This window comes from Streptomyces erythrochromogenes (genome assembly GCF_040684695.1).
In the GTDB taxonomy this organism is placed as follows: domain Bacteria; phylum Actinomycetota; class Actinomycetes; order Streptomycetales; family Streptomycetaceae; genus Streptomyces; species Streptomyces erythrochromogenes_C.
The window spans coordinates 57,672-115,342 of sequence record NZ_JBFBGM010000026.1; the positions used below are offsets into that span (position 1 = coordinate 57,672).

Here is a 57,671-nt window from a genome sequence, read left to right on the forward strand (position 1 = left end):
GACTCCCCCGGCCACCGGGAACACCGTGCGCAGGGCCTCGTGGCGGGCGACCACGTCCGCCGTCGCGGCGCGCAGCGCGTCGGTGTCGAGCGTGCCGCGCAGGCGGACCGCGAAGGGCAGGTTGTAGAGCGCGGTCGGCCCTTCGATCTGGTCGATCAGCCAGAGACGCTGTTGTGCGTACGAAACCGGGATCACGGTGCTTCCTCTGCTCACGTCACGGCGCGGATGGTGTTCGGGTGCCTCAGGCGGGGACTGCGGTCGTCGGGCGCACCGTGGGACGGCAGTCGAAGAGGTCCACGGGGCGGCCCATCGCGACGGCGATCTTCCGGTCGCCGCCGAAGGGGTCCCGGCCGTGCGTGCAGAGCACGTTGTCGACCAGCATCACGTCGCCGACCTGCCAGGTCTCGCGGACGGTGGCGGCGTCGTAGGCCGCGTTGAGGGCGTCCACGTCCTCCCGGGAGAGGGGTTCGCCGTCGCCGAATCCGGTGTTGAACGGCAGGCCTCCGGGTCCGAACTCCTCGACCATGGCCTCCCTGATGTCCGGGTCGAGGGACCACTCGTTCCAGAAGGCCAGGTGGTTGAACCAGACCTCCTCGCCGGTGTGCGGGTGGTGGATCGTGGCCGAACGCAGCTGGCTGGTGCGCAGGTTGCCGTCCGGCTGCCACTCCCAGGCGATGCCGTTCTCCCGGCAGTACCGCTCGACGTCGGCGCGGTCCTCGGTGGCGAAGGCGGTGCGCCAGCCGAGGGAGATGTAGTCCGAGTAGTTCCGGGTGAGCGTCCAGCCGGAGGCCCGGCCGCGCTCGACCAGGTGGTCGGGGAGGGCTGCGAGGACCTTGCGGACGTCGGCGGTCGGCGTGGCACCGCCGGTCGCGGGGGCGGTCAGGCAGGCGAAGAGCAGCCGGCCGGGGAAGGTCAGGGTGTAGCTGTTCTCGTTGTGCATCCGGATGGACTGGGCGGGCGGCAGGTCCGTGGAGGAGAAGACGCCGTCGCCGAAGTCGCTGCGGGGGGTGGCCTTCTCCCGGTACGGGGTGGGCTCGGGGATCAGCACGTCGCGGACGGCGGCGACGTCGGCGGCCTGCGCCACGGGCAGTCCGCGCAGGAAGATCGTGCCGTGCTCGTGCAGGGCGGCGGTCAGCGCGGTCTCGTTCTCGCGCAGCCACTCACAGGCCTCGGCGAGACCGGAGGTGGCCGGCACGTGCGCGAGGGCGGGGCGGCCGGGGTTCAGCTCCCAGTTCGGCATGGCGGCGCTCACCGCTGGTCGATGGAGGCGAGCAGGCTCGCGGGGCGGATGTCGGTCCAGTTGGTCTCGATCCAGTCCAGGCACTCCTGGCGGGGGGCCTCGCCGTGGACGGTGGTCCAGCCGGCCGGCACGTCGATCCAGACCGGCCAGAGCGAGTGCTGGTTCTCGTCGTTGACCAGGACCAGGTAGCCGGAGTTGTCGTCCTCGAACGGGTTGCTCATGGTGGTCTCCGTAGCGTGAGAGATGCTCTGGGGTGCGATTCGAAGGTAGGGGCGGCGCGCGGGCCGGAGCGGCACAAGCTCCGGCAGGTGAGGGGCAGTTGCGGCACTGCCGGGTACCCCGCGTTCAGCGGGGGGTGAGGCGGACCGGGAAGTGGTCCAGGCCGAAGTTGATGATCGAGCGGTTGTAGGTGACCGGCCCGGTCTGCTCGATGACGGCGGCCTTCTCCAGCGCGGCCGTGTAGAGGGCGCTCAGCTCGGCCTTGGCCAGCGGGGCGCCGATGCAGTAGTGGGCGCCCAGGCCCAGCGAGAGGTGTTTGTTGGGCGAGCGGTCGAGCCGGATCTCCTCGGGCTCTTCGAAGGCCTCCGGGTCCCGGTCCGCGGACCACACCCAGACCGCGACCCGGTCGCCGCGGCGGATCCGCCGGCCGCCCAGCTCCACGTCCCGGGTGGCGGTGCGCAGCGTGTGCAGCCCCACCGAGGTCCAGCGCAGGAGCTCGTCCACGGCAGTGTCCATGGACACGTCGCCGCGTTGCAGTTTGCGCCACAGGTCGGGGCGCTGGACGAGGGTGTGCAGGCCCATGGCGGCCGTGTGGCGGACGGTCTGGACGCCGCCGACCACGATGTTGTCGAGGTTGAGGACCACGTCCTCGATCGGGAGCAGCCGCCCGCCGACCTTGTACGTGGCCATCATGGAGATCAGGTCGTCGCGCGGGTCGGAGCGGCGCAGCATCACCTGGTGCATCAGGTAGGGGATCAGCTTCTGGTGGCCGGCCCGGCGTTCTTCCGGAGTGCGGCCGAGGAAGGCCACGTCGCAGACCCGGACCACCATGTCCCGGTCCTTCTCGGGGACGTCCAGCAGGTCGCACATGACCGCGAGGGGGAGGGCGGAGACCACGTCGACGAGGTCCACGTCGCCCTGCTCGACGGCCCGGTCGAAGAGCTCTCCGGCGCGTTCGGTGATCGACCTGGCGGCGCCGCGCACCCCGCCCTTGGAGAAGAACGGGTTCGCCGGGGCGCGCAGTTCGCGGTGGCGGGGCGGGTCGGTGAGCGCCATCATCCGGCCCGAGCCGACCGGTACGTTGCCCTCCCCCGAGCCGAGCAGCGAGCCGGACTCCGAGCTGAAGACGGCCGCGTTGCGCAGCACGTCCGCCGACTCCCGGTAGGTGAGCACGGACCAGACCGGGCCGTCGTCGGCGGTCTCGGTGCGGTGGACGGGGGCCTCGCGGCGCAGTTCGGCGATCAGGGCCGGGGTGTCGGGGCGGGCCCACAGGTCGGGGTCGGTGAGGTCGACGGCGCCGGTGGCGGTGGCGGTTGCCGTGCGGGCGGTGGCGGCGGCGGCGGGGGTGGCTGTTGCGGTGGTCGGCATCACTGCTCCCGGGAGGCGTGGTGGGGCGCGGCGGGCACGGGGCGGTCCGCCGGGAGAGGGGCGAGGAGAGAGGTCAGGAGGTCGGCCGGGCCGGGCCGGTCGACGGTGGCGAGCAGGTGCCCGCCGGGGACGACGCGGTGGCCGAAGGCGCCGCGGGTGTGGGCGGCCCAGCCGGTGAGGCCGGTGGTGGCGAGCATCGGGTCCTGGGCGCCGGCCAGGGCGTGGATGGCCGACCCGATCGGCGCGTGCGGACGGTGGCGGTAGGTGGCGCTGACGGCGAGGTCGGTGCGGATGGCTGCGAGGGCCAGCGCGGCCAGGTCCGGATGGCTCTGGACCGACTCGTCCAGGCCGGTGAGCCGCAGGAGTTCGGACGCGTCCAGGTCCCTGGTCTCGCGTTCGGTCCACTCGGCGGGGCTGGGAGCGCCCACGGCGACCACCAGCTCGGGGCGGCGGTCGGCGGGGAGCGCGCGGGCGACCTCGTAGGCGAGCAGCGCGCCGAAGCTCTGCCCGTAGAAGGCGAACCGGCCGCCGTCGCCGCCGGTCAGGTGCGGGGTCAGGGCCTCGCGCACGGCGGCGACCAGGGCGTCGAAGTCGGGCGGCATCGGATGCCGGCTGCGGCCCCCGCGGGCCGGCGGGCGCAGCGCCCAGACCTCGGCCACGGGGGCGAGGGCGCGGGCGAGCGGCGTGTAGGCGGTGGCGTCGCCGCCGGCGTGCGGGAAGCAGAACAGCCGTACGGGGCGGTGGGCCTGGGGCACCGGGACGAACAGCCAGTCCCCCTCGACCCGGGGGCGGGCGGTGCGCGCGGGAGGCGTGACGGTGCTCATCGGACGGCCTCGCGGCGGGCGGTGAGCGCGGGGCGGGCGGCGGCCGGGCCGGCCGCGGCGGCGCGCCGGACCGCGGCGGTGAAGCCGGCGAGGTCGGCGGCGTCCAGCAGGTCGCGGAGCTGGAGCTCGACGTTGAGCCTGCGGCGCAGCAGGTGGACGACGCGCAGGGCGGCGAGCGAGTGACCGCCGAGGGAGAGGAAGTCGTCGGTCTGCTCGATGTCGGGCACCCCGAGCACGGTGCGCCAGACCTCGGCGACCTGCTCGTCCACCCCGCCCTGCGCGGCCGGGCCGGCGGCGGGTGCGGGTGCGGCCGCCGGGGCCGCCGGGGCGGGCAGGGCGGCGTGGTCGACCTTGCCGTTCGGGGTGAGCGGCAGGGCTTCCAGCACGGTCACGGTGGACGGCACCAGGTGGGCGGGCAGGGTCCGGCGCAGCTCGGCGAGCAGGTCGGCGGGGCGCAGGCCGGTGCCGGTGCCGGCGCCGGTGACGTAGCCGGCCAGGCGGTGGTCCCCGGGGGCGGCCTCGTGCAGGGTGACGGCGGCGGCGGTGACCGCGGGGAGGGCGCCCAGCGCGTGCTCGACCTCGCCGAGTTCGACGCGGAAGCCGCGCAGCTTGACCTGGCGGTCCACGCGGCCGACGTACTCCAGCAGGCCGTCGGCGGAGCGGCGCGCCTGGTCGCCGGTGCGGTACATCCGGGCGCCGGGCCCGGTCGCGAACGGGTCCGCGGTGAACCGGCCCGCGGTCAGGCCCGGGTGGCCCGGGTAGCCGTGCGCGAGGCCGGGCCCGGCGAGGTAGAGCTCGCCGACGGCGCCGGCGGCCGTCACGGGGGCGAGGCGGCCGTCCAGCAGGTAGGCGCGTACGCCGGGGAGCGGTTCGCCCAGGTGCGGGCCGGGGCCGGTGATCGGGGCGGTGATCGCGTCGACGGTGCACTCGGTGGGCCCGTAGAGGTTCAGGGCGTCGATGCCGGCGTCGGCCAACTCCTGCCAGGTCCGGGCCGGTACGGGCTCCCCGCCCATGAACAGGCGCGGGACGCGGGCGCCGGCCAGCGGCTCGCGCAGCAGCTGCCAGTGCGAGGGGGTGAGGTCGAGGTCGGTGACGCCGTGCTCGGCGAGCAGGGCTGCGAGGCGGGTCGGTTCGGCCCGCCGGGCGTCGTCGATCACCACCAGGGTGTCGCCGCGGCAGATGCGGACCCACTGCTGGACGGAGGCGTCGAAGGAGACGCTGGCGTTCCAGGCGACGACGCCGGGCTCCGGGCGGTAGGCGCCGCTGCGCTCCAGGGCGGCGACGAGATCGGCGACGGCGCCGTGCGGGACCTCGACGCCCTTGGGGCGGCCGGTGGATCCGGAGGTGTGGATGACGTAGGCGGAGTCGAGCGGGTGCGGGACGAACGGTGCCTGCGGTGCCGCGTCGGCCGGGGCGTCGGCGTCCGGGCGCAGCACCGGCACGCCGGCCGGTACGGGGGGCTCGGCGGAGGCGCTCACCACGGCGGCGAGGCGGGCGTCGGCGGCCATGAAGGCGATCCGCTCGGCCGGGTAGGCCGGGTCGAGCGGGACGTACGCGGCTCCGGCCCGCCACGTGGCGAGCAGCGCGACGGGCAGGTCGGCGGTACGGGCGAGGTGCACCCCGACCCGGTCTCCGCGCCGCACCCCGGCCGCCCGCAGGGCGCGGGCCAGGGCGGCGGTACGGCGGTCCAGGGCGGCGAAGTCGAGGCTGCCGTCGGCGGCGTGCACGGCGACCCGGCCGGGGTGCGCGGCGACGACACCGCGCAGCCGGGCCAGCAGGTCGGCGGTGACGGTGGACGGTTCGGCGAAGGTGGTCATGCGGAACTCCTCGTTCCTTGGTTGCTGAGTCATGGATGGATCACGCTGTACGGGGGCCTCGGGCGGCCTGCCGCGGCAGAACGGACCGGACCCCGGACGGGTCCGGCGCCCCCGCCACAAGTGCGGCCCCCGGCCCCGGTCCGGCCTGCCGGGCCACCCGTCCGGCCGACGGCCGGACGGAACGGCGCGGCCCGGCGAGGGCGGCGTTCGGCACCGGCTCCGCCGGTCCGGCGGGACCGGTCGGCCCTGCCGCCGGACCGGGACGGTGCCCTGGTCGTACCTCCGCCCCAGGCGGGCGGTGCGGTTCCCGACCCGGTCGGGCCGGCTGCCGGGACAGGTGCCGCCCCCGCGGGCGGGGTCGCCTGCGGCGGGGGGCCTCGGGCTGGACCCGTCCGCTCCTGCCGGGCCCGGCGGCGGCCGAGCGGAACGGCGCGCCCCCGCCCGGGGCTTCCCCCGGACCCGAACCGGTCGGGCCCGTGGGCGACGTCGGTGCCGCCCGCCCGAGTCGGGGTCGCCCGGGGCGAGTTGCCCCGAACGGGGCCGGTCCCTCCTGCCGGGCCCGGCGGCGGCCGGGCGGGGCGGTGCGGCCCCGTCCCGGGCGTCCGCAGGCCCGGACTGGTCGGGGCGGTGGCCCGGATCGGTGCCACATGCCCGCAGGCGGGCGGGTTGGCGCGGGCTCCGGCCGGGCATCGCCCGGGCCGGTGCGGTCCCGCCGGGGGCTCCGCGGGACCCGAACCGGTCGGGACGGTGGTCCGGGGCGGGGCGGGGCCACCCGCCGCATGCGGGGTGGCCTGCGCCAGCGGGTGGTCAGGTGGTGGCCGACAGGCGGGTCAGGGCCTCCGTGTAGGCGTCGATGAAGCGGTCCGCCGCGGCGTCGTCCACCACCGCCCGCTGGTGGTCCACGGCGAGCAGGACGCGCTGCGACACCGGGTCCTGGATCAGCGAGGCGCCGAAGGCGAAACTGTTGGGCTCGTGCCGCAGCGTCGGCTCGCAGCCGATCCGGCCGTCCTCGATCCGGGCCGCGCTCAGCCGCCCCAGCGCATGGAACCGCAGGTAGCCGAACTGGCTGTCCAGCGCGGTGTCGGCCATCATCCGGGCCAGCCGGGCGAACGGCACCCGGCGGTACGGCATCATGTCCAGCTCCTCCCGGTGCACGTGCCGTACCAGTGCGGCCAGGTCGTCCCCGTCCGGCTCCGCGACCAGCGGGACCGTGTTGAGGAACAGCCCGTACACCTCCGTCCCGCCGAGCCGTTCCAGCCGGCCGTTCATCGCCAGCCCGGTGGTGACCCGCCGGCGTCCGGTGAGCTCGGCCAGCGCGTACAGGTGCGCGGCGAGCGCGACCGACTTGACGGGGACGGCGAGCGCGTCGGCGACCCCGCGCAGCTGCCCGGGGGCGTCGGGCAGCACCCGCTCCACCGTGCGCGGCAGTTCGTGGACCTCCTCGCTGCCGGGCCACAACTGGCCGGTGGCGCCGTCCAGCCGGCTCCGCCAGTACGCCAGCGCGTCCGGGTCGGCGGCGGCCTCGCGTTCCACGGCGACGAAGTCCCGGAAGGCGGTGCGCGGCGGCGGGGTCGGCGCGGACGCCGGGTCGGCGGCGAGCGCGGTGTGCCGTTCGAGGATCTCGGTGAGCAGGGAGGTGAAGCTCCAGCCGTCGAGGATGGCGTGGTGCTCGGAGATGGTGAGCTGGAAGGCGTCGTCGGCCAGCCGCTGGACGGTGACCCGGAAGAGCGGCGGTTCGGCGAGGTCGAAGGGACGGTCGCGGTGGTCCTCGAAGACCGCGCGGACCGCCTCGTCCTGCTCGGCCGCGGCCGCTCCCCGCAGGTCCGCGCACTCCACCGGCACGGGCAGCGAGCCGTGCACGAGCTGGAGCGGTTCGCCGTAGCCGGAGAGGTCGAGGCCGGTGCGCAGGACGGCGTGCCGGGCCATGGCCTCCTCGACCGAGCGGTGCAGCGCGCTCTCGTCGAGGTCCCCGGCGATCCGGTAGGAGTTGACGTTGTGGTAGCTGTCGGTGCCGCCGGCGACCTCCATGTGGAAGACCATGGAGAGCTGCATCGACACCATCGGATAGGCGTCGACGATCCCGGGCGGCAGCTCGGCCCGGTCGTCCTCGTCGATGAGTGCGAACGGCCGGCCGGCGGCCGGGTCGGCGGCCACCGGGCGGGCCAGCGGCAGCAGTTCGGCGACGGTCGGCGCGTTGAAGACGTCCCGCAGGGTGACCTGCCAGCCGCGGTCGTGCAGGGCGCCGGCCAGCTGGACGGCGCGGATGGAGTCCCCGCCGAGGTGGAAGAAGTCGTCGTGGACGCCGATCCCGCCGACGCCGAGGACCTCGGTCCAGACCCCGGCGAACAGTTCCTCCTCCGGCGTGCGCGGCTCGACGTTCCGGCCGGCCGCCGCGGGCGCCGCCCGGTCGGGGTCGGGCAGCGCGGCCCGGTCGACCTTGCCGTTGACGGTCAGCGGCAGCGCGTCCAGGACGGTGACACTGGCCGGGACCATGTACTCGGGCAGCGAGCGCCCCAGGAAGGCCCGCAGGTCCGCGGGCCCGTCCGGGGAGCACCCGGTGACGTAGGCGGCGAGCCGGTCGTCGTGCACGGTGACGACGCAGGCGTCCACCTCGGGGTGCGCGGCGACGGCGTTCTCGATCTCGCCGAGCTCGATGCGGAAGCCGCGCAGCTTCACCTGGAAGTCGGCCCGGCCGACGTACTCCAGCCCGCCGCCGGGCAGCCGTCGGGCGACGTCGCCGGTCCGGTAGAGCCGGGCGCCGGGCGGGCCGTACGGGTCGGCGACGAAGCGGCCCGCGGTGAGGCCGGGGCGGCCCCAGTAGCCGTGCGCGAGGCTGCCGCCGCCGATGTACAGCTCGCCGGGGACCCCGGGCGGGCTGGGGCGCAGCCAGTCGTCCAGGACGAGCGCGGTCAGGTGCGGCATGGGCGCGCCGACGAGGCTGCGTTCGAAGCCGGCGCCGCCCTCGGCGACGTCGTGGACGGTGACGTGGACGGTGGTCTCGGTGATCCCGTAGAGGTTGCAGAGCCGGGCGGGCGGCAGCGGGTCGAGGCCGTGCCAGCGCTGGACCACGCCGGGGTCGAGCGCCTCGCCGCCGAGCATGATCCACCGCAGGGCGGGCAGGGCGCGGGGGTGGCGGCGCAGGGCCGGTTCGAGCTGGCGGAGCGCCGAGGGGGTGAGGCAGAGGTGGGTGACCCCCTCCTCGTCGAGCAGTTCGGCGAACTCGTCGGGCGAGCGGCTGGTGAGGTGCGGTACGACGACCAGGCGGGCGCCGTGCAGCAACGCGCCCCAGAGCTCCCAGACCGTCCAGTCGAAGGCGTAGCTGTGGAAGAGCGTCCACACCGTGTCGGGGCCGAAGCCGAAGTGGTCGCGGCCGGAGTCGAGGAGCCGGCTGACGTGCTCGTGGGCCACGGCGACGCCCTTGGGGCGGCCGGTGGAGCCGGAGGTGAAGATGAGGTAGGCGATGTCGCCGGGTTGCCCGGCGGCGGGTGGCCGGACGGCCGGGTGGGCGGCGATCTCCGCCGCGTCGGCGGCGAGGTCGAGGGTCTGCCAGGGGCCGTCGGGGGCGCGGTCGGGGCGGTCGGTCAGGACCAGGGCGACGGCGGTGTCGCCGAAGACGAGGGCGGCCCGGTCGGCGGGGGCGGCCAGGTCGACCGGTACGTAGGCGGCGCCGGTCTTGAGGACGGCCAGGATCGCGGCGGGCACGGCGGCGGTGCGTTCCAGGAGCAGGCCGACCCGGTCGCCGGGGCGGATGCCGCGGGCGAGCAGGGTGTGGGCCAGCCGGTTGGCGCGGCGGTCGAGTTCGGCGTAGTCGAGGGTGCCGTCCGGGTCGCTCACGGCAGGCCGGTCCCCGTGGGCGTCGGCGGCGCGTTCGAAGAGGTGGTGCAGGCAGTGGCCGGGGTCGAGCCGTGCGGGGCGGTGCGGCTGCCCGGCGGAGGTGAGCCGCAGCACGGTGGCGTCCGGGTCGGCGAGGGCGGCGTCCAGCAGGTCGGCGTAGTCGGCGGCGAGGCGGCGTACGGTGCCGGCGTCGAACAGGTCGGTGCTGTATTCGGCTTCGCCGCGCAGGGCCCCGCCCGCGGTGTCCTCGAAGACGGACCACGTGAGGTCGAACTTGGCCGTGCCGTTGGAGCGGACGGTGCGGCGGGCGGTGACCGCGGCGCCGAGGGCGAGCGGCGCGGGGTCCTCGGTGTGGGCGCCGAACACGACCTGGACCAGGGGCGGGTGCTGCGGGGTGCGGGTGGCGCCGAGCAGGTCGACGAGCTGGTCGAAGGGGACGTCGAGGTAGCCGAAGGCGTCGAAGGCGGTGTCCTGGAGGTCGGCGAGCAGACCGCGGAAGGTGGCGTCGGGCGCGAGCCGGACGCGCAGCGGCAGCAGGTTGACGAAGTAGCCGAGCAGGTCGGCCAGTTCGGGCCGGCTGCGCGTGGTGACGGGGGTGCCGACGAGCAGGTCGTCACGCCCGGCCCAACGGCCCATCAGCAGTGCGAAGACGGCGAGTTGGACGGTGTAGGGGGTGACGCCCTCCTGTTCGGCGAGCTCCCGGATGCGGGCGGCGGTGCCGGGGGCGAGGTCGAACGGCTCGGTGGCGCCGCGCTGGCTGCGCTCGGCGGGCCGGGGCCGGTCTCCGGGCAGCTCCAGCAGGGTGGGGGCGCCGTCCAGGCTCTGCTTCCAGTGGGCGAGGTGTTCCTCGTAGGAGGTGTGCTGTTCCTCCTCGGCCCAGTCGGCGTACTGGGTGGTGAGCGCCGGCAGGACGGGGGCCCGGTGCTCGGCGGACGCGCGGTACAGCTCGGCGAGTTCGTGGTCGAAGAGGTCGGCCGACCAGCCGTCCCAGACGATGTGGTGGACGACGAACAGGAGCGTGGTGCGGTCGTCGGCGAGCCGGAGGGCCTCGGCGCGCAGCAGCGGGCCGGTGGCCAGGTCGAACGGTTCGGCCGCCCGCTCGGCGATCAGCTGCTCGGCGCGGTCGGACCGTTGGGGTTCGGGGAGTTCGCGCAGGTCGGTGACGGTGAGGGGTACGGGCAGGGCCGGGTGGACGTGCTGGTGCGGGCCGTCGGCGTGCAGGGCGAAGGTGGTGCGCAGCGCCTCGTGCCGGGCGCTCACGCCGTCCAGCGCCCGCTGGAGCCGTACGAGGTCGAGCGGGCCGGTGACCTCGTACGTCCAGGGGGTGGTGTAGGTGGCGGCCTGCGGGTTCCACCGGTCGAGGAACCACAGGCCCCGCTGGAGGCCCGTGACCGGGGCGGTACGGACCGGGGTGGCGGGCGGCGCGGCGGCCGCGTCGGCGGGGAGGGTGGCGGGTGGCCCGGCCGCCGGGCGGGTCGGCGGCGCGGCGGGCAGGTCGGCGGACGGGCTCACGGCCTCGTTCCCTTCGGTCGGACGGGCGGGCTGACGGGCGGGCACACGGACGGGATCGAGGACGGCGACGAGGCCCGGATCGAAGACGGGCACGAGGACGCGCCCACGGGCCGCTCGCAGGACCCGCCGGCGGACCGGCGGACGGATCGGGCGACGGATCGGGCGACGGACTCGCCGGCGGACGGGCGGGCCGGGTGCCGCGTCATCGTGCGGCCAGCCGTTCGGCGATGGCCGCGACGGTCCGGCCGCGGAAGACCACCTGCGGCGGGACCCGGGTGCCGGTCTGCTGCGAGAGCCGCATGGCGACGCGTACGGCGGCCAGCGAGTTGCCGCCGATCCGGAAGAAGTCGGCGTCCGGGCCGAGGTCGTCGGCCAGTTTCAGGACCTCGCGCACGGCGTCGGCGACGAGCCGCTGGTCCCGGTCGAGCGGGTCGGCCGGCGCGGCGGCGCGGCGCTCGGCCGGGGCGGGCAGCGCGCGGCGGTCGACCTTGCCGTTCTGGTTGAGCGGCAGCGCGTCCAGTACGTCGAGGGTGGCCGGCACCATGTGCTCGGGCAGCAGCCCCGCGAGGTGGTCGAGGAGGGCATCCGGGTCGGGCCCCGGCGCTGCCGCGGTGGCGGTGACGTACGCGGCGAGCCGGCGGTCGCCGGGGGCGGGCTCGTGGACGCGGACGGCGGCCTCCGCCACGGACGGGTGGCGGGTGAGCGCGTCCTCGATCTCGCCGGGCTCGACGCGGAAGCCGCGGATCTTCACCTGGTCGTCGATCCGGCCGGTGATCTCCAGGACCCCTTCGGCGGTCCGGTGGCCGAGGTCGCCGGTGCGGTAGAGGCGTTCGCCGGGGGCGCCGAACGGGGAGGCGACGAACCGTTCGGCGGTCAGGGCGGGCCGGCCGACGTATCCGAGGGCGAGCCCGCCGCCGGCCGCGTACAGCTCTCCGGTGGCGCCGTCCGGGACGGGCCGCAGCCGCTCGTCGAGGACGTGGACGGCCTTGCCGTGGAGCGGGTGGCCGATGGGGATGGAGGTGCCGGCGGCGTCCTCGGGGGTGGCCCGGTGGCAGGTGGTCAGGCCGAGGCTCTCGACCGGGCCGTAGCCGTTGGCCACGACCAGGTCCGGGTACTGGTCGAGGGCCTTGCCGACGTGGGTGACGGAGGCCCGCTCGCCGGCGGTGAAGGCCACCTTGAGGTCGTCGTAGGTCTCCGGGAACTCCTCCAGCAGGAAGTTGAACAGGCTGGCGGACAGCTGGAGCTGGGTGACGCCGTGGCGGCGGGTGAGTTCGGTGACGGCCTGCGGGTCGGGCCGCTGGCCGGGCTGGAGCACGCACACCCCGCCGAAGGCGAGCGCGCCGTACAGCTCCAGGGCGAAGGCGTCCCAGGACACCGGGGAGCACTGGAGCCACACCTCGTCGGGCCCGAAGCGTGCGTAGTCCTGGCCGAGGTAGGTGGTGGTGAGGGCGCGGTGCGGGACGGCGACGCCCTTGGGGCGGCCGGTGGAGCCTGAGGTGAACATGACGCAGGCGAGGTCCGTGCCGGCGACCGGCAGCCCGGGGTCGTGGCCGGGGCGGGCCGCGACGGCGGCGGCCTCGGCGTCCAGGTCGAGGTGGCGGGCGACGGGGAAGGGCGGACGCGCGCCCCGGTGGGTGACCAGCAGGGCCGCGCCGCAGTCGGCGGCCGCGCCGGCCAGCCGCTCGGCCGGGAAGTCCGGGTCGAGGAGGGTGTAGGCGGCGCCGGCCTTCAGTGCGGCGAGCAGGGCGACCACCAGGTCCGGTCCGCGCTCGACGAGGACGGCGACGGTGTCGCCGCGGCCGATGCCCTGGCCGCTCAGGTGGTGGGCGAGCCGGTTGGCCCGTTCGTTCAGGGTGCCGTAGTCGAGGCGGTCCTCGCCGCAGACGAGGGCCGGGGCGTGCGGGGCGCGGGCGGCCCGGTCCTCGAAGAGCGTGTGCACGGGGGCCTCGACGGCGGTGGCGAGGGTGCCGAGCCAGGCCTCGCACAGTTCGGCCATGGTGGCGTGGTCGAACAGGTCGCAGTCGTACTCGAAGCGGCCGGTGAAGTCGGTGCCCCGGTCGTCGACGGAAATCGACAGGTCGAAGCGGGAGACCGGGTTGGAGTGGAGCTCGCGGGTGACGGGGGTGCCGCCGATGGTCAGCGGGCGGGTGTCCAGCGGGTGCAGTTCGAGCAGGACCTGGCAGAGCGGGTTGCGGTCCTCGGTGCGGTCGTCGGGGCGCTCCCGCATGACCGCGTCGGCGATGGCGTCGAACGGCGCCTCCTGGTGGCGGTAGCCGTCGATGGCCACCTCGCGGACGTGCCGGACCAGGTCGCGGAAGTCCGCTCCCTCGTCGATCCGCACGCGCAGGGGCAGCAGGTTGACGAAGTAGCCGATCAGGGCGTCGAGTTCGGCGCGGCCGCGGACGCTCACCGGGGAGCCGAGGACCAGGTCGCGCCGGCCGGTCCGGCGGTGGAGGGTGAGGGCGAGCCCGGCGAGGAGCACCATGAAGGGGGTCGCGTCCTCGCTGCGGGCCAGCGCCCGGACGGCCTCGGCGACCGGCCGGGGCATCGTGAAGCGGTGGAAGGCGCCGCGGAAGGCCTGGAGTTCGGGGCGGGGCCGGTCGGTGGGCAGGACGGGCTCGGTGGGCGCGTCGCGCAGGTGCTCGCGCCAGTGGTCGAGTTGCCGCTCGGCGGTGCCGTCCCGGTGCTGCCAGGTGCTGTAGTCGGCGTACTGGACCGCGAGTTCGGGCAGGTCGGCCGGGCGGCCGGCGGCCAGGGACGCGTACAGGGCGGCGAGTTCGGTCTCCAGGACGGCGAGGGAGCCCTCGTCCCAGACGATGTGGTGGCAGAGCAGCAGCAGGGTGTACGTGCCGCCGGTGCGGTAGAGGTGGGCGCGGACCAGCGGGCCGGTCTCCAGGTCGAAGGGGACCAGCGCGGCCTCGGCGAGCAGCCCGTCCACGGCGTCGGGGCCGGTCTCGACCACGGTGAACGGAAGCTCCACGGACGGGTGGACCACCTGCCGCGGGCCGTCCTCGCCCAGCTCGAAGGTGGTGCGCAGGGCTTCGTGCCGGTCGACGACACCGGCCAGGGCCCGGCGCAGCAGCTCCGGGTCGACCGGCCCGTCGAACCGGAACACCCAGGGGACGATGTAGGTGGGCGCGCCCGGGTTCCACTGGTCCAGGAACCACAGTCCGCGCTGGAAGTTGGCCAGGGGCGCCCCGGTGGCGCCGGTGCGCTCCAGGGCCGGGCGTTCGCCGTCGTCCGAGGCGGCGGTGACGGCGGCGGCGAACTCGGCGAGGGTCGGCGCGTCGAAGATGGTGTACGGGGAGACCATCCCGAACACGTCGAAGACGCGGCCGACCACGCGCACGGCGGTGAGGGAGTCCCCGCCCAGGTGGAAGAAGTTGTCGTCGGCGCCGACCTCGGCCACGCCCAGTACGTCGGCCCAGACCGCGGCGATCAGCTGCTCGGCGGGGGTGCGGGGCGGGCGGTGGCCGGCGGCCTTCGCGGCGGCTTCGGCCCGGGGCGCGGGCAGCGCCGCCCGGTCGACCTTGCCGCCGTCGGTCAGCGGGAAGGCGTCCAGCGGGGTGACGCTCGCGGGGACCATGTGCTCGGGGAGCCGCTCGGCGAGGTACGCGCGCAGCCCGGCCGGGTCGTGGGCGCCGCCGGTTGCGCCGGTACCGCCCGCCCCTCCGCCGGAGGCGGTCACGTACGCGGCGAGCCGGCCCTCGTACGCCACCACGACCGCCGCGGCGACGTCCGGGTGGCCGGCCAGCACCTGCTCGATCTCGCCGGGCTCCACCCGGTAGCCGCGGACCTTCACCTGGTGGTCCGTACGGCCGACGAACTCCAGCGGGGCATCGGCGGCGGACCGGCGGACCACGTCACCGGTGCGGTACATCCGGGCGCCCGGCTCCGGCGCGAAGGGGTCGGCGACGAACCGGCCCGAGGTCGCGCCCGGGCGGCCGTGGTAGCCGGACGCGAGCACCGGACCGCCGAGGTACAGCTCGCCGGACGCGCCGGGGGCCACCGGCCGCAGCCGGTCGTCCAGCACGTAGGCGCGGCGGCCGCCGAGCGGGTGGCCGATCGGGACGGTACCGGCCTCGCCGGCGGCCGGGCCGGCCGGCGCGTGGACGGTGGCGGTGACGACGGTCTCGGTCGGCCCGTAGGCGTTCAGCAGCGGGACCCCGGTGGCGGCCCGCCAGCGGTCGGCGGCGTCCGGGTGGAGCCGGTCGCTGCCGGAGATCATCAGGCGGAGGGCGCGCGGCGAGCGGGCGTCCTCGCGCAGCGCGGCGACCACTTCCTGGAAGTAGCCGGCGGCGAGGTTGGCCACGGTGACGCCCTCGGTGTCCAGCAGCTCCAGCAGGGCCGCGGGGGCGAGGAGCTGCTCCTGCGGGACGACGATGCAGGCGCCGGCCGACAGGGCGGTCAGCACCTGTTCGACGGCCACGTCCACGGTGGGGCGGGCGAAGTGCAGCACCACGTCGTCCGCGGTGAGGCCGAAGCGCTCGACGGCGGCCGCCAGGTGAGCGGTCAGCGCGGCGAGGGGGACGTGCACGCCCTTGGGGCGGCCGGTGGTGCCGGAGGTGTAGATGAGGTAACCCGCGGCGGAGGCGTCCGCGGGCCGCCCGTCCGCCGGTCCGGCGGGGCCTTCGGCTCCGGCGTCGGCCCCGGCCGGTTCGCCGGCCAGTTCGCCGTCCAGTTCGCCTTCGGTGCAGGTGAGTGCGGCGCCGGCGTCCGCGCGGATCCAGCGGTTGCGCTCCTCGGGCGCCTCCCGGTCCAGCGGCAGGTAGGTGGCGCCGGCGCGGAGCGCGGCGAGCAGGCCGACCACGTGGTCGAGCCGGTCCCGGCCGGTGACGGCCACCGTCGCGCCGGGCGCGGTCCGGGCGGCGATCCGGGCGGCGAGGGTGCCGCTCAGTTCGTCCAGCTCCCGGTAGGTGACGGTACGGGCGCCGAGCCTCAGGGCCGGGCGGTCCGGGAACCGGCGTGCGACGGATATGAAGGGAAAACCGCGAGATTCCATCATCCAACCCCGATGAATTAACGACGCTGCGGGTAGTCGTCTCGACGATAGGGCTGCATTTCCGGGCCGATCGGCAGATTGCCAGGAAGGCGATCGGCAGTTTCAACTGCCGCTCGGCGGAGGCCGCGACGGACCGGGAAGCCGCAGACGGGACAGCCCGCCGAGGCGCCCACGGGCGCCTCGGCGGGCTACGGGAAAGGCCTATTCGGTTATCCTGCGGCGGGAATGGCCGGGAAATCCGGGGCCCATACGTCGTCCCGGTCCAGCGCATCCGGAGCGTATTTCCCGAGCGCGCTGATCAGCAGTCGGAGTTCGAGCGCGAGGCATTCCGTGAAACGGATCAGCCCGGCCTGCGGGTCCTCGGCCGCGGCGAGCAGGGCCGCCCGGCCCAGTCCCACCGCGCGGGCGCCGAGCGCCAGGCTCTTCACGGCCCGGCCGCCCTCCCACATCCGCCCGGAGACCAGCAGGCACGGCGGGGGCCCGGCGGCCGCCAGCCGGCGCAGGCACTCGGCGAGCGGCAGGCCGACCTGGGCCGGGAAGGCCCCCGGAGCCCAGCCGGTGCCGCCCTCGGCGCCGTCCACGGTGACGGCGTCCGCGCCCGCCCCGGCGGCGACCCGGGCGGCTTCGGCGACGTCCCGGCCGGGGTGCAGCTTCACCCAGACCCGCGCCCGGGGGAAGTTGTTGCGCATGAGCCGGACCTGCTGGCGCAGGATCTCGGCGGTGAAGGTGCCGGGGGTGCTGGAGCGCAGCACGCGGCCGTCGCCGAACACGTCGTCCAGCCCGTACCGGTCGCCGACCCGGGCGGCCGCGTCGGCGTCCAGGACGGTCATCCCGCCGAGGCCCGGCTTGGCCCCCTGCCCGAGTTTCAGCTCGAAGGCCAGCCGGCCGGATTCCAGGAGCGGCCGCGCCGCCGGGTCGCTGTAGACGAGGTTCCACACCTCGGCGTCGGCGTCCTCGGTGGACTGCTGGACGGCGACCCCGCCCCGTCCGTCGGGCAGGTGCTCGGCGTAGGCGCGCAGGCGGCCGAGGAGTGCCCGGTCGGCCGCCTCGCCCTGCCGGCCGTAGCCGTTCACGGGGACGACGTTCTCGCCGATGACCATGGGGAGGCCGAGCGCGCCGGCCTGCCGGCTGAGCGCGAGTCCGAGATCGCCTCCGGCCGCCCGGGTGGAGCCGAGCGCCGACACGTACACCGGCAGGGCCGAGGTGAACCCACCGATGGACGTGGCCAGTTCGACGTCCCGGTAGTCGGGCTCGCGGCCGAGGTCGATCAGCCGGGCGAGCCGTTGCGGCATGAGGACCGGCGGGGTGATCCGCAGGGTGTCGAGCGGATCGCTCCCGCTGTCCGGCCGCAGCCCGTCGGCGGGCTCCGCGCCGAACAGGACCCGGCCGTACTCGCCGGGCGGCGGGAAGGCCGCCGCCGCGCCGGCCCGGGCGCGACGGCGGACCTCCTCCTCGGGGAAGCCGGGCGCGGACAGGTCGCTCACGGGGACACCACCCCGGCCAGCTTGGGGAAGGCGGCGGCCTGCCAGACCGCGTCCAGCCCGGCGATGTAGCGGGTCAGCCGCTCGACGCCGATCCCGAAGCCCGCGCTGGCGGGCACGCCCTCGCGGACCAGGTCGAGGTACCAGCGGTACTTCTGCGGGTTCTCGCCGGTCTCCCGCATCCGGGTGACGATCTCGGCGTAGTCGTTGGTGCGCCGGCTGCCGCTGCACAGCTCGCCGTAGCCCTCGGCGGCGATCAGGTCGAAGTTCTGCAGCAGGCCGGGGTGTTCGGGGTCCTCGCGGTCGTAGAAGCCGCGCGAGCCCTTGGGGTAGTCGGTGACGAAGAACGGCCGGTCCCGCCGGGCGGAGAGCAGTGCCTCCCCGTCCCAGTCCAGTTCGGCGTCGGGGCTCTGCGGGTGGCCGAGCCCCTGGAGTTCGGTGACGGCCTCGGAGTGCCGCATCCGGCCGAAGGAACCCCTCAGCAGCTCGGTGAACGCGGCGGTGTCCCGGCCGAGTTCTGCGAACTCCTTGGGCAGCTCGCGGACCGCGCTGCCGACCATGTGCACCACGAGTTCCTCGACGAGCTGTACGGCTTCGTCCCTGCTCGCGCCGGCCATCTCCACGTCGAGCTGGTGGAACTCGGCCAGGTGGCGGCTGGTGCCGGCGGTCTCCAGCGGCTCCAGACGGACGTTGGGGGCGATGCAGAAGATCTTGTCGAAGGCCAGCAGCGAGGCCTGCTTGTAGAGGATGGCGCTCGTCATCAGTTTGTAGCGGTGGCCGTAGAAGTCGACGTCGACCTGCTTGGAGCCGCGCGAGCCCGGGTCGGTGACCGGCCCGATGATCGGCGGGAGCAGCTCCGTGAAGCCGCGCCCGCGCAGGAACTCGCGGGCGGCGAAGAGGAGCTGGTGCTGGATCCGGAGCGCGCTGCGGGTGGCCGGGGCGGTCAGGTGGCGTCCAGGGTCCGGGATCGGTGTGGCGGGGGCCGTGTGCCCGTCGGTGGTCATGTGGTCGGTCCCAACTCTCGTCGTGGCGTGGGCTTCGTGGGCTTCGTGGGCGGCGGTACGGAAGGCTGGGGCGCGCCGGGGGCGGTACCGGGGGCGGCGGCTCCGGCGGCGGGCGGGTCGACCGCGTGGGGACCGGCCGCGTGGGGACCGGCCGCGTAGGGGCCGGCCGTGCAGGGGTCGATGGCCGACGGGTCGGCGGCGCGGTCGTCGTAGGACCGTTGGACGTGGGAGAGCGCCGAGATCAGTCCGGCCGAGCCGAGGATCGGCGGACGCGGGCCGTCGTCCGCGAGGCCGGCGATCGGCATCGAGCCGACGCTCGACCAGAGCAGGCGGCCGTCGGGCGCCAGCGAGGTGCGGGCCCGTCCGGCGTTGTCCGGGTGCAGGCAGTAGGGGACGTCCAGGTAGCCGGCGGCAAAGGCCCGCACCAGAGCCCGGCCGACGTCCGCGTCCAGCTCCAGCACGGCGCCGATCAGCGCACGCGCCTCCGCCTCGATGCCGGTGTCGGTTCCGGTGCCGGTTCCGGTGCCGGCCTCGTACGGGGCGCTCCCGGCGGCCGTCAGCGCCGGGCGGGAGCGCTCGTCAGCGGCGGCCGCGGCGGCGGTCTCCAGCGCCCGGACGTTCTCCCCCACGGTCGGTATCCGGTGGGCTTCGGCGGTGGTCTTGACGATCAGCCGGGCGGCGCCGGCCCGTACCGCCAGCCGGGCCGCGTCCTCCAGCAGCAGCCGGGCCCCGCCGGGCGAGCGCGGGAAGACGCCCATGTAGGCGTAGAGCACGACGTGGTGGTCGACGTCCGGCAGGAGTTCCCCGGCCAGCCTTCCGAGGACCGTGAGCGCCTCCTCGTCCTGGCGCGGGTCGGCCTGCTGGGCGTAGCTCAGCGAGACGGAGGTCAGCCCGTGCTGCCGGAAGAACAGCGCCTCCAGCACGCTGACCGCGATCAGCAGGCTCGGCGGGCACAGCTGGCCCATCAGGCAGCCGCCGAAGGTCTCCAGGTGCGGCTCGGCCCCGTACTCCCGGGTCGAGGCCAGCAGTTCGCAGCTGCGCTGCCAGGCGGCGACCGCCTCGCGCAGCGGCGTACGGCTGTACGGAAGGCAGTAGGAGACCGGGCCCCCCTCGGTGGCGTCCAGGCCGACCGCCAGCAGCGCGCGGACGATGTGCTCGGGCATCGCCGAACCGTGCCGGACCTGTACCGGGAAGCGCGCGTCCGTGACGCCCCGCAGGACGGCGCGGGTGGTGTCGACGGGATGCGTGGCGATCGGGTAGCCGTTCAGGCCGACGCCCTCGGCGAGCGCGCGCCGGGCGGCTTCGAGGTCACCGGTGCGGGTGTAGCTGTCGAGGGTGATGGTGCCGACGGTGGCGGCTTCCGCGTCCCGGGTGGCGCGCAGGCCGTCGCGCATGCGCAGCGGGTCGGCCATGCCCATCCGGGGCTGGACCACCAGGGTCCCGGCCGCGCGGGCCCGGGCGACGAAGGCGCCGAAGCCGCGGGACGACGCGGCGGGCACGCCGCCCGCCGCAGCCGCTGCACCGACGCGGACGTCGACGCCGGTCACAGCAGTGCCCCCGAACCGGCGGGCAGCGCCCGCGCCACGGATGCGGTGGGCAGCGTACGGGCCGCCCCGGCCGGCAGCGAACCGACGAAGGACTGGAAGTCCAGCACCGAGCCGCCCTCCTCGAAGACCCCGTCGAAGCCCGCCGCCATCAGTGCCCGCTGCCGGGCCGGGGTGCCGGAGCCGGAGATCCCCAGCTTCCCGCCGATCACGGTCGGCGTCCGGGCCAGTTCGGGGCAGGCGCGCAGCGCCTCGATCACCCGCAGCCCGTCGTTGAAGCCGTGCCCGTTGACACTGCTCAGGACGATGAGGTCCGGCTCGACCCGGCGGCATTCGGCGACCAGCAGCTCGTCCGGCACGCACGCGCCCAGGTTGGTGACCCGGTGTCCGAGCTCTTCCAGCAGCAGCTGGAGGAAGACCAGGTTCCAGGTGTGCGAGTCCGAGGCCATGGTCGTCACGACGACGTCCAGACCGGCCGGCTCGGCCATTGCGTGCTGCTCCACGGCATGCTGCTCCACGGCGCAAACCCTCTGTGTCGGTAGGTGGACGTCCGGGGGCGAACCCGCCCGGCCGTGGACAGAACGCTAGGGAGGTTCCGGGCACCGGACCGGCAGCTCGCCCGGCAGGATTCGGGCAGTATCGGCCCAGGCCGCAGGCTTGGAACGGCCGTGCGCGGGACCGTGCGCGGGTCCGCCGACGGGCCTCAGCCGGCCGCCGCGAGCTCGGCGTGCACGCCGCTCCCGCACAGGCGCCGGCACAGGTTCAGCACGGTGAACCGGACGCCGTCGCGGGCCGGGACGCTGCGGATCAGCCCGCTCGCCAGCAGCTCGTGCACCGCCGCCAGGCACTCCTGCGGCGACCGGCCGCTCAGTGCGACGGCGTCCTCGCCCGACCAGTCCCCGGGGGTGGCCGCGAGCCGCTCCAGCAGGTCCCGCTGGCCGAGCGTCAGCCGGCTCAGCGCGGCCCCGAGCGCGGCCCCCACGTCGGCCCGGCCGCCGAACCCCGCCGGGGGCGGCGCCAGGTGGAACGGCCCGTCCGTGAGCCGCGCCACCAGCTGGCGCGGGGAGAGCACCGTCGACCAGCCGGCCACGAGTTCCAGCGCCCCGGGCAGCCCGTCGAGCTGGCGGCAGATCGAGGCCACGGCCGGCGCCTCCTCGGGCTCCAGGCGGAAACCGGGCCGCAGCCGCCTCAGGTGCGACAGGAGCAGGCGTACGGCTCCCACCTCGGCCAGCGCCACCGGGTCGTGGTCGAGTTCCGGCCCCGGAGTGGGCAGCGGCGCGAGCGGGATCACCTGCCCGCCGGGCAGCGGTTGCGGCACCCGCGCGGTGATCAGCACCCGCAGGCCGGGGCAGCGGTGGAACAGTTCGTCGAGCAGGGCCGTGTCCACACCGGCGTCGGCTCCGTCCAGCACCAGCAGGGTGGGCCGCTCCCCCACCGTCCGGGCCAGTCCGGCGACCGACTGGCGGCCGCAGTCGATCCAGCGCACCGACCACCGCGACGCGAGGTGCAACCGTCTCGCGACCTCCAGGACCAGGCGGGTCTTGCCGACCCCGCCGAGGCCCGCCACGGTCACCAGCCGGTCGCCGTGCACGGCGAGGGCGTCGGTCAGCACCTCGACCTCCAGCTCCCGGCCGACGATCGCACCGCGGGCGACCGGCGGCGCGGTCGGCTCGTCACGGGGCTCCTCCACGAGCGCCTGCCGGCGCGCCGCCGCCTCGAAGCTCGACCGGTGCTGGCCCTCCAGCCGCAGCGCGTCGGCCAGCAGCCGGACCGTCTCCTGCCGGGGCCGCTGCACCCGCCCGCTCTCCATGTCCCGGATCGCCCGCACGCTCAGGGTCGCGTGGTCGGCGAGCACCTGCTGGGTCAGCCCGACGCGCTCGCGCCGGACCCTGAGCAGCTCTCCGAAGCCCGTCGTCGACTGCAGCGACGTAACACCGTGCATGCCTAGTCCACCTTCCGTGGGTTGGCCAAGTACCGGGGACCGAGGGGCCCGGAGGCCGCGCGGCCCACCGAGGACGGCCGCGACCGGTGGTGACCTTCGAGCCGTTGTTCCCCTTGTCGCCGATGGTCCCCGCCCCGGCTCTACGGCCGATCAACGGCGGATCACCACCCACCCGCGGCCCGTCCGGGAACGGCCGAGGGGCCGGTCCGGGTGGATACGGAACGGCCCCTCGGGGCGGGCTGTGAAGGGGGTCAGTGCTCGCAGAGGGAGAACTCCCGCTCGTAGAGCTCCTTGTTGTGCTCGTCGACGAAGAACTTGCGTTCGTGCATGAGCTGTTCGCGGTAGGTCCCGGCCTGTTCGAGCGTCATGGTCGAGGTGTCGGACCACGGCTGCTGCGGAGGCACGTCGGAGGTCGACACGATCGTCTCGGACGGGTCGACCAGGAAGAACGCGAGGATCTTGCGGTGTCCCGGACGGGTGGGGTCCGCGAGGCGGAAGGCGCCGACGCGGTGCTGGAGGATGTTCGGGAAGGCCAGGCAGCGGCCCGCCGGCGTCGACGCCGATCCCAGCAGCTGGTTCAGCTCGTCCTCGTCCTCCAGGCCGTAGACCTCGCGCAGGCCGTTGTCGTCGTTCTGCTCGTAGTCGGGGTCGTCGAGTGCCGCCCGGAAGCTCAGCCGGCTCTCGGTGATGTTCTCGCTGTCCCAGTAGTAGATGCCGGTCGAGACGATCCGCTCGTTCAGCATGCCCTCGACGTGCCAGGAACCGCCGGCGTACTCGGGCTTGTCCGGTGTGAGGTGGATCGTGGCGAGCTTGACGATGACCTGGAGGCGGCGGCCGCGCAGGTCGACCCGGGCGGACTCCTCGGGCGCCTCGGGCGCGGTGAACTCCGGGGCCTCCGGGATGACCGGGCGGCGGTTCTCCCACCAGTCCTCGTGGGCGGCCTCCCACACGCGGAGGGCTTCCTTGTGTTCCGCGGGGTCGCTGTAGGCGGACTTGTTCGGGTACTCCGGTTCCGATGCGTACCACGTGTACGGGTTCGTCTCGATCCGCAGGGGCCGCGGATGACGCAGGTCCGTGAGCACCTTCTCCCACAGCGGGAGCATCCGCGCGAACACGTCCGGCAGGACGGAAGCCAGTTGGTGATGGGTCTCGGGGTGGACGTTGTTGACGTACGAGCGGAAGGCGACGGTGCCGTCGTCGTGGACGTCCACGTCCGTGGGCAGCCACTGGAACTTGTCGGAGAACTCGTACTTCGAGTAGCGGGTCGTCGGGTTCTCCCAGGCCCGCTCGGGCGCGCCGCTCGCCTCGCGCACCAGGCAGAACATCGAGGGGTGGACCAGGTCCAGTACCTGGCCGTCCGATCCGGGGTGCCAGTCCTGTTCGGCTTCGGGGACCTCTTCCAGCACCCGGACCGCCTCGCGCAGCCGGGACCTGAGCGCTTCGTCGACGAGCGTGTCCGACTGCCACACCCCGTCGACGCCGGACACCTCGATGCCCGTCCGACCGTCCCGCAGCGCGGCGTAGTGGGCGAGTTCGGCGAGGACGTAGCGGACCTGCGCCTCGGTGAGGCCCTGGGCGAGCGCCTCCCGCGTCCACCGGGCGGCGATGTCGGCGTCGTTCATCTTGTCGAACCACCCCGGCTTCGCGCGGAGGTGCGCGCTGCACTGCATGATCTCGAGTTCCCGCAGCGTCCGGGGCTCGGCGAACGATATGGAACGGGCGGCGTGGAAGGGCAGCGGGAAAGCAGACAGGCCGGTCAATTCTTCGGGTCCCTACAGTCGGTGTGCGGTGGCCGGAAGGATAGCCCGGCGCACTGACACCGCGGCCGGATGCGATCTTCGCCGGACGCACGAAAGGCCGCCCTCTCACGGATGAGAGAACGGCCTCCGACCTGCGTTTCCGCACAGTCGGGACGACAGGATTTGAACCTGCGACCCCTTGACCCCCAGTCAAGTGCGCTACCAAGCTGCGCCACGTCCCGATGTACCTTCGACCTGCGGGTTTCCCCGTGCTCGGCGGCACATGCAGAACATTACCCCACGCCGAGGGGTGTGCATGCACGGGTAATCGGCGCGGGGCAGGATGGGGTGGTGAACGCACGGGACAGGGATGGTGAAGGGCGGGCGAGGAGCGCCCGTCCGAGGGACGGGCTGGGGCGCCCGCTGGCCTACGGCGCGGCCGGTGTGGAGCGGCAGCCCGAGGGGGTCGTGCGCTCGCCCGCCGAGACGGTGCGGGAGGCGCAGCGGCTGCTGGACGCGGGGATGCCCTTCCACGCGCACGAGGTCTTCGAGGACGCCTGGAAGTCCGGGCCCGGGGCATCGGCCCCGCTGTGGCGGGGGCTGGCACAGCTCGCGGTCGGCCTGACGCACGCCGCCCGCGGCAACGCGGTGGGCGGGGCCCGGCTGCTGCGGCGCGGGGCCGACGGGATCGACGGGCTCGACGGGCTGCGCGCGGACCCGTACGGGATCGACGTGCCGGGCCTCGTCCGGTGGGCCCGGGAACTGGCGGGCCGGGTGGAGCGGGGAGGCCCGGCGGTCGATGCCGCACGGGAGGCTCCGCGGCTGAGCGGCGGCGCCGCCGCCGACCGCAGCAGCGGCTAGCGGTCAGCGGAGGGCGGGCTGGAGGAGGTCCCAGCGGTTGCCGTACAGGTCTTCGAAGACGGCGACGGAGCCGTACGGCTCGTGGCGCGGGGCCTCCAGGAAGCGGACGCCCTCGGCGGTCATCCGGGCGTGGTCGCGGGCGAAGTCGTCCGTGTAGAGGAAGAAGCCGACGCGGCCTCCGGTCTGGTCGCCGACGCGGGAGCGCTGGGCGTCGTCCTTGGCGCGGGCCAGCAGCAGGGCGGACTCGGTGGCGCCGGGCGGGCGGACGACCACCCAGCGGGATCCGTCCGGGCGGGCCGTGTCCTCGGCCAGGTCGAAGCCGAGGGCCCGGGTGTAGAAGTCGATGGCCTCGTCGTAGTCGTGGACCACGAGGGCGGTCAGGGCGATGTGGGATGACATGGCCTCATTGTGTCCCGGGGCCCGGCACGGGGCCGCGGGCCCCCACCAGGACCACGTCCAGTCTGCGGGGGCCGTGGACGCCCTCCACCCGGTCCAGTTCGATGTCGCTGGTCGCCGAGGGGCCGGAGATCCAGGTCAGCGGGCGGCCGGGGTCCAGCAGCGGCAGGGCCTGCGGGACGGAGTCCACCACCTGCTCGGGAACGCGTACGAGGCAGATGTGGTGGTCGGGGACGAGGGTGATGCGGCGGCGTCCCTGGTCCGGGCCGCCGTCGAGGACGAGCGTGCCGGTCTCGGCGATCGCCAGGGCGCAGCCGGTCACGACGGCGTCGACCCGGTCCAGTTCCCGGGGCGTCTGCGCCGCACGGTCGGGCACGAAGGTGAGCGTCGGCTCGGTGGGCAGGCCGAAGCCGAGGTCGGGCGGCAGCTGTACCGTCCCGGCGCCCGCGAGCAGGCGGCCGAGCAGGTCCCGCAGGCCGTCCTCGTCGGTGCGGTGGACCCGGGCCCGGTACTCGGTGAGGTGCGCCGCGAGCAGGTCCACGCGCTCCTGCGGGGTGCGCGTGCCGTGTACGCGCAGGTAGTCCCGCGGGATGTCGACGTCGGGGTGGGTGTCGGGGCCGGGGCCAGGGCCGGGGCCAGGGCCCGCGCCGGGGCCGTGCGCCGGCTGCGGGTCCGGCTGCCCGGTGGCCCGGCGGATACGGGCCAGGATGCGGTCCCTGCTGGTCACTGTCGGGTTCCCCGTTCTCGGGCCCACCAGTCGCGGAACGACTCGGCGGGTACGGAGGGCAGCGCGCGGGTGTCGGTCCAGGCGGCTCCGGGACCGGGCAGCCGGCGCGGCGCCAGCCTGCGGGCACGGGCCAGCAGGCGCTCCCCCGCGCGCAGGGCCCCGGGGCGGTCCAGGAGCAGCCGGGCGGCGCGCATCGCGGCGCGTTCGGCGGTGTGCCCGCGCGCGGGGCGGATCCGTACGCGGATGCCCTGCCGGGTCACGGGTCCGCCCTGGACCACCCGTTCGCGCAGGTGGACGAGGATCTCGGGGATGTCGATGGCGACCGGGCAGACGTCGTAGCAGGCGCCGCACAGGGTGGAGGCGTAGGGCAGCGAGGCGTCGATCTCGCTTTCGGTGCCGCGCAGTTGGGGACTGAGGACGGCGCCGATGGGGCCGGGGTAGACCGATCCGTAGGCGTGGCCGCCGGCCCGCTCGTAGACGGGGCAGACGTTGAGGCAGGCGGAGCAGCGGATGCAGCGCAGGGCCTGGCGGCCGGTCTCGTCCGCGAGGGTGTCGGTGCGGCCGTTGTCGAGGAGGACGAGGTGGAAGGCGGAGGGCCCGTCGCCGTCCGTCCCGCGCGAGGGGCCCAGCCCGGTCCACATCGTCGTGTACGGGTTCATCCGCTCGGCCGTCGAGGAGCGCGGCAGGGTCTGCAGGAAGATCTCCAGGTCGCGGAAGGTGGGGACGACCTTCTCGATGCCCACGACCGAGATCAGCGTCTCGGGGAGGGTCAGGCACATCCGGCCGTTGCCCTCGGACTCGAAGACGACCATGGTGCCCGTCTCGGCGACCATGAAGTTGGCACCGGAGACGGCGACCTTGGCCCGCAGGAACTTCTCGCGCAGGTGCAGGCGCGCCGCCTCGGCGAGTTCCCGCGGGTCGTCGCCGAGCGGGTCGGGCGCGGGACGGCCCCAGCGGCCCATCTCGGCGCGGAAGATGTCGCGGATCTCGGCCCGGTTGCGGTGGATGGCGGGGACCAGGAGGTGGGAGGGGCGGTCGTGGCCGAGCTGCACGATGAGTTCGGCGAGGTCGGTCTCGTAGGCGGCGATCCCGGCGGCCTCCAGGGCCTCGTTGAGGCCGATCTCCTGGGTGGCCATGGACTTGACCTTGACGACCTCGCGCTCGCCGGTCGCGCGGACGAGTTCCGTGACGATCCGGTTGGCCTCGTCCGCGTCGACGGCCCAGTGGACGGTGCCGCCCGCGGCGGTCACCGCCGCCTCCAACTGGATCAGGTAGCGGTCGAGATGGCGCAGGGTGTGGTCCTTGACGGCCTTGCCGGCGGCGCGCAGCCGGTCCCAGTCCGCGAGCTCGGCGACGGCCCGCGCCCGCTTGTCGCGGATGGTGTGCGTGGCGTGCCGGAGGTTGGCGCGCAGCACGCCGTCCCGGACGGCTTCGCGGGCCGCCTCGGGGAATGCGGGCATGCCGAGGTCCGTGCGGCTCATGTCGGGGGCTCCTCCTCGGTCGCGGCCAGGATCTCGGCGAGGTGCAGGGTCCGCAGCGGACTGTCCGCGCGGCGCAGGAGTCCGCCCAGATGGGCGAGGCAGGAGTTGTCGGCGCCGCACAGCACCTCGGCCCCGGTGCCGGCCGCGGCGGCGATCTTGTCGGCGCCCATGGCGGTGGAGACGTCCGGGTTCTTGACGGCGAAGGTGCCCCCGAACCCGCAGCACTCCTGCGCGCCCGGCAGCTCGACCAGGTCCAGGCCCCGCACGGCGGCGAGCAGCCGCCGGGGCCGGTCTCCGAGTCCCAGGCCGCGCAGGCCGTGGCAGGAGGGGTGGTAGGTGACGGTGTGGGGGAAGTACGCGCCGACGTCGGTCACGCCGAGCACGTCCACCAGGAACTCGGTGAGTTCGTACACGCGCGGCGCGAGCGAGCGGGAGGCTTGCGTCAGCTCCGTGCCGCGTCCCTCGCGCTCCGCCCTGCGGCCGATCCGCGGGTAGTGCTCGCGGATCATCGCGGCGCAGGAGCCGGAGGGGGTGACCACGTACTCGTGGCCGGCGAAGGCCGCCGCGGTGCGCCGCACGAGCGGTTCGGCCTCGTACCGGTACCCCGTGTTGTACTGCGGCTGCCCGCAGCAGCTCTGGCCTGCGGGGAAGTCCACGTCGACGCCGAGCCGCTCCAGGAGGCGGACGACGGCGATGCCGGTCTGCGGGTACATCGCGTCGTTGACGCAGGTGACGAACAGGGCGACACGCATGGTGGGCACAATAGCCGGGTGAAGAAGTTCTCAGTGATCGGCATAGGCGCGGGCGACCCGGACCATCTGACCCTCCAGGCGGTCAGGGCGATCGGCGCGGCGGACGCATTCCTCATCCTGGAGAAGGGCGAGGAGAAGGCGGATCTGACCGGGCTGCGGCGCGCGATGCTCGACGCGCACGCCCGACCCGGCCACCGGCTGGTGGAGGGGCGCGACCCGGACCGGGACCGGACGCCCGCCGAGTACGCCCCGACGGTGGACGGCTGGCGCAGCGCGCGGGCCGAGCTCTTCGAGCGGTTCATCGCGCAGGACCTGGCGGACGGGGAGACCGGTGCGTTCCTGGTGTGGGGCGATCCGTCGCTCTACGACTCCACGCTCGCGATCCTCGACGAGGTGCTGGAGCGCGGCCGGGTGGCCTTCGAGCACGAGGTCGTGCCGGGCATCAGCAGCATCTCCGCACTGCTGGCGCGGCACCGGACCAATCTGAACCGGGTCGGCCGGCCGGTCCAGATCACCACGGGACGGCGGCTGGCCGAGGGCTGGCCGGCGGATGTGGACGACGTGGTGGTGATGCTGGACGCGCGGCACGCCTTCACCGCCCACCTGGACCAGGACCTGTACATCTACTGGGGGGCCTACGTGGGCACCCCTGACGAGATCCTGGTGCAGGGCAGGCTGGCGGAGGTCGCGGGGCGGATCGAGGAGCTGCGGACCGAGGCCCGCGCCCGCAAGGGCTGGATCATGGACACCTACCTGCTGCGGCGCGGCCGCTGAACCGGCCGGCCCCGCTCCGCGGGGTCGGCCGCCGACCCGGTCGTCCGGTCAGACCACGTAGGCCGGCAGGGCGGCGGCGAGGCGGGCGTACTCCTCGGGCCGGTTGTAGATCTGTCCGCAGATCCGGATGCCGCCGCCGCCCGGCCAGGGCCAGATCAGCACCCGGATGCGCAGCCGGGCGGCGATCTCCTCGCGCAGGGCGCGGGCGCTGTCCGGGTCCTCGGCGAGGCCGGGCGGCAGGCGCAGGGTGCGCATGGCGAGGCCGTCGGTGTGCGGGAGCGGGGTGAGCCCGGGGATCTCGGCGAGCAGTGCGGCGCCGTGCGCGGCGAGGGTGCTGTTGTGGGCCCGGACCTTGGCCGCGTCGAGGGATTCGATGAGGTCGAGCCCCTCGGGGGCGGCGAGCCAGCCCGTGTAGTCGGCGGTGGCGCGGTTCTCGACGGAGCGCGGGAAGCCGTGCCCGTCCTCCCAGGAGGGTACGAGGGCCCGTACGCGGTGGCGGTGCTGCGGGGCGACGGCGAGCAGGGCGGTGCCGGACGGGGCGTAGCCCCATTTGTGGAGGTTGCCGAACCAGAAGTCGGCGCCCGGGGAGAGCGGGTCCGCGAGCATGCCGGGGGCGTGGGCGCCGTCGACGACGGTGGTGACGCCGCGCTCGCGCAGGTCGGCGATGAGGCGGGGCGAGGCGATGATCCGGGCGGTGGGCGAGCTGACGTGGTCGAGTACGGCGACCCGGGTGCGGGGCGTCAGCGCGGCCAGCACGGTCTCGCGCACGGCGTCCTCGTCGGGCAGGGCGGGGTCCAGGGCGACGGTGGTGACCGGGGCGCGGCGGGCGGCGGCCGCGGTGACGGTGCCGTAGCCGTGGTCGGTCACCAGGATCTCGTCGCCGTCGGCGAGCGGGACGGCGTCGAGCGCGAGGTTGGCGCCTTCGGTGGCGTTGGCGATGAAGGCGAGGCCGTCGGGGTCGGCGGCGAGGTGCGCGGCGATCCGGGTGCGGGCTTGTTCGAGGCGGTCCGGCAGGGCGATGAAGAAGGCGTCGGGATCGGCGTGGACCTCGGCGCGGAGCGCGGCCTGGGCCTCCTGGACGGGCACGGGGACCGCGCCGAAGGAACCGTGGTTGAGGTGGGCCACGAGCGGATCGAGGCGGAAGAGGGCGGGCCCGCCGGGGAACTCCCCCGGCTGCGGGTGCCCTGCGGGCGGCTCGGCGGTGGGGTCGGCGGGGCGTGTCGTCTCGGTCACGGGACCTCCGGGGTGCGGCGCGGCTGTCGTCCGGATCATCCCCCGCGGCCTGGGCGGGCCGGAAGACCACCGGCCCGTGCGGGGCCGGAACCGGCCGGTCCCGCGCGACCGCACCGCCCGCGCCCGGCGGGATGCAGGGCGAAGGCCCCAGGCCCGAGCACGGGGCCGGTCCCGAGGGCGGGGACCACGGCCGGCGGCCCGGAGGCAGGGGCGAGGCCACGGGGCGGAACCGAACCCGGAGCCGGGCCCGCGGCCGGCGGGGAGCCGGGGCTCGAAGGCTGGACCGGCTGCGGCCGGTGGGGCTGCGAGGGCCGGGGCTACGGTTCGCGGCCGCTGGTTGCCGCGTAGTACTGGAGGTCCTGCACGTCCACCGTGTGGTCCACGCGGTACGGCAGGTCGACCTCGGCCGTCGCCCTGCCGTCCCGGACGACCTGGGCCTCGCTGGTGCCCGTCTTCAGCGGCAGCAGCTTGGAGTGGATCCCGGCGGGGGCGTCGTGGCTGCCCCGGGCCGTGCCGACGGTCGTGCGCACGGCCGCCGGCGCCGTGAGGAAGCTGAGCACCTCGACCGTGTCGCGGGACGGGGCGCTGCCCTTGCGCAGCGACATCACCAGCGACTGGTCGCCGGTCGGGTCGGCGTTCGCGAACTGCGTGCGCGCGCTCAGGTACAGGGTGTCCCGGACGATCTTCGGCCATCCGCCCGTCTTGAACCGGGTCAGGTAGTACGAGGTCAGGTCGAGGTAGGCGTGGCCGTTGTGCAGGGACGGGGCGAACTGGCTGCCCTCGGAGTAGTCGTTCCAGGTGGTGAGCTGGACCCAGTCGGCGCCGTCCTCGATGGCGCGCGTCCATGTGGCGCGCAGGGTGGCCGTGTTGCCGGCCTCGTCGTAGATGCCCTGGTTGGGGCGGGCGTCCTGGACCGACACGGGCTGCATCCAGATCTTGCCCATGCCGTGGGCCCGCTGGACGTCGCGCGTGGAGCTCTCCTGGCCGACGTAGCTGCGGCTGCCCCATTCGGAGAAGCCGTGGCTGATCGGGGCGAAGTCGCCGCTGTGGGCGCCGAAGTCGAGGAAGAGCGGGACGAAGGCGGTGCGGATGCCGTGGTCGGCCTTCAGGATCCGGATGACTTCCGTCCACCAGGCCACGTTCTTCGCCTCCGCCTTGAACGGGGAGACGACGAGCCGGCCGTCGGGGAGCCGGTGCGCCGCGGAGGCGTCGGCGAGCGTGGCGAGCGCCTCGGCCAGCACGCGGGGGTCGTCGGTCTTCAGCGAGGTCATGTCCGGCATCAGCATGATCTTGAAGGCGGGATCCACCGAACGGGCCGCCGCCATCAGCAGGTTCGAGCGGTCCCAGTTCTTGCCGGAGAGGGAGAGCAGGTCGAGGGTGAAGCCGTCGATGCCGGCGGCCCGGGCCGTGCGCACCTCCTGCTGGAGGTTGGCGTACTCCCAGTCGCCGCTCTTGGGCGCGACCGGCAGCGGGCGGTCGCGCAGCAGGCCGCCGTACCTGCCGTGCTTGCCGCTCTCCCCGTCGGGGTTGAGGTAGTTGCGGGTGTAGTAGTCCCGGTCCGCGTCCGCGTTGTCGAGGGAGAGCGGGTACGGGGTGAAGTAGTGGGCGAACACCAACTTCCGGCCCGCTTCGCCGGAGCGCAGGGCGGCCGGCTGGGGCATGTCGAAGGGCAGGGCGCCGGCGGGGCGGGCGGCCCCGGAGTCCACCGCTCCCTCGGGATTGCCCTTGGCCGCGGCGCCCTTGGTGGGCGCCGGGCTCTGCTCCGGCTGCGGGGCGGTCGGGCCGCCGGAGCCCGAGCCGGAGCCGGGCCCGGCGGGCTGCGGGGCGGAGGGGCCCTGGGCCGTGGCGTTCTGCGCGGGGGTTCCGCTGAGCGGGTCCCAGGCGATGCCGGTGGCCGCGCAGACGCCGACGAGGAGGAAGCCGGAGAGCAGCAGGGTCAGAAGCGGCCTGCCGCCCCGGACGGCCGGCCGGCGCCGGTGGGACACGGGCCGTGCCGCAGCCCGGTCCGCGCCGCGCGTTCTTCGTCGTGCTCGCCGGTCCGTACGCCGGTCCGCTGTCATCGTGGCCCCTCCCGCGAATGCACCCCGGTGGGGGCTGGACAGCAGTAGAGCCCATTACCGGCGTCCGGACAACCGTTCCCCGGGCCGCGGCCCGGGCACGTACGTCACACGGGCGACGGGAACTACGCAGAGCGCGGGGCCGGTCGGGGCGGGGCGGCGATGGCGGGGTGCGCCGGTGCGGACGGGGTGTCTGCCCGGCCGGCGCCGCGGGGCTGCGCCCGCCGTCAGATCTTGCAGGCGAACTGCCGTACGCGGTGGCCGAGTTCCCGGCCGAGGGCTGCGGTGAACTCCGGGAGCAGGGGCGGCCAGTCGTCGAACGCGAAGCCGAGGTGGGCGAAGGCCAGGCCGTCGTCGGTCCAGTCCCAGTGCGGGAGCGGCGAGCGGCGGGCGCAGGCCGAGCACCGGAGGTCGGCGGCACCCTCGGTGTGCCAGGCGTCGACGGCCCCGCCCGGCCAGGTGGGGTCGGTGTGCCGGCAGTGCGGGCAGATCGCGGCGGGGGCCCCGCTCAGGGCGGAGTGGAAGACCGTGCGGCCCGCGACGACCTCCACCTCCCCGCCGGGCTCTTCCTCCAGGTCCTCGATCCGGGCGCGCCAGTCCCAGGCGGGCAGCTCGACGACCTCCCGCCAGCGCGGCCCGGCCAGGTGCACGACGTCGCCCCGCCAGGGCACCGGGCGGATGACGCCCCCGGCCTCCAGCCATTTCCTGCCGCGCTCGCCGAGTGCCACCGCCTCGGCCGCGGTGGCCTCCAGGTCCACCACGGTCTGCCGGTAGGTCCCCACAGCGCTCCCCCTTCGTACGGTCCGTCAGACCTTACGCATCGGGGGGCGACCCGCCGGGCCGCGGGGGCGGGGTGGGCCTGACCTGGGCGGCAGCGGACCCACAGATCGGAATGCGACATTCCCCTAGCGATACGGCGCAAGTGGCGCATAATCGACGTCACGCGGCCGAAAGATCCCTGTGGGCACGGCCGTACGTGGTCACGCATGCGATGGGGGGCATCGTGCCGATGCGGGAATCAGGGTCGACCGGAAGGCTCCCGGCCACGTCCGCCGAGATGTCCAGACTGCTCACCGCCGTCCGGCGGGGGCGGGTGCTGACCGTGGCGGGCGGGTTCCGCGAGCCGCGGAGCCTGCTGGTGCGGGAGATCGCGCGGCGGCTGGCGTCCAACTTCTACGACGGGGTGGCGGTCGTCGACCTCGACCCGCTGGAGGGCGGCTACGGCGTCCGCGAACTCACGGCCGAGCTGGGCTCCGTACCCGGCGTGCCCGCGGCGCCCTGCGGGACGACGACGTACGCCGCGTCCTGGCTGGCCGAACGGGACATGCTACTGGTCCTGGACGGCACCGAGCAGCTCGGCCAGGACGCCCTGGCCTGGCTGCGCAAGCTGCTCGGGGTGGCACCGGGCCTGCGGATCCTGGCGGCCGGACGCTCCCCGCTGGCGTTCGACCAGGAGCGCATCCACCGGCTCTGACCTGCCCCGGCCTGCCCCGACCGGACCGGCTCCGACGGCCGCCCCGGGGCCTTCAGCGGGCGTCGGTCCACTCGTCGGCGAGCAGTCCGAGGACCACCTCGTCCTCGAACCGGCCGTACACCCAGGCCGAACGGCGCAGGACGCCCTCGCGGACGAACCCGGCGGCGGTCGCGGCGCCGATCATCGCCGTGTTGCCGGCGAGCGTCTCGACCTGGAGGCGGGCCAGGCCGCGCACGGAGAAGCCGTAGCGGCACAGCAGCCCGACGGCCTCCCGGCCCAGCCCCCGCCCGCGCAGGCCCGGCCGCAGCGAGAGGCCGAGGTGGGCGCAGCGGTTGTGGGTGTCGATGCCCCAGAGCAGGGCCTCGCCGGCCAGCTCGCCGGTGGCGAGCTCGACCACGGAGAACACCGCCGCGTCCGCGGAGGGCGGCCCCGGCTCGTACGGGGAGTGCCCGCCCGCGGGCGGGCGCGGGCTCCAGGGCCTGGAGTCCGCGGCGGAGCGGGTCACGACGTCGTCGTGCAGCTCGGCATGCAGGACGGCCACGTCCTCGGGGAGGCGGGCGCGCAGGCCGGCCAGCTGTCCGCTGATCACGGACTCTTCCTAGCCCCTGCCGGGGGCGGCCCGCAATGGGGTTTCGCCCGGCCGCCCGTCCCGCACGGGGCATCCGCACACGGGTCCGCCCCGGCCGGGCACGGGGCCCGGCCGGGGCGGAACGCGTCAGAGGGTGTCAGCCGAGGAGGCCGAGCGCCTCGTTGAGGGTCGCGGACGGACGCATGATCGCCGCGGCCTTGGCGGCGTCGGGCTGGTAGTACCCGCCGATCTCGGCCGGGGAGCCCTGCACCGCGATGAGCTCGCCGACGATGGCCTCCTCGCGCTCGGCGAGGGTCTTGGCGAGCGGCTCGAACGCCGCGGCCAGCTTCGGGTCGTCGATCTGGCGCGACAGCTCCTGCGCCCAGTACAGGGCGAGGTAGAAGTGGCTGCCGCGGTTGTCGATGCCGCCCAGCTTGCGGCTCGGCGACTTGTCCTCGTTGAGGAAGGTGCCGGTCGCACGGTCCAGGGTGTCGGCCAGCACCTGGGCGCGGGCGTTGCCGGTGGTGGTGGCGAGGTGCTCGAAGCTGGCCGCCAGCGCGAAGAACTCGCCCAGGCTGTCCCAGCGCAGGTAGTTCTCCTTGACGAGCTGCTGCACGTGCTTCGGGGCGGAGCCGCCGGCGCCCGTCTCGAAGAGGCCGCCGCCGTTCATGAGCGGGACGACCGACAGCATCTTGGCGCTGGTGCCCAGCTCCAGGATCGGGAAGAGGTCGGTCAGGTAGTCGCGCAGCACGTTGCCGGTCACCGAGATGGTGTCCTCGCCGCGGCGGATGCGCTCCAGGGAGAACTTCGTGGCCTCGACCGGGGAGAGGATCTCGATGGTGAGGCCCTCGGTGTCGTGGTCCGCGAGGTACGTCTTGACCTTGGCGATCAGCTGCGCGTCGTGGGCGCGGGTCTCGTCGAGCCAGAAGACGGCCGGGGCGCCGGTGGCGCGGGCGCGGGTGACGGCGAGCTTGACCCAGTCCTGGATCGGCAGGTCCTTGGTCTGGCAGGCGCGGAAGATGTCGCCGGCGGCGACCTCCTGCTCGATGAGCGCGTTGCCCGCGGCGTCGACGACGCGGACGGTGCCCGCGGCGGCGATCTCGAAGGTCTTGTCGTGGCTGCCGTACTCCTCGGCCTTCTGGGCCATGAGGCCGACGTTCGGCACCGAGCCCATGGTGGCGGGGTCGAAGGCGCCGTTCGCGCGGCAGTCGTCGACGACGACCTGGTAGACACCGGCGTAGCTGCTGTCCGGGAGGACGGCGAGGGTGTCGGCCTCGTTGCCGTCGGGGCCCCACATGTGGCCCGAGGTGCGGATCATGGCCGGCATGGAGGCGTCGACGATGACGTCGGACGGCACGTGCAGGTTGGTGATGCCCTTGTCGGAGTCGACCATCGCGAGGGCCGGGCCCTCGGCGATCTCGGCGTCGATGGAGGCCTTGATCGCGTCACCGTCGGGCAGGGCGCCCAGGCCGTTGAGGATGGCGCCGAGGCCGTCGTTGGGCGACAGGCCGGCGGCGGCGAGGGTCTCGCCGTAGCGGGCGAAGGTCTTCGGGAGGAAGGCGCGGACCACGTGGCCGAAGATGATCGGGTCGGAGACCTTCATCATCGTGGCCTTGAGGTGCACGGAGAACAGGACGCCCTCGGCCTTGGCACGCTCGATCTGGTCGTTGAGGAAGGTGCGCAGCGCGTCGACGTGCAGGACGGACGCGTCGACGACCTCGCCGGCGAGGACCGGTACGGACTCGCGCAGCACGGTGGTGGCGCCGTCGGCGGCGACGTGCTCGATGCGCAGGGTGCCGGCCTCGGCGATGACGGTGGACTTCTCGGTGGAACGGAAGTCGTTCTCGCCCATGGTGGCGACGTTCGTCTTCGACTCGGGGACCCAGGCGCCCATGCGGTGCGGGTGCGTCTTGGCGTAGTTCTTGACCGAGCCGGGGGCGCGGCGGTCGGAGTTGCCCTCGCGCAGGACCGGGTTGACGGCGCTGCCCTTGACCTTGTCGTAGCGGGCGCGGATGTCGCGCTCCTCGTCGGTCTTCGGGTCGTCCGGGTAGTCCGGGAGGGCGTAGCCCTGGCCCTGGAGCTCGGCGACCGCGGCCTTCAGCTGCGGGATGGAGGCCGAGATGTTCGGAAGCTTGATGATGTTGGCTTCCGGGGTCTTCGCGAGCTCGCCGAGCTCGGCGAGGGCGTCGGCGATCCGCTGGCTCTCCTCGAGGTACTCGGGGAACACGGCGATGATCCGACCGGCCAGGGAGATGTCACGGGTCTCGACATTCACACCGGCCGTCGACGCGTACGCCTGGATCACAGGCAGGAAGGAATACGTCGCGAGGGCCGGGGCCTCGTCAGTGTGCGTGTAGATGATGGTCGAGTCAGTCACCGGATGCTCCGCTCCACAGTCTGCGTCTCTCGTCTGCAACATTGCTCGACATCAAGATATCTCGTGATCGGGCCGGTCAGCACAGCCCCCGGCCGCCAGTCCGCGAGACGCACGTCACGCAGGCCGCGGCGGCCCCCCGGAAAATGCCGAGAGCGCCGCCCACGGCCGTTCCCGGCCGGGGCGACGCTCTGGCATTCAGGCCTTGATCAGGCCTGCACGCCTGATCAGGCGGCGAGGACCTTCGGGTCCGGGCCGTACTGGTTCGGCTGCTGCTGACCGGCGGTGGCGGTCAGGACGAGCAGCCAGATGCCGCCGATGAAGGGGACGAAGGCGATGAAGTACCAGGCGCCGGACTTGCCGAGGTCGTGCAGACGACGGACGGTGACCGCCAGGGAGGGCACGAAGGTGCCGAGGAAGTACAGGCCGACGAGCAGCGGGTAGGTGCCCAGCACGCTGTCGAGGATCATCAGGACGATCGCGATGGCCACCTGGAAGAGGGTGAACATCCAGTACTCCTGGCGGCGGGCGCGGCCGGAGAAGACGGCGTACTTCTTCAGAACGTCGGTGTAGTGGTTCATGAGGGTCCCCCCAGAGGACAGTCGTTCGGGCCCGTCCTGCTGGAGCAAGCCGGGGCAGAACTTATGCCCCCCTTACGTCGCGGTCAAGCCAGTTGTCGTGATGCCAAATCGGCCGGACCGCAGGATTTCCGGCACCGAAAGTGCGACTGAGCGAGACAGGAGTGGCGTCGTGTCCAGGGAAGTCCGAAACGTCCCACTCGCAGGCCTACTTGACACCCCGGCACCCGCCTCGATCGTTACCCACATCGTTACCGCACTGCGACACCGGGGCGCCGGGGAGCCGGACCCGGCCGCCCGGCGGCCGGCGCCCGGGGCCGCGGCGGCCGTCAGCCGATGTGGAAGGAGTCGCCGTAGACCTTCCAGTCCAGCGGCGGGTCGAGGTTGAGATTGCCCTTCCTGAGGAAGACCCGCTGCGCGGTGTCGACCCGGCTGGTGTCGCTGTGGGCCTCCTCCCGCTTCATGGCCCAGACCCGGGCGTCGAGGAAGGCGTTCAGCCAGGCGGTCTGGTTGCCGCCCTGGGACGGGGGCTTGGCCTTCGACAGGGCGCGCGCCCGGATGTTGCGGAAGCTGGTGGAGTCGGTGCCGTCGCCGTGCATGACGATGGCGTCGTAGTAGATGAACTGCCCGAGTACGCCGACCCCGTCCGACTTGCCCTGCTTGACGGACGGGTTGAAGTAGACCCGGTCGCGCTCGTGGTCCTGGGCCTTCCTGAACTCCGCGTCCTGGGCGGCCTTGGCCCAGTCCCTGGTGAAGTTCGGGTCGAGCCCGGCGTGCGAGTCGCTGCCGTCGACATTGCGCAGGGCGGGCAGGTACTTGGCGAGCACGTTGCCCGGCTTGACCTGCGTGTAGTACTCGACGAGGTCGAGCATGTCGCCGGTGCCGGAACAGAAGCCGATGATGCCGGCGGTGTAGCCGCGGCCGTCGCCTATGTCCTCGATGTACTTGTACTGCGCCTTCCAGTCCAGCGAGGAGTTCTCCGCGCTGGAGACGATCTTCATGGCGATCTCCTTCTTCGCCGGGTCGTCGAGCCCCGCGGCGGCGGCCGCCGCCGCCGTCACCCCGGGAGCGGGGGCGGGAGCGGGAGCAGTGGTCGCGTGGGCGGCGACGGGTATGGCGAGGAGCGCGCTGCCGAGCAGGGCTCCGGCGGCCAGCATCGTGCGGTGGGGGGCGAACACAAGGCCTCCATGGGGGAGTTGAGGCGTCCTGGCTTCGTTAGGAAACTTTACTACCAGATTTGAGGGCGCCTCAAGACCCTTGCCTCACCAAGGAATTGGGGCCGCGTGCGGCCCCGGTGTCAGAGCCAGCCGTTGCGGCGGAAGCCGCGGTGGATGACGAAGCAGGCGAGGGCCATGACGCCGAGGACGAGGGGGTAGCCGTACGTCCAGTGGAGCTCCGGCATGTGGTCGAAGTTCATGCCGTAGACGCCGCAGACCATGGTGGGGACGGCCACGATCGCCGCCCACGCCGTGATCTTGCGCATGTCCTCGTTCTGGGCGACCGTCACCTGCGCGAGGTGGGCCTGGAGGATGGAGTCCAGGAGGTTGTCGTAGGCGCCGATCTGCTCGGTGGCCCGGGTCACGTGGTCGGCCACGTCCCGGAAGTAGGCGCGGATCTCCGGCGGGATGACCGGTATCGGCTGCGTGGCCAGCTGCTGGAGCGGCCGGCTCAGCGGGGCCACCGCCCTCCGCAGCTCCAGGAGTTCGCGCTTGAGCTGGTAGATCCGGCCGGCGTCGCCGCGGCCGCCGTTCTCGCTGAACACCGCGGTCTCCACGGCGTCGATGTCGTTCTGGACGGCGTCCGTGACGGCCACGTAGTCGTCGACCACGTGGTCGGCCATCGCGTGCAGGACCGCCGCGGGCCCCCGCAGCAGCTGGTCCGGGGCGGCTTCCAGCTCCTCGCGCACCGGCCCGAGGGTGCCGCGGCCGCCGTGCCGGATGGTGATGACGAAGTCCGTGCCGGTGAAGGCCATGAGCTCGCCGGTCTCCACCACCTCGCTGGTCGCGGTCAGCTCCTCGTGCTCCACGTAGCGCACGGTCTTGAAGACGGAGAACAGCGTGTCGCCGTAGCGCTCCACCTTGGGCCGCTGGTGCGCGTGCACGGCGTCCTCGACGGCGAGCGGGTGCAGGCCGAACAACTCCGCGAGCCCGGCGAGCTCCTCCTGCGCCGGCTCGTGCAGGCCGATCCAGACGAAGCCGTCACCCGTCTTGCGGACCCGCCGCAGTGCCTCCTCGACCTCCGCGCAGTCCTCCTGCCGCACGCCGTCCCGGTAGACCAGGCAGTTGACCACCGAGCTGCCGAGCGGGGAGCGGGCGGGGTGACTGAGGTCGACGGCCCGCCGGTAGCCGCGGCGCACGGCCCGGCGCAGGTTGCTGAACATGGACAACGGTGTGACTCCCCTTCGGCGGATCAGCGGCCAGTCTGCCATCGCCGCCGGGCGGCCCCCGTCCGGGCTCACCGCCCGGCCGGTGCCCACCGCCTCCCCGGGCGGCAGTTCAGACCCGGTCGATGAACACGCTGGTCGACTTCACGCGGGCCGTGGCCCGCGCACCCACCTCCAGACCGAGTTCCTCCACCGCCTCCCGCGTCAGCAGCGACACGATGCGGTGCGGGCCCGCCTGGATCTCCACCTGCGCGTCGACCGTGCCGAGCTTCACCCCGGTGACGATGCCCGGGAAGGCGTTGCGCACCGAGGTGTACGCGGTCTCCTCACCCTCGGCACCCTCCTGTGCGGCTTCGACACAGAACGCGGCCAGGTCCGGCCCGTCCACCATCCTGCGCGTGCCCTCGCGGCGGGTGGGGAAACGTTCGGCGTCCGCCCAGCGGCGGGCCGTGTCGACGCTGACGCCGAGCAGCCGGGCCGCCTGGCCGATCGTGTAGGACTCCATGGTCGGCAAGCCTATGCGGTGGCCCGGCGTTCACGCCGGAGGGCTGCGCAGTGCCTCGGCGGCCGCCGCCGCGACCACCTCCGCCACCGTCGACAGGGCCGGCGAGTCCAGCTTCCACTGCTGCCAGTACAGCGGTACGTCCATCGGCCGCCGGGGTACCACCAGCACCAGCTCCCCCGCGCGCACCAGCGGGCCCGCCTGCTGTTCGGGCACCAGCCCCCACCCCAGCCCGGCGACGACCGCGTCGCGGAAGCCCTCCGAGGTCGGGACGTGGTGCCGGACCCGCCCCGCGCCGGCCGCCGGGTCCCCGGTCAGCGACCGGACGAAGAGGTCCTGGAGGTCGTCCTTGCGGTCGAAGACGATCGTCGGGGCCGTCCGCAGGTCCTCTTCCGGCGGGCCCGTCAGGTACCGGGCGGCGAACGCCGGGCTCGCCGTGGGCAGGTACCGGGCCAGGCCCAGCATCCGTACGCTGCACCCGGCCACCGGGTCCGGGGAGGAGGTCACGGCGGCCATCACCTGTCCCTCGCGCAGCAGCGCCGTCGTGTGCGCCTCGTCCTCGCGGCGCAGCTCGATGCAGACCGGCGGGTCCTGCGGGACCCGTGTCAGCGCGGGCAGGAACCAGGTCGCGAGCGAGTCCGCGTTCACCGCGATGGGCAGCCGCACCGGGCCCCGGCCGTCGGCCATGCCCAGCTCGGCGCGCGCGTCCCGCTCCAGCCGGGCGAGCTGCCGGGCGAAGCGGACCACCACCTCCCCGGACTCCGTGGCCCGCACCGGCTTCGTCCGCATCAGCAGCACCCGCCCGGTGCGCTGCTCCAGGGCCTTGACCCGCTGGCTGACCGCCGAGGGCGTCACGTGCAGGGCGGCGGCCGCCGCGTCGAAGGTGCCCTCGTCCACCACGGCGAGCAGCGTGCGCACCTGGTCCAGGGGAAGCTCGTCCATCACGAGCGCTAATGGTACGTAAAAATCTTTAGCTGTACTGAAAGCAGCAGGCTGCCTACGGTCGGAGCCATGACACACGGCACCATCACCGCGGCCCTGGCCGGCTTCGGCACCGGACTCTCCCTCATCGTGGCCCTCGGCGCGCAGAACGCCTTCGTCCTGCGTCAGGGCGCGCGCCGCCACGCGGTCCTCGCCGTGGTCGCCATCTGCGCGCTCTCGGACGCGCTCCTCATCGCCCTCGGCGTCGCCGGCGTCGGGGCCTTCGTCATCGCCTGGCCGGCCGCGCTGACCGTCGTGGGACTGGCCGGGGGCGCCTTCCTCGTCTGCTACGGGGTCCTCGCCGCGCGCCGGGTGCTGCGGCCGACCCCCGGCGCGGCGCTCACCACGGAGGGAGCCGCCTCCGGATCCGCCCGCCGGGCCGTCCTGACCTGCCTGGCCATGACCTGGCTCAACCCGCACGTCTACCTGGACACCGTGCTGCTCCTCGGCTCGCTGGCCGCGGACCGCGGCGACCTGCGCTGGGCCTTCGGCATCGGCGCGGGCCTGGCCAGCCTGACCTGGTTCACCAGCCTGGGCTACGGGGCCCGGCTGCTGAGCGGCCTGCTGGCCCGCCCCTCGGCCTGGCGCGTCATGGACGGGCTGGTCGCGGCGACCATGGTCACGATGGGCGGCCTCCTCCTGGCCCGCGCGTAGGCCCCGCCGGGGCCGGCCGACGGACTTCCGCACGGCCACGGGCCGCGGGCACGCAGGGGCCGGAGCACCGTCGGCCGGAGGCCGCGCCCGCGCACGGCCGCACGCACGCCCGGGAGGCCGGCCCGGGCCGGGGCGGGGGCCTCCAGCCGGGGCCGGGGCCGGGACCGCACGGGCTGCGGGGGTGGTTCCGCCGGCCGCCCGAGGCCCCCGCATGTCGGCGGGGGGCGCGGGCCGCGGGCCCGGCATAGTGCTCCTGCCGAAGACCCGAGCCGCAGGAGCCCGCCGTGCCCGACCGCCCCTCCCCCGACGCGGTGGACGCCCACCGCGCCGCCCGGCCGGCGCCGCTGGTGGCCGCCACCGGGATCGTCCTGGACACCCGCGGGCGGGTCCTCGTACCGGACACCTCCCGCGAGACCGGTCGGGAGCTGCCGGGCGGCACGGTCGAGGACACCGAGACGCCCGAGCAGGGGCTGGCCCGCGAGCTGCGGGAGGAGCTGGGCCTCCACGTGCCGGTCGGCCGGCTGCTGGCGGTGGACTCCCGGCCGGCCGGCCCGCTCGGCCGCTCCCTGATCGTGCACGTCCACCTCGTCGGACCCCTCTCGCCGCAGGAGGTCGCGGCGCTCTCGGGCACCGACGGGGAGGTCACGGCGGCACGCTGGCTGCGGCCGGAGGAGGCCTGCGCGGTCCTGCCCGCCCGTGTCGCGGCGCGGCTGCGCGCCGGGCTGGCCGCCCTGCACACCGGCTCCTTCGCCCACCTGGTCGACAGCGTCCCGCAGCCCGGTTCGCCGGCCGGCCTGGATCCGGCCCGGCGCGCGGCCCTGGAACACGCGGGTGTCCTCGACGCCGCCAGCCACCGGGCCAGCCGGCCGAAGGCGCTGACCGCGGCGAGCGTGCTGTTCACCGATGCCGACGGCCGGATCCTGCTGGTGCAGCCCGCGTACGGCCGCACCGACCGCTGGAACCTGCCGGGCGGCGGCATCGACAGCGACCTCGGTGAGATCCCGCGCGCCGCCGCCCGGCGGGAGGTCCAGGAGGAGCTGGGCCTGGACCTGGCCCCGGGCCGGCTGCTCGCCGTGAACTGGTCGCACAAGCCCGGCCGTCCGGCCCTCATCCGCTTCCTCTACGACGGCGGTGTCCTCGACGCTGCGGCCCTCGCCCGGATCCGGCTGGACCCGACCGAGCTGCTCCAATGGCGCACCGTCCCCGCCGAGGAGCTCCCCGCGCTGGTCAAGGGCGCCCTGCGACGGCAGATCACCGCGTGCCTCGCGGCCCGGGCCGGCGGCGCCGGCCCGCTGGAACTCCACGCGGGCCGCCCCTGATCCGCCCTGCGGGGCCGCTGAGCCCGGGTTACCGTCGGCGGCATGGACGGTGATCGCCGAGGGTGGCGCCAGTGCTTGCTCAGCGGGGCGGTGTTCGCCGTGTGCATGGCCGGCACCACGCTGCCGACCCCGCTCTACGGTCTGTACCAGGAGAAGTTCGGGTTCTCCGAGCTGGTGGTGACCGTCGTGTACGCCGTGTACGCCTTCGGGGTCATCGGCGTGCTGCTGCTGGCGGGCAACACCTCGGACGCCGTCGGCCGGCGGCCGGTGCTCCTGGCCGGCCTGGGCTTCTCCGCGGCCAGTGCCGTCTGCTTCCTGTGCGCCACCGCGATGGGCTGGCTGTACGCGGGGCGGCTGCTGTCGGGGCTGTCCGCCGGCCTGTTCACCGGGGCCGCGACGGTCTACGTGATGGAACTGGCGCCGCCCGGCGGGGCCTCGCGGGCCACCTTCGTGGCGACGGCCGCCAACATGGGCGGGCTGGGCTGCGGCCCCCTGCTCGCCGGTGTGCTCGCGCAGTACGCCCCGTGGCCGCTGTACCTGCCGTTCGTCGTCCACCTGTTCCTGGTGGCCGTCTCGGCCGCCGTCGTGCTGGGGCTGGACGAGACGGTGCGGGAGCGGCGGCCGCTGAGCACCGTACGGCCGCAGCGGCCCGGCGTACCCCCTCAGGTGCGGTCGGTGTTCGGGCCCGCGGCGATCGCCGCGTTCGTGGGGTTCGCGCTGTTCGGGGTGTTCACCTCGGTCAGTCCGGCCTTCCTCTCGGAGTCCCTCGACGTGCACAACCGGGCCGTGAGCGGGCTGGTCGTCGCGCTCGCCTTCTTCGCCTCGACCGCCGGGCAGCTGGCGGTCGGCCGGGTCGGGGTGGGGCGGTCGCTGCCGCTGGGCTGCGCGGGGCTGCTGGCCGGGCTGGCGCTGCTCGCGGGCGCCCTGGTGTGGGACCTGCTGGCGCTGGTGGTGGCGAGCGCGCTGGTCGGCGGGGTCGGGCAGGGGCTGGCGTTCCGCGGGGCGCTGTCGGCGGTGGCCGGGGCCTCGCCGCCGGACCGGCGCGCGGCGGTGGTCTCGACGCTGTTCGTCGTGGCCTACGCGGGCATCTCCGTACCCGTGATCGGCGTCGGGCTGCTGGTGGGGCCGATCGGCCTGGAGGGCGCGGGGCTCGTGTTCATCGCGTGCATGGCCGCCCTGGTCGGGGCGGCGGCGGTCTACCTGCTGCGGCGGCCGGTGCGCGCGGGCGCGTGAGCGCGGGCCCGCGGGCTGGCTGGGGGCGCATCCCGGGGGGCGTCCCGGGGGCGTCCCGGGGTACGAACACCGCCGCCCCGCGGCGCTTGGGCAGCGGGGCGGGGCGGCGGTGTCGGACAGGAACCGGGCGGGATCAGACCGCCGGGGCCGGGTAGGTCGGGTACTCCACGCCGGAGACGTGCTGGACCACGCGGATGACCTGGCACGAGTAGCCGAACTCGTTGTCGTACCAGAGGTAGAGGATCGCGTTGTCGCCGTCGACCTTGGTGGCACCGGCGTCGACGATGGACGCGTGGCGCGAGCCGACGAAGTCCATGGAGACGGCGTCGGGAGCCGTGGTGAAGTCGATCTGGCGCTTCAGCGGCGAGTTCAGCGAGACGTCGCGCAGGTGGTCGAGGACCTCCTCGCGGGTGGTCTCACGGCCCAGGCGCAGGCTGAGGATGGCGATCGAGACGTCCGGGACGGGGACGCGGATCGAGCTGCCGGTGATGGGCGCCTTGAGGTCGGGCAGCGCCTTCGCGACGGCGGAGGCGGCACCGGTCTCGGTGATGACCATGTTGAGCGGCGCGGAGCGGCCGCGGCGGTCGGCCTTGTGGTAGTTGTCCAGCAGGTTCTGGTCGTTCGTGAACGAGTGGACGGTCTCGACGTGGCCGCGCAGGACACCGTACTCGTCGTCCATGGCCTTCAGCGGCGGGACGATCGCGTTGGTGGTGCAGGACGCGCAGGACAGGATCCGCTCGTCCGGCTTGACGGTGTCGTGGTTGACGCCGTGCACGATGTTCGGGACGTCGCCCTTGCCCGGGGCGGTCAGGACGACCTTGTCGATGCCGGGGCGCAGGTGCTTGGACAGGCCCTCGCGGTCGCGCCACTTGCCCGTGTTGTCGATGAGGATGGCGTCCTTGATGCCGTACGCCGTGTAGTCGACCTCGGAGGGGTCGTTGGCGTAGATCACCTTGATCGCGTTGCCGTTGGCGACGATGGTGCTGTTGGCCTCGTCCACGGTGATCGTGCCCTGGAACTGGCCGTGGATCGAGTCGCGGCGCAGCAGCGAGGCGCGCTTGACCAGGTCCTGCTCGCCGCCGCCGCGCACGACGATGGCGCGCAGGCGCAGGCCCTTGCCGGAACCGGCCTTCTCGATGAGCAGGCGGGCGACCAGGCGGCCGATGCGGCCGAAGCCGTACAGGACGACGTCGCGGCCCTCGCTGCGCTCCAGCTTGTTCTCGCCCGTGGCGCCGGCGACGGCCTGGGCGGTGAACTCCTCGACCGACAGGCCGTGGTCGTCGGCCTTGTAGGTGGCGGCGAGCATGCCGAGGTCGATCTGCGAGGGACCGAGGTCGAGCCCGGTCAGCGCCTGCAGGAACGGCATGGTCTCGGTGACCGACAGCTCCTCGCCGTCGATCTGCCGGGCGAAGCGGTGGGTCTTGAGGATGCTGACCACCGATTTGTTCACCAGGGAGCGGCTGTGGAGCAGGATGTTGACGTCCCGCTCCCGGTGCAGCTTCCCGATGATCGGGATCATCGCCTCCGCGATCTCCTCGCGGTGGTTCCAGTTGGTGAACGAGTCCTCGTTGACAGTCACAGGCTTTATCTTTCGAGCTAGGCGGCGCTCATATGCTAACCCCACTACCTATTGGCCGCTTAAGGGGTACCCGCCCGCGGGGGTGCTGCCCCGGTTCGAGGCGGTTCAGCCCGGTACGCGGCCCTGCTCAGAACCTCCTGCGGATCCTGAGTCCCATCGGGCGGCCGTCGGGGTCGACCAGGACCCGGTGCAGCAGCCGGGCCGGCAGCCGCTGCCGGGCGGGCAGGTCCGGAGGGGCGTAGCGGCGCAGCCGCCCGGGCGGGCGCGCGCCCCGGCGGCCGCCCTCGTGCCAGGCGTCGAGCGCCGCGGCGGCGTCGCGGAAGGCCTCGAAGGCCTCCACGGGGTCGCACAGCGCCCGCTCCGCGTCCGCGTCCGACGCGGGATCCGCGAGGTCCAGGTGCTCGCGCATGAGCTCCAGGCGCAGCTCGCGGGCGAAGACGCGGGCGCCGTCCCCCAGGCCTCCCGGGTCGCGCGGGGCGCGCGGGTCCGGGCTCTCGTCGTGGACGGCGCAGCCGAGTTCGGAGTCGTGCGTCCAGGAGCGGAGGTTGATGTTGTCGGACCCGACGGAGGCCCACACGTCGTCGATCACGCACACCTTGGCATGGACGTAGACGGGGGTTCCGGCGTGGTTCTCCAGGCCGTACACGGCGACCCGGTCGCCGCCGGCCCGGCGCAGCTCGGCCAGGGCGTGGAGCCGCCCGATCAGGTTCATCGGCAGGGTGAGCGCCCCGTCCTGGTCCGGGAAGGTGGGGACGACACCGATCATCCGCAGCTCCGGACGCCGGCGCAGGGCCTCGGCGAAGCCGGCCACCACACGGGGCGACCACAGGTACTGGTCCTCCAGGTAGATCAGCGCTCCGGCCCGGCGCAGCGCCTTGAGGTAGCCGCGGGCGATGCTGCGCTCGCCGTCGGGGGCGAAGGGGTAGCCGAGCAGCAGCCGGTTCGGGTAGGTCCGCAGCAGCTGGACGGTGTGGCTGCCGCAGGGGGCCGGGTCGGGCGTCTGCGGCGGCAGCGGGTCCGCGCTGACGTCCTCGCGGTGCGCCAGCTCGCGCAGGCGCGTGAGGGGGCTGCGGCTGAGCGGCGCCGGGTCCTCCCAGCGTTCGCGGAAGACGGCCTCGACATCGCCGACGACCGGTCCGCGCAGGGCGAGCTGGACGTCGTGCCAGGGCGGGTGCGGCCCGTAGGCGGCGGCCAGGGGCAGCGACTGGCGGTCGCCGCGGTGGCGGGCGTCGTCGTTGCGGTTGTGGCAGAGGTCGATGCCGCCGACGTAGGCGACGTCCCGCTCGGGGCGGCCCGGGTGGCGCAGCACCACCAGCTTCTGGTGGTGGGAGCCGCCGGGCCGGACGCGCATGTCGAGCAGGCACTCACCGCCGGCCCGGGCGATCTCCTTGCCGAAGCGGAGGTTCTCCTCCTGGCTGAAGTGGAGGCCGTCCAGGTGGGATCGCCACAGCAGGCCCTTGACCACGACGCCGCGTTCGGCGGCCCGGCACAGGACCGTGCCGATCTCGCTGCCGGGCCCGTCGAGCCGTTCGTCGGGGTCTCCGCGCCAGTCGGTGAACAGGAGCAGGTCGCCCGCGCGCATCGCCTCGACGGCCGCCAGCAGCTCGGCGAAGTACGGGGCGCCGTGGACCAGTGGCCGGGCCTCGTTGCCCCAGGACCAGGTCGCACCGTCCGGGCGCCGGTCGTCCAGGCGCGTCGCGGGGTTGCCGCGTTCGCCGCGCACCAGGAGCCACTGCACGCGGGTCACCGGGACGGTCCTCCCGCCTCGTCGAGCCGGTCGACGAGGATCATCGCCACGTCGTCCCCCAGCCGGTCCTCGGTGTGCCGGACCAGGGCCTGGCACAGCCGGTCCAGGAACTCCCCGGGCCCCCGGTCGGGCATCGCCTCCATGGCCTCCGGCAGGGCGAAGAACGCGTTGCCGCGGTCACGGGCCTCGTTGACGCCGTCGGTGTGCAGCAGCAGGCGGTCGCCGGGCAGGAAGGCGAAGCTGTCCCGGGTTCCGGGCGGACCGGCGATGAACTCGCCCAGGCCGAGCGGCGGCAGCGGACTGCTGGGCATCAGGGCCTCGACCTTGCCACCGCGCAGCAGCAGGGGCGGCGGGTGGCCGCGGTTGACCACTTCGACCACGTGCCCGTCGGGCACCTGGGCCACCACCGCGGTGACGAAGCCCTCCACGAGCGCCTCCTCGTCGACCGCGCCCGGCACGGCGGCGTCCCGGCGCATGGCCGCCTCGCAGTGCCGGATGACGTCCACCAGGTCGTCCTCGTAGTACACGGCCTCGCGGAAGGCGCCCAGTACGGCCGCGGCGGTGCGTACGGCGGGCAGGCCCTTGCCCCGGACGTCCCCCACGATCATCCGGATCCCGTACCGGGTCTCCACGGCCTCGTAGAGGTCCCCGCCGATCTGCGCGCCCTTCTCGGCCGCCACGTAGAGGCTGGCCGCCCGCAGCGGGCCCAGCCGCTCCGGGACGGGCCGCAGCAGGACCTTCTGGGCGGCCGAGGCGATCCGCCGGACCTGGCTCAGCTCGCTCGCGCTGCGGGCGCGGGCCATGCGGCTGGTCATCACGCTGGCCAGCGACACCAGGAAGAGGGCGAGGAAGTTGCTGTAGACCTGCTGGCTCCCCCACGCCTGGTTGTACGTGGCCGTGGCCACGCTGACGGCCGCGGCCAGGCCGGCCGCGGCGAGGGTGCCCGCGGGGCCCATCGTCACCGCGGCCAGCGCCGGCGTGGCGACCAGGAGGGGCCCGGTGTACAGGACGTGTGCGGGGGTGAACTCGATGGCCAGCACCAGGAGCGCGATCGCGAAGGGCACGCACTTCGCGATGACGAAGAGGACCTGGTGGTGGCCGCCGTTTCCCGGTCCGGGAGGAGGGCGGATGGGCACCCGCATGCTTACAGCCTGCGCCGTCGGGGCTCGTCACCGCCACTCGCCGCCGTCCGCCGCCGACCGCACCTCCGTACGGCCGACCTTGCGGCGCCCCCGGCGTGACGCGGCGGCCCGGCGGGCATGTCCTTGCGTACGCACACGGGGCTGCGTACGCACACGGGGCGACCCGGCGGGACACGGAGAGCGGGAGAGCATGGGCGGCCGAGGAGCGACGGGTGGGCAACGGGCGGGCGGCAGGTGAGCAGCCGGTGAGCGGCGGTCCCGCGGACGGCGGGCCCGCGGTGTCGCGCGCCGAGTTCGACTCCGTCTTCGCCGGGGTCCGCACCTGGGGCAGCTGGTCCGAGGCCGGCCGCGGCGCCTGGAACCGCGTCACCGGGGACCACGTACGGCGGGCCGCCGCCCTGGTCCGGTCCGGTACGACGGTGCAGCTGGGCCTGCCGTGGAACACCCGCGCCGGGCCGGACAACGGCAGGCCGGCCCTGCACTACATGTCCGACCTCGGTGACGTGGAGGCCCCGGAGCCCGCCACCCACAAGGACTTCATCGCCGCCGACTACCACGGCAAGGCCGTGAGCCACCTCGACGCGCTGTCCCACGTCGCCTACCGGGGCCTGCTCTACGACGGCCGCCCGGCGCGGGAGTCCGTCGACGCGGGGGGCGCCCGCTTCGGCTCGGTGGAGGCCCTCGGCCCCCTCGTCACCAGGGGCGTGCTCCTCGACCTGCCGGCCGTCCTCGGGACGGACTGGCTGGAACCCGGCCACGCGGTCCGCGCGGGGGACGTCCTCGCCGCCGAGCGGGCGCTCGGGGTGACGATCGACGAGGGCTGCGCGGTGCTGCTGCGCACCGGCCGTTTCCGCAGGCGGCGGGAGCTCGGCCCCTGGGACGCGGACGCGGCGTGCGCGGGCTTCCACGTCGATGCCGTGCCGCTGCTGGCCGAACGGGCGATCGCACTGCTCGGCGGTGACGGGGACAGCGACGTACGCCCTTCACCGGTCGAGGGCGTGCACTCCCCCGTCCACGCGCTGGCCGTCGCCGGCATGGGGGTTCCGCTGCTGGACAACCTGGACCTGGAGGCGCTCTCCGCCGCCTGCGCCGACGCGGGGCGGCATGAATTCATGATCGTCGTCTCGCCCCTCAGGGTGCCCGGCGGAACGGGCTCGCCGGTCAACCCGGTCGCCGTCCTGTGAGGTCGCGGTCCCGCGGGCAAGGGTCAACACTGCAAGAACGAACCATCCGTACATATTGCTTTAAAAGCGGAGGAATATACTCGAAAAGCACTCGCGCGGTGCGGACATCCCGGTGCGGCAGGTGGCTCGGCAAGGGGAAGTGGTGCAGATGGGGGTCACGGGAGGCCAGATCAGCCCCGTACGCTCCCGTGAGCGATTCCTGCTGGGCGAGTCGGTCGAGGGCAGCGTCCGCGGCCCCATCCTGAACTCGTGGCGGCGCAGCCGGATGCTGGGGCTCTCGCCGGAGCAGACGGACCTCCCCTACACGGACGACTTCGACCCCGACAGCCGGCTCGTCCGGGCGGCCGTACCCGTGCTCGACCAGCTGCAGAGCAGGTTCTCGGGCAGCCAGATGAACATCTCCCTCGCCGACGGGAACGGCACGGTCCTCCAGCGCCGGTTCGGGGAGCCCGCCCTGGCCGGCCGGCTGGCACCCATTCAGAGCGTCCCCGGATTCGTCTTCGCCGAGCGCTACGCGGGCACGAACGGCATCGGCCTCGCGCTCGCCGAGAGGCGGCTGTGCCAGGTCTACGGCGCCGAGCACTTCGCGGAGCGGTCCCAGTCCAACGCCTGCTCCGCGACCCCGATCCGCGACCCGTTCAGCGGCCACGTCGTCGGCGTCCTCTGCTTCGGTTATCCGCGCAGCTACGAGGACCCGGTCCTGCCCGTCCTGGTCCGCCGGGCGGCGGAGTCCATCGAGCGGCGGCTCATGGAGCAGAGCTCGGCGCGCGAGCGGGCCCTGCTGCGGACCTACCTCGACGCCCGGCTCCGCGCCCATGCCGGGGAGGCCTCCGCCGAGGCGGCCGACGGCCGGCTGATCGGACTGGACGACCTCACCGACGGGGGGCTCGACCTGCAGGACCAGATGGTCCTCAAGGCGAAGGCCACCGAGCTCATCTGCAATCCGCAGCGGGCCGCGGTCGAGGTGTCGCTGTCCCACGGCCGGGGGGTCACCCTCCTGAGCAGCCCGGTCACGAGCCTCTCCGGCGTGGAGGGCGTCGTCGTCGAGGCCGTGCTCACCGCCGACTCCCCGCCCGCGCACCACCTCGCCGCCTCGAAGCCCACCGCCTCCGCCCTCGGCGCCCTGGCCCTCGCCGCGACGGAACGCGCCGAATCGCTGCCCTGGCACCTCGCCGAAACCCCGGCCGCGGGCCGCGCGGCCGCCGGCCGGGCGGAAGCGTCAGGGGCTGCCGAAGCGTCCGCACCGGGCGGCGGCTCCCCGCGCGACGCGGCGGGCGGCGCCCCCGGCACGGTCCGGGGCCTGGTGCTGGTGGGCGAGCCCGAGGTGGGCAAGTACGCCGTCGCCGCGCGCCGCCGGCTGGAGCTGCTGGCCGAGGCCAGCACCCGGATCGGCACCACCCTGGACGTGAGCCGCACCGCCTGGGAACTCGCCGAGACGGCCGTGCCGCGCCTGGCCGACTACGTCACGGTCGACCTGCCCGGGGCCGTGCTGCGCGGCGAGGAGTCCGCCGACCCGCAGGCCGACCTGCACCGCACGGTGGTGCACGGCATCCGCGACGACTGCCCCTTCTACCCGGTCGGCCACCAGGTGCGGCTGGACCCGGGCACCCCCCACATGCGCTGCCTGGAGGGCGAGCCCGCCGTACTGGAGACCGACCTGCAGGACACCACCCCGGCCTGGATGCTGCCGGGACTCGAACACGCCCGGGGCATCCTGGCCCACGACGTGCACTCCATGATCTGCGTCCCCCTGCTGGCCCGGGGCGTGCTGCTCGGCATCGCCACCTTCTACCGCGCGCAGGACCCCGCCCCCTTCGGGGAGGACGACAGCCGGCTGGCGCAGGAACTCGCGGCCCGCGCCGCGCTCTGCATCGACAACGCCCGCCGCTACACCCGCGAGCACACCCTGGCCCTGGCCCTGCAGCGCAGCCTGCTCCCGCGCGGACTTCCCGAGCAGGGCGCCGTGGAGGTGGCCCACCACTACCAGCCCGCCGAGTCCGGGGTGGGCGGCGACTGGTTCGACGTCATCCCCCTCTCCGGCACCCGCGTCGCGCTGCTGGTGGGAGACGTCGTCGGGCACGGGCTGCACGCCGCCGCCACGATGGGCCGGCTGCGGATCGCCGCACGCAACTTCGCCGAGCTGGAACTGGCACCGGACGAGCTGCTCACCCACCTGGACAACCTCCTGGTGCGCCTGGACCGGGAGGAGGAGGACGCGAGCGCCACCGGCAGCGACGGCATCGTGGGCGCCACCTGCCTGTACGCCGTCTACGACCCCACGTCGCAGGTGTGCACGATGGCCCGCGCCGGCCACCCCCCGCCCGCACTGGTCCACCCCGACGGCAGCGTGACCTTCGCCGATCTGCCCGCCGGGCCGCCCCTGGGCCTGGGCGGACTGCCCTTCGAGACCGCCGAGGTCCACCTCCCCGAGCACAGCACGCTGGTCCTCTACACCGACGGCCTCGTCGAGGGCCGCGACCGCGACATCGAGGTGTCGCTCGACCAGCTGCGCCACGCGCTCGCCCGACCGGACCGCACGCCGCAGGACACCTGCCGGGCCGTCATCGAGGCCGTGGCGCCCGAACACCCCGACGACGACATCGCGCTGCTCGTCGCCCGCACCCGTACCGTGCCCGCCGACCGGATCGCCACGTGGGACCTGCCGCCGGATCCGTCCCTGGTCTCCGACATCCGGGGCGCCGCCACCCGGCAGCTCGCCGCCTGGGGGCTGGACGAACTCGCCTTCGCCGCCGAGCTGATGCTCAGCGAACTGGTCACCAACGCGGTCCGGTACGGCAGCGAGCCCATCCAGGTACGGCTGATCCACGACCACGACCGCGCACTGATCTGCGAGGTCGCCGACGGCAGCAACACCGCCCCGCACCTGCGGCGGGCCGCCAGCACGGACGAGGGCGGGCGCGGCCTGTTCCTCGTGGCGCAGCTCTCCCAGGCCTGGGGCGCCCGCTACACCACCCGCGGCAAGGTCATCTGGGCCGAGTGCGCCCTGGACGCGGCATGACCGGGAATGTCGGACATTGAGCGATAACGCCAAGTAGCATCCTGACTGTGCCGCAACGCAGCAAGACCTCCCCCAGGCGGCCCCGGAGAAGTCCGTGCATGACACTCCCGTCACCTCGATGAGCCCGCCCCCGCGCCCCGGCGCAGAACCCCTCGTCCGGATGCGCGGTCTCTCGAAGCGGTTCGGCGGCACCCTCGCGCTGGACTCGGTCGGCCTCGACCTCCACAGCGGCAGCGTCCTGGCCCTCCTCGGGCCCAACGGGGCCGGCAAGTCCACCCTCATCAAGGTGCTCGCCGGGGTCCACCACCCCGACGCGGGCGAGGTGACGGTCGCCGGACACCCCCTCCCCTCCGAGGCCGCCCTGCGCCACATGTCCTTCATCCACCAGGACCTCGGCCTCGTCGAGTGGATGACGGTCGCCGAGAACGTCGCCCTGGGCACCGGCTACCCCCTGCGCCGCGGCCTGATCTCGTGGCGGCGGACCCGGGAGCAGTGCGACGAGGCCCTGCGGATCGTCGCCGGGCACCTGGACGCCGATGCCCGGATCGCCGACCTCGCCCCCGCCGAGCGGTCCCTCGTGGCCATCGCCCGCGCGCTGGCGAAACGGGCCCGGCTGTTCGTCCTGGACGAGCCGACCGCCACCCTCCCCGCCGCCGACTGCGCCCGGCTCTTCGACGTCCTGCACGCCCTGCGCGACCGCGGGCACGCCGTCCTCTACGTCAGCCACCGGCTCGACGAGGTGTACGCGGTCGCCGACACCTTCGCCGTCCTGCGCGACGGGCGCCTGGTCAGCCACGGCCCGCTCGCCCCGTACTCCCCCGACCGCCTGGTGCGCGACATCGTGGGGCACGAACCGGTCCGCCGCCGGCCCGTACCGGCGTCCGCCGCCGGGCACGGGACCCCGTCCGCCACGGCCGCGGACCGCCGCCCGCCCGTCCTCGGCCTCGACGGCGTGTCGACCGCCCGCACCGGGCCCGTCACCCTGGACCTGCGCGCGGGCGAGATCCTCGGCATGGTGGGCCTGACCGGCGCCGGCCACCTGCACCTGGGGCGCGCCCTGGCCGGCGCGCTGCCGCTCGTCGGCGGCCGGGCGCTGCTGGACGGCCGCCCGTACCGGCCGCACACGGTCGCCGAGGCCCTCCGCCGCGGCGTCGGCCTCGTCGCCGGCAACCGTCAGGAGGAGGGCTGCGCCGCCGATCTGACCGTCCGGGAGAACTTCCTGGCCAACCCGCGGGCCACCGGTGTGCCGTGGTGGCGCTGGACCGGCCCGCGGCGCGAACGCTCCGAGGCCCGCGCCCTGATCGAGCGGTTCTCGGTGCATCCGCGCGACAGCGAGGTGCCCATCGCCACCCTGTCCGGCGGCAACCAGCAGAAGGTGGTCGTCGGCCGGTGGCTGCGGGGGAACCTGCGCCTGCTGGTCCTGGAGGAGCCGACCGCCGGCGTGGACGTCGGGGCCAAGGCGGCGGTCCACCGGATCCTCGACGAAGCGGTCGGGGCCGGCCTGGCCGTCCTCCTCGTCTCCACCGACTTCGAGGAGGTCGCCGACCTCTGCCACCGTGCGCTGGTCTTCGGCCGCGGGACGGTGGTGGCCGAGCTGGCGGGCGGCACCCTGAACGTCACCGAGCTGACCCGCGCCGCCTCGGCCCTGCCCGCGATCACCGGAAACGGCACGGCCCGGTGACCCGCCGACGCGCCCACTTCATCGGCACCTACGGCCTGCTGACCCTCACGGTCCTGCTCTTCCTGGTCTTCTCCCTCGTCCTGCCGGACACCTTCCCGACGATGGACAACGTCTCCTCGATCCTGTCCAACCAGTCCATCCCCGCCATCCTCGCGCTGGGCGTGACGGTCCCGATCGCGGCCGGCCGCTTCGACCTGTCGATCGGCTACGGCCTGGGGCTGGCGCACGTCATGGTGATGCACCTGATCGTCGACGAGCTCTGGCCCTGGCAGCTGGCCTGCCTGACGGTCGTCGTCGGCGGGGCGATGGCCGGCGTCGTGAACGGGATCATCGTCGAGTTCGCGCGCATCGACTCCCTCATCGCGACGCTGGGCACCGGGAGCATCATGTACGCGGCCACCGGCTGGATCACCGACGGCAGCCGCATCGTGCCGGGCCCCGACGGCCTCCCGGCCGCCTTCACCGCCCTGTACGACTCCACGTTCCTCGGACTGCCGCTGCCCGCCTACTACGTGCTCGCCCTCGTCGCCGTCCTCTGGGTGCTGCTGGAACGGCTGCCGCTCGGCCGGTACCTGTACGTCATCGGCTCCAACCCCCGGGCCGCCGCGCTCCTCGGCATCCCCACCCACCGTTACTCCGTCGTCGCCTTCGCCGCGTCGGGCACGATCACCGGTTTCGCCGGGGTCCTCCTGGCGGCACAGCAGCAGATCGGCAATCCGAGCGTCGGCCTGGACTACCTGCTGCCGGCCTTCGTCGGGGCCCTCCTCGGCTCCACCGCGATCAAACCGGGCCGGGCCAACGCCCTGGGCACCCTCGTCGCCGTGACCGTCCTCGCCGTGGGACTCGCCGGGATCGGCCAGCTCGGCGCGCAGTTCTGGGCGACGCCCCTGTTCAACGGCGCCACCCTGCTCATCGCGGTCGGCCTGGCCGGCTACTCCTCCCGCCGCCGGCTGCGCGCCGGTGCCACCGCGACCGGAGGGGCCGCGCGGACCCGGCACCAGCGGCAGGACGCCCCCTGAGACCACCTCGCAGCGCACCGAGCGTCAGGAGCACCGTGTACCCCCACCGCAAGAGCGCCCTCGCCGCCGCAGCCCTGCTCGCGGCGGCGGCCGCCGCCGTCGCCGGATGCGGCGGCACGGCCGGCACCACCGGGCCGTCGGCGGCCGGCTGCCCGGCCGTCCTCGAACGGGCCCGGGCCGACGTGCGGAAGGCCGAGAGCACCGACAGCGCGTGGACCGGCCCGACGACCGGCCCCGCGGCGGTCCCCGGCAAGAACATCGTCTACGTCGCGCAGACCATGACCAATCCGGGTGTCGCGGGAGTCGCGCAGGGTCTCCGGCAGGCCGCCGGGACCATCGGCTGGCAGGTGCGGGTGATCGACGGGGAGGGCAGCCCCGCCGGGATCCAGGCGGCGCTCAGCCAGGCCGTCACCCTCAAGCCCTCGGGCATCGTCATCGGCGGGTTCGATCCCCGCCTGACCTCGCAACAGGTGGCGCGGGCCGAGGCCGCGGGCATCCCGCTCGTCGGCTGGCACGCGGTCGACTCGCCCGGCCCGAGCACGAACCCGCCGCTCTTCACCAACATCACCACCAAGGTGCAGGACGTGGCCGGGATCAGCGCCGACTGGGTCATCGCCCGGTCCGACGGCCGGGCCGGCGTCGTCCTCTTCACCGACGACTCGATCCCCTTCGCCCGGACGAAGGCCGACCTGATCAAGCAGCGGCTCGCCGCCTGCCCCGGCGTGGAACTCCTGGCCTACGAGAACATCCCGATCCCGGACGCGAGCCGGCGCACCCCGCAGGAGGTCTCCTCCCTCCTGTCCCGCTTCGGCAGGAAGTGGACCCACTCGGTCGCCATCAACGACCTCTACTTCGCCGATGCCGCCCCGGCCCTGCGGGCCGCCGGAAGGCCCGGTGGCGGGCCGCCGGCCAACATCGGTGCCGGCGACGGCGATCCGTCCGCCTTCCAGCGCATCAACAGCAGGCAGTACCAGGCCGCCACCGTTCCGGAGCCGCTCACCCAGCAGGGCTGGCAGATCGTGGACGAGTTCAACCGCGCCTTCGCCGGCCGGCCGGCCAGCGGCTACGTCGCCCCGGTGCACGTCGTCACGGCCGAGAACAGCGGCGGGGCCACGTCCTGGGACCCCCGGGGCTACGAGCAGGCGTACGAGAAGATCTGGCGCGGATAGCCGCCGGGCCGCCTCCGCTCAGGCCACCGGGCGGGCCTCGGCACGTACCGGGGCCGGGGCGGACACGGCCGCACGGTCCCGGCGGAAGACGATGTCCGCCATCCGGCGCTCCGGGCCGCGGCGGCGCAGGACCTGGTAGCCGGCGAAGGCAGCCGGACCGAAGAACACCTGGGCGGGGATGATCCCGGGGGCGTCGCCGGTGGCCGCCGCGATCAGGTGCAGGGCGGCCACGGGCGCCACCGCCCCGAAGAGCACCACCAGGGCGATCCCGGTCCGCAGCCCCGGCTTCCCGTACGCCTTGTAGGCGGTGGTGGTGAACAGGGCGTAGGCCAGCAGGTCGCCCATGCCGACGACGGCGCCGAGGTCCTCGCCGATGCGCAGGCCCGCGGCCGGTGCGTACGGGTAGCCCTGGACGGCGTCGGCGAGCTCCTGGGTCAGCGGGACGACCCAGGCGAAGAAGGCGTCGTAGGCGGCCAGGGCGAGCAGGAACCACGCCACGTTCTTCAGCCGCATGCCGCCCTGGACGTTGAGGTTCGTGGCGGAGACGACGACCAGGCCGACGACGCAGCTGTTCGCCACCCAGTACGGCGGCGCGGTCTCGCCGAAGGCCAGGTGCGTGACGAGCACGCTCGCGATCAGCACGGTGATCAGTGCCCAGCGCAGCCGGCCGCCCGCGATCAGGGGCTGGTAGCCGACGGACAGCCCGCCGGCGAAGACCAGGGCGAGCACGCACGGGAGGACGACGCCGGGCAGCGCGAGGTAGACGTACGGCAGCGCGAGGACGAAGCCCATCATCAGGAAGATGTCCCGGCCGTTGAAGACGCCGACGGGCGGCCTCGCGGTGCGGACGGCGCGGAAGTACGCGATGGTGCCGGCGACGACCGCGAGCGCGAGGGCCGCGGTGACCGCGAGCTGGAAGAAGACCGTCATGCGTGGCTCCGGGTGAAGGTGTGCTCCAACAGGTCGCAACGGAGGGGGAAGCGGCGTGCGGCGTCCTCGTCGTCCAGCGGCAGGACGGTGACGCGCGCGTCGATGCCGCGGGCCAGCAGCCGCCCGGTCACCTCGGCCGCGGTCGCCGTCCGCGAGGCGACCTCGACGTGCAGGCGGCCGTCGGCCCCGGCCGAGGCCCGGTGGCGCAGCGGCCACGGCATGCCCGGGGTGCCGTCCAGGGCCTCGACGACGTCGCGCGGCGTCACGACCCCGCCGGCGGTGCGCAGCAGGGTGCCCGCCTTGCCGAGGATCTGCGACACGGCGGGTA

The 57,671-nt window shown here is 74.4% G+C and carries 43 protein-coding genes, 1 tRNA gene and 1 pseudogene (2 of these 45 cut by a window edge); 11 read left to right on the forward strand and 34 right to left on the reverse strand.

Annotated features, from left to right (window positions below; translation table 11 throughout):
• The 15 genes and pseudogenes from AB0O53_RS30165 to AB0O53_RS30235 all read right to left on the reverse strand — a co-directional run.
• Nucleotides 1-195, reverse strand: a pseudogene (locus AB0O53_RS30165) (non-ribosomal peptide synthetase); its annotated part reaches 13,326 nt to the left of the window's first position; the annotation flags it as partial.
• Between the two features lie 46 nt (nt 196-241).
• Nucleotides 242-1,240, reverse strand: a complete 999-nt coding sequence (locus AB0O53_RS30170) for a TauD/TfdA family dioxygenase (RefSeq protein WP_350992067.1) — start codon at nt 1,238-1,240, stop codon at nt 242-244.
• Nucleotides 1,241-1,248: 8 nt separating this feature from the next.
• Complete coding sequence (locus AB0O53_RS30175) at nt 1,249-1,461, reverse strand: MbtH family protein (protein WP_350991624.1); 213 nt, start codon at nt 1,459-1,461, stop codon at nt 1,249-1,251.
• 124 nt (nt 1,462-1,585) lie between these two features.
• Nucleotides 1,586-2,827: a cytochrome P450 gene (locus tag AB0O53_RS30180; protein WP_365199878.1), complete on the reverse strand. Its 1,242-nt coding sequence runs from the start codon at nt 2,825-2,827 to the stop codon at nt 1,586-1,588.
• Nucleotides 2,827-3,651, reverse strand: a complete 825-nt coding sequence (locus AB0O53_RS30185; protein WP_350991620.1) for a thioesterase II family protein — start codon at nt 3,649-3,651, stop codon at nt 2,827-2,829. The genes AB0O53_RS30180 and AB0O53_RS30185 overlap by 1 nt, the downstream gene beginning before the upstream one ends.
• On the reverse strand, nt 3,648-5,468 hold the full coding sequence (locus AB0O53_RS30190) for a non-ribosomal peptide synthetase (RefSeq protein WP_365199881.1): 1,821 nt from the start codon (nt 5,466-5,468) through the stop codon (nt 3,648-3,650). The genes AB0O53_RS30185 and AB0O53_RS30190 overlap by 4 nt, the downstream gene beginning before the upstream one ends.
• A gap of 807 nt (nt 5,469-6,275) precedes the next feature.
• Nucleotides 6,276-10,907 (reverse strand): non-ribosomal peptide synthetase, encoded by a 4,632-nt coding sequence (locus AB0O53_RS30195; protein ID WP_365199884.1) that lies wholly within the window; start codon nt 10,905-10,907, stop codon nt 6,276-6,278.
• Between the two features lie 109 nt (nt 10,908-11,016).
• A complete protein-coding gene (locus tag AB0O53_RS30200; RefSeq protein ID WP_435886693.1) occupies nt 11,017-15,816 on the reverse strand; it encodes a non-ribosomal peptide synthetase in 4,800 nt (1,599 codons plus the stop codon).
• 209 nt (nt 15,817-16,025) lie between these two features.
• A complete protein-coding gene (locus tag AB0O53_RS30205) occupies nt 16,026-17,300 on the reverse strand; it encodes a glutamate synthase-related protein (RefSeq protein WP_365199889.1) in 1,275 nt (424 codons plus the stop codon).
• Nucleotides 17,297-18,301, reverse strand: coding sequence for an asparagine synthetase A (locus tag AB0O53_RS30210; protein ID WP_365199892.1), 1,005 nt, complete (start codon nt 18,299-18,301; stop codon nt 17,297-17,299). The genes AB0O53_RS30205 and AB0O53_RS30210 overlap by 4 nt, the downstream gene beginning before the upstream one ends.
• Nucleotides 18,298-19,800, reverse strand: a complete 1,503-nt coding sequence (locus tag AB0O53_RS30215) for a methylaspartate mutase (RefSeq protein ID WP_365199930.1) — start codon at nt 19,798-19,800, stop codon at nt 18,298-18,300. The genes AB0O53_RS30210 and AB0O53_RS30215 overlap by 4 nt, the downstream gene beginning before the upstream one ends.
• 44 nt (nt 19,801-19,844) lie before the next feature.
• Nucleotides 19,845-20,333 (reverse strand): cobalamin B12-binding domain-containing protein, encoded by a 489-nt coding sequence (locus AB0O53_RS30220; RefSeq protein ID WP_350992061.1) that lies wholly within the window; start codon nt 20,331-20,333, stop codon nt 19,845-19,847.
• Nucleotides 20,334-20,548: 215 nt separating this feature from the next.
• Entirely contained in the window at nt 20,549-21,787 is a 1,239-nt protein-coding gene (locus tag AB0O53_RS30225) for a helix-turn-helix domain-containing protein (protein ID WP_350991610.1), read from the reverse strand.
• Nucleotides 21,788-22,038: 251 nt separating this feature from the next.
• A complete protein-coding gene (locus AB0O53_RS30230; RefSeq protein WP_365199897.1) occupies nt 22,039-23,547 on the reverse strand; it encodes a DUF4246 domain-containing protein in 1,509 nt (502 codons plus the stop codon).
• Between the two features lie 147 nt (nt 23,548-23,694).
• Nucleotides 23,695-23,768: transfer RNA gene (locus AB0O53_RS30235), tRNA-Pro, on the reverse strand.
• 109 nt (nt 23,769-23,877) lie between these two features.
• Here AB0O53_RS30235 and AB0O53_RS30240 point away from each other — a divergent pair.
• On the forward strand, nt 23,878-24,387 hold the full coding sequence (locus AB0O53_RS30240) for a DUF309 domain-containing protein (RefSeq protein WP_365199900.1): 510 nt from the start codon (nt 23,878-23,880) through the stop codon (nt 24,385-24,387).
• Between the two features lie 3 nt (nt 24,388-24,390).
• Here AB0O53_RS30240 and AB0O53_RS30245 read toward each other — a convergent pair whose 3' ends face one another.
• The 4 genes from AB0O53_RS30245 to AB0O53_RS30260 are packed head-to-tail and all read right to left on the reverse strand — an operon-like array spanning nt 24,391 to nt 27,743.
• Nucleotides 24,391-24,786 (reverse strand): VOC family protein, encoded by a 396-nt coding sequence (locus AB0O53_RS30245; RefSeq protein WP_031157689.1) that lies wholly within the window; start codon nt 24,784-24,786, stop codon nt 24,391-24,393.
• 4 nt (nt 24,787-24,790) lie between these two features.
• Nucleotides 24,791-25,510 (reverse strand): LutC/YkgG family protein, encoded by a 720-nt coding sequence (locus AB0O53_RS30250; protein ID WP_365199903.1) that lies wholly within the window; start codon nt 25,508-25,510, stop codon nt 24,791-24,793.
• Nucleotides 25,507-26,991, reverse strand: coding sequence for a lactate utilization protein B (locus AB0O53_RS30255; protein WP_350991602.1), 1,485 nt, complete (start codon nt 26,989-26,991; stop codon nt 25,507-25,509). Before AB0O53_RS30255 ends, AB0O53_RS30250 begins: the two co-directional genes overlap by 4 nt.
• Complete coding sequence (locus tag AB0O53_RS30260; protein ID WP_350991600.1) at nt 26,988-27,743, reverse strand: (Fe-S)-binding protein; 756 nt, start codon at nt 27,741-27,743, stop codon at nt 26,988-26,990. The genes AB0O53_RS30255 and AB0O53_RS30260 overlap by 4 nt, the downstream gene beginning before the upstream one ends.
• Before the next feature lie 18 nt (nt 27,744-27,761).
• On the opposite strand from AB0O53_RS30260, the gene cobF reads away from it, so the two are divergent.
• Nucleotides 27,762-28,517 (forward strand): precorrin-6A synthase (deacetylating), encoded by a 756-nt coding sequence (gene cobF, locus AB0O53_RS30265; protein WP_350991598.1) that lies wholly within the window; start codon nt 27,762-27,764, stop codon nt 28,515-28,517.
• A 48-nt stretch (nt 28,518-28,565) separates the two neighbouring features.
• On the opposite strand, the gene AB0O53_RS30270 is transcribed toward cobF, so the two are convergent.
• The 3 genes from AB0O53_RS30270 to AB0O53_RS30280 form a co-directional block, all read right to left on the reverse strand.
• Nucleotides 28,566-29,750: an aminotransferase class V-fold PLP-dependent enzyme gene (locus AB0O53_RS30270; protein ID WP_350991596.1), complete on the reverse strand. Its 1,185-nt coding sequence runs from the start codon at nt 29,748-29,750 to the stop codon at nt 28,566-28,568.
• 317 nt (nt 29,751-30,067) lie between these two features.
• The gene (locus AB0O53_RS30275; protein WP_350991594.1) at nt 30,068-31,735 is read right to left on the reverse strand and encodes a glycoside hydrolase family 71 protein; all 1,668 of its coding nucleotides are present in this window, start codon (nt 31,733-31,735) and stop codon (nt 30,068-30,070) included.
• 299 nt (nt 31,736-32,034) lie between these two features.
• Nucleotides 32,035-32,589: a hypothetical protein gene (locus AB0O53_RS30280; protein WP_350991592.1), complete on the reverse strand. Its 555-nt coding sequence runs from the start codon at nt 32,587-32,589 to the stop codon at nt 32,035-32,037.
• A gap of 275 nt (nt 32,590-32,864) precedes the next feature.
• On the opposite strand from AB0O53_RS30280, the gene AB0O53_RS30285 reads away from it, so the two are divergent.
• The gene (locus AB0O53_RS30285) at nt 32,865-33,281 is read left to right on the forward strand and encodes a hypothetical protein (protein WP_350991590.1); all 417 of its coding nucleotides are present in this window, start codon (nt 32,865-32,867) and stop codon (nt 33,279-33,281) included.
• A 52-nt stretch (nt 33,282-33,333) separates the two neighbouring features.
• Here the strand turns inward: AB0O53_RS30285 and AB0O53_RS30290 are convergent, their stop codons facing one another.
• The 7 genes from AB0O53_RS30290 to AB0O53_RS30320 all read right to left on the reverse strand — a co-directional run bounded on the left by AB0O53_RS30290 (nt 33,334) and on the right by AB0O53_RS30320 (nt 40,628).
• Nucleotides 33,334-33,870: a GNAT family N-acetyltransferase gene (locus AB0O53_RS30290; RefSeq protein WP_350991588.1), complete on the reverse strand. Its 537-nt coding sequence runs from the start codon at nt 33,868-33,870 to the stop codon at nt 33,334-33,336.
• 136 nt (nt 33,871-34,006) lie between these two features.
• Entirely contained in the window at nt 34,007-36,226 is a 2,220-nt protein-coding gene (locus tag AB0O53_RS30295) for an NADP-dependent isocitrate dehydrogenase (protein WP_350991586.1), read from the reverse strand.
• A gap of 224 nt (nt 36,227-36,450) precedes the next feature.
• Entirely contained in the window at nt 36,451-36,804 is a 354-nt protein-coding gene (locus AB0O53_RS30300) for a DUF805 domain-containing protein (RefSeq protein WP_350991584.1), read from the reverse strand.
• Nucleotides 36,805-37,130: 326 nt separating this feature from the next.
• On the reverse strand, nt 37,131-37,958 hold the full coding sequence (locus AB0O53_RS30305) for a chitosanase (protein WP_365199933.1): 828 nt from the start codon (nt 37,956-37,958) through the stop codon (nt 37,131-37,133).
• Nucleotides 37,959-38,098: 140 nt separating this feature from the next.
• Complete coding sequence (gene corA, locus AB0O53_RS30310) at nt 38,099-39,181, reverse strand: magnesium/cobalt transporter CorA (RefSeq protein WP_350991582.1); 1,083 nt, start codon at nt 39,179-39,181, stop codon at nt 38,099-38,101.
• Nucleotides 39,182-39,296: 115 nt separating this feature from the next.
• A complete protein-coding gene (locus AB0O53_RS30315) occupies nt 39,297-39,689 on the reverse strand; it encodes a TOBE domain-containing protein (RefSeq protein ID WP_350991580.1) in 393 nt (130 codons plus the stop codon).
• Between the two features lie 30 nt (nt 39,690-39,719).
• Complete coding sequence (locus AB0O53_RS30320; protein ID WP_365199935.1) at nt 39,720-40,628, reverse strand: LysR family transcriptional regulator ArgP; 909 nt, start codon at nt 40,626-40,628, stop codon at nt 39,720-39,722.
• 69 nt (nt 40,629-40,697) lie between these two features.
• On the opposite strand from AB0O53_RS30320, the gene AB0O53_RS30325 reads away from it, so the two are divergent.
• The 3 genes from AB0O53_RS30325 (at nt 40,698) to AB0O53_RS30335 (ending at nt 43,873) form a co-directional block, all read left to right on the forward strand.
• Complete coding sequence (locus AB0O53_RS30325) at nt 40,698-41,321, forward strand: LysE/ArgO family amino acid transporter (protein WP_365199912.1); 624 nt, start codon at nt 40,698-40,700, stop codon at nt 41,319-41,321.
• 284 nt (nt 41,322-41,605) lie between these two features.
• On the forward strand, nt 41,606-42,640 hold the full coding sequence (locus AB0O53_RS30330; protein ID WP_365199915.1) for an NUDIX domain-containing protein: 1,035 nt from the start codon (nt 41,606-41,608) through the stop codon (nt 42,638-42,640).
• A 42-nt stretch (nt 42,641-42,682) separates the two neighbouring features.
• Nucleotides 42,683-43,873 carry an MFS transporter gene (locus AB0O53_RS30335; protein ID WP_365199918.1) on the forward strand — a complete coding sequence of 397 codons (1,191 nt, stop codon included), beginning with the start codon at nt 42,683-42,685 and terminating at the stop codon, nt 43,871-43,873.
• Nucleotides 43,874-44,006: 133 nt separating this feature from the next.
• On the opposite strand, the gene AB0O53_RS30340 is transcribed toward AB0O53_RS30335, so the two are convergent.
• The 3 genes from AB0O53_RS30340 to AB0O53_RS30350 all read right to left on the reverse strand — a co-directional run bounded on the left by AB0O53_RS30340 (nt 44,007) and on the right by AB0O53_RS30350 (nt 48,341).
• A complete protein-coding gene (locus AB0O53_RS30340; protein ID WP_350991571.1) occupies nt 44,007-45,452 on the reverse strand; it encodes a glyceraldehyde-3-phosphate dehydrogenase in 1,446 nt (481 codons plus the stop codon).
• Between the two features lie 127 nt (nt 45,453-45,579).
• Entirely contained in the window at nt 45,580-47,199 is a 1,620-nt protein-coding gene (locus AB0O53_RS30345; RefSeq protein WP_350991570.1) for a phospholipase D family protein, read from the reverse strand.
• Nucleotides 47,196-48,341, reverse strand: coding sequence for a PP2C family protein-serine/threonine phosphatase (locus tag AB0O53_RS30350; protein WP_350991569.1), 1,146 nt, complete (start codon nt 48,339-48,341; stop codon nt 47,196-47,198). Before AB0O53_RS30350 ends, AB0O53_RS30345 begins: the two co-directional genes overlap by 4 nt.
• Nucleotides 48,342-48,553: 212 nt before the next feature.
• On the opposite strand from AB0O53_RS30350, the gene AB0O53_RS30355 reads away from it, so the two are divergent.
• From AB0O53_RS30355 to AB0O53_RS30375, 5 genes are all read left to right on the forward strand, one after another.
• Entirely contained in the window at nt 48,554-49,525 is a 972-nt protein-coding gene (locus AB0O53_RS30355; RefSeq protein ID WP_365199921.1) for a cyclase family protein, read from the forward strand.
• A gap of 148 nt (nt 49,526-49,673) precedes the next feature.
• Nucleotides 49,674-52,544, forward strand: coding sequence for a SpoIIE family protein phosphatase (locus AB0O53_RS30360; RefSeq protein ID WP_365199924.1), 2,871 nt, complete (start codon nt 49,674-49,676; stop codon nt 52,542-52,544).
• A gap of 94 nt (nt 52,545-52,638) precedes the next feature.
• Nucleotides 52,639-54,225 (forward strand): sugar ABC transporter ATP-binding protein, encoded by a 1,587-nt coding sequence (locus tag AB0O53_RS30365; RefSeq protein WP_403137062.1) that lies wholly within the window; start codon nt 52,639-52,641, stop codon nt 54,223-54,225.
• Nucleotides 54,222-55,244, forward strand: a complete 1,023-nt coding sequence (locus AB0O53_RS30370; protein WP_350991563.1) for an ABC transporter permease — start codon at nt 54,222-54,224, stop codon at nt 55,242-55,244. Before AB0O53_RS30365 ends, AB0O53_RS30370 begins: the two co-directional genes overlap by 4 nt.
• A gap of 35 nt (nt 55,245-55,279) precedes the next feature.
• Nucleotides 55,280-56,413 (forward strand): substrate-binding domain-containing protein, encoded by a 1,134-nt coding sequence (locus AB0O53_RS30375; RefSeq protein WP_403137063.1) that lies wholly within the window; start codon nt 55,280-55,282, stop codon nt 56,411-56,413.
• A gap of 18 nt (nt 56,414-56,431) precedes the next feature.
• Here AB0O53_RS30375 and AB0O53_RS30380 read toward each other — a convergent pair whose 3' ends face one another.
• On the reverse strand, nt 56,432-57,343 hold the full coding sequence (locus AB0O53_RS30380; protein ID WP_350991561.1) for a hypothetical protein: 912 nt from the start codon (nt 57,341-57,343) through the stop codon (nt 56,432-56,434).
• Nucleotides 57,340-57,671: the final stretch of a phenylacetate--CoA ligase family protein gene (locus AB0O53_RS30385; protein WP_365199927.1), read on the reverse strand. The gene runs 1,081 nt beyond the window's last position; the window shows 332 of its 1,413 coding nt (coding positions 1,082-1,413); its start codon lies beyond the right edge, outside the window — the gene reads right to left on this strand; the stop codon is at nt 57,340-57,342. Before AB0O53_RS30385 ends, AB0O53_RS30380 begins: the two co-directional genes overlap by 4 nt.

Coding starts and splice junctions, on each gene's coding strand:
- AB0O53_RS30170 (WP_350992067.1), bottom strand. CDS start 1,240: ATGCCGAACTGGGAGCTGAACCCCGGCCGCCCCGCCCTCGCGCACGTG.
- AB0O53_RS30175 (WP_350991624.1), bottom strand. CDS start 1,461: ATGAGCAACCCGTTCGAGGACGACAACTCCGGCTACCTGGTCCTGGTC.
- AB0O53_RS30180 (WP_365199878.1), bottom strand. CDS start 2,827: ATGCCGACCACCGCAACAGCCACCCCCGCCGCCGCCGCCACCGCCCGC.
- AB0O53_RS30185 (WP_350991620.1), bottom strand. CDS start 3,651: ATGAGCACCGTCACGCCTCCCGCGCGCACCGCCCGCCCCCGGGTCGAG.
- AB0O53_RS30190 (WP_365199881.1), bottom strand. CDS start 5,468: ATGACCACCTTCGCCGAACCGTCCACCGTCACCGCCGACCTGCTGGCC.
- AB0O53_RS30200 (WP_435886693.1), bottom strand. CDS start 15,816: ATGGAATCTCGCGGTTTTCCCTTCATATCCGTCGCACGCCGGTTCCCG.
- AB0O53_RS30210 (WP_365199892.1), bottom strand. CDS start 18,301: ATGACCACCGACGGGCACACGGCCCCCGCCACACCGATCCCGGACCCT.
- AB0O53_RS30220 (WP_350992061.1), bottom strand. CDS start 20,333: ATGGCCGAGCCGGCCGGTCTGGACGTCGTCGTGACGACCATGGCCTCG.
- AB0O53_RS30225 (WP_350991610.1), bottom strand. CDS start 21,787: ATGCACGGTGTTACGTCGCTGCAGTCGACGACGGGCTTCGGAGAGCTG.
- AB0O53_RS30245 (WP_031157689.1), bottom strand. CDS start 24,786: ATGTCATCCCACATCGCCCTGACCGCCCTCGTGGTCCACGACTACGAC.
- AB0O53_RS30255 (WP_350991602.1), bottom strand. CDS start 26,991: ATGAGCCGCACGGACCTCGGCATGCCCGCATTCCCCGAGGCGGCCCGC.
- AB0O53_RS30260 (WP_350991600.1), bottom strand. CDS start 27,743: ATGCGTGTCGCCCTGTTCGTCACCTGCGTCAACGACGCGATGTACCCG.
- AB0O53_RS30285 (WP_350991590.1), top strand. CDS start 32,865: ATGTCCAGACTGCTCACCGCCGTCCGGCGGGGGCGGGTGCTGACCGTG.
- AB0O53_RS30300 (WP_350991584.1), bottom strand. CDS start 36,804: ATGAACCACTACACCGACGTTCTGAAGAAGTACGCCGTCTTCTCCGGC.
- AB0O53_RS30305 (WP_365199933.1), bottom strand. CDS start 37,958: ATGCTGGCCGCCGGAGCCCTGCTCGGCAGCGCGCTCCTCGCCATACCC.
- corA (WP_350991582.1), bottom strand. CDS start 39,181: ATGTTCAGCAACCTGCGCCGGGCCGTGCGCCGCGGCTACCGGCGGGCC.
- AB0O53_RS30315 (WP_350991580.1), bottom strand. CDS start 39,689: ATGGAGTCCTACACGATCGGCCAGGCGGCCCGGCTGCTCGGCGTCAGC.
- AB0O53_RS30320 (WP_365199935.1), bottom strand. CDS start 40,628: ATGGACGAGCTTCCCCTGGACCAGGTGCGCACGCTGCTCGCCGTGGTG.
- AB0O53_RS30325 (WP_365199912.1), top strand. CDS start 40,698: ATGACACACGGCACCATCACCGCGGCCCTGGCCGGCTTCGGCACCGGA.
- AB0O53_RS30335 (WP_365199918.1), top strand. CDS start 42,683: ATGGACGGTGATCGCCGAGGGTGGCGCCAGTGCTTGCTCAGCGGGGCG.
- AB0O53_RS30350 (WP_350991569.1), bottom strand. CDS start 48,341: ATGCGGGTGCCCATCCGCCCTCCTCCCGGACCGGGAAACGGCGGCCAC.
- AB0O53_RS30360 (WP_365199924.1), top strand. CDS start 49,674: ATGGGGGTCACGGGAGGCCAGATCAGCCCCGTACGCTCCCGTGAGCGA.
- AB0O53_RS30380 (WP_350991561.1), bottom strand. CDS start 57,343: ATGACGGTCTTCTTCCAGCTCGCGGTCACCGCGGCCCTCGCGCTCGCG.